Origin of the sequence: Curvibacter sp. PAE-UM, from assembly GCF_001432305.1 — a bacterium.
Taxonomy (GTDB): domain Bacteria; phylum Pseudomonadota; class Gammaproteobacteria; order Burkholderiales; family Burkholderiaceae_C; genus Hylemonella.
Genome location: NZ_KQ483358.1, coordinates 2,902,435 through 2,958,450 on the forward strand (window position 1 = coordinate 2,902,435; position 56,016 = coordinate 2,958,450).

General features: G+C 66.5%; 53 protein-coding genes and 1 tRNA gene (2 of these 54 cut by a window edge). 33 read left to right on the forward strand and 21 right to left on the reverse strand.

Features of this window, described 5'->3' with window-relative positions:
• From trmB to AO057_RS13965, 4 genes are all read left to right on the forward strand, one after another.
• A protein-coding gene (gene trmB / locus AO057_RS13950) for a tRNA (guanosine(46)-N7)-methyltransferase TrmB (protein WP_057676518.1) crosses the window boundary here: on the forward strand, positions 1–741 show its 3' portion. 24 nt of this gene lie to the left of the window's left edge; the window shows 741 of its 765 coding nt (coding positions 25–765); the start codon falls outside the window, past its left edge; it ends in the stop codon at positions 739–741.
• A gap of 6 nt (positions 742–747) precedes the next feature.
• Positions 748–1,665 (forward strand): RluA family pseudouridine synthase, encoded by a 918-nt coding sequence (locus AO057_RS13955; RefSeq protein WP_057676519.1) that lies wholly within the window; start codon positions 748–750, stop codon positions 1,663–1,665.
• Positions 1,666–1,733: 68 nt separating this feature from the next.
• Entirely contained in the window at positions 1,734–2,453 is a 720-nt protein-coding gene (locus tag AO057_RS13960) for a hypothetical protein (RefSeq protein WP_057676520.1), read from the forward strand.
• A 136-nt stretch (positions 2,454–2,589) separates the two neighbouring features.
• On the forward strand, positions 2,590–3,564 hold the full coding sequence (locus tag AO057_RS13965) for a Bug family tripartite tricarboxylate transporter substrate binding protein (RefSeq protein WP_057676521.1): 975 nt from the start codon (positions 2,590–2,592) through the stop codon (positions 3,562–3,564).
• Positions 3,565–3,694: 130 nt separating this feature from the next.
• Here the strand turns inward: AO057_RS13965 and AO057_RS13970 are convergent, their stop codons facing one another.
• The gene (locus AO057_RS13970) at positions 3,695–5,416 is read right to left on the reverse strand and encodes a methyl-accepting chemotaxis protein (RefSeq protein WP_057676522.1); all 1,722 of its coding nucleotides are present in this window, start codon (positions 5,414–5,416) and stop codon (positions 3,695–3,697) included.
• Between the two features lie 381 nt (positions 5,417–5,797).
• Here AO057_RS13970 and AO057_RS13975 point away from each other — a divergent pair, with 381 nt between their 5' ends.
• Together AO057_RS13975 and AO057_RS13980 are read left to right on the forward strand one after the other, a co-directional pair.
• Entirely contained in the window at positions 5,798–7,378 is a 1,581-nt protein-coding gene (locus AO057_RS13975; protein ID WP_057676523.1) for a sensor domain-containing diguanylate cyclase, read from the forward strand.
• A 55-nt stretch (positions 7,379–7,433) separates the two neighbouring features.
• A complete protein-coding gene (locus tag AO057_RS13980; protein WP_057676524.1) occupies positions 7,434–8,618 on the forward strand; it encodes a lipid-transfer protein in 1,185 nt (394 codons plus the stop codon).
• Between the two features lie 16 nt (positions 8,619–8,634).
• On the opposite strand, the gene AO057_RS13985 is transcribed toward AO057_RS13980, so the two are convergent.
• From AO057_RS13985 to AO057_RS14010, 6 genes are read right to left on the reverse strand one after another with little or no spacing between them, the layout of a single operon-like run.
• A complete protein-coding gene (locus AO057_RS13985; RefSeq protein WP_205630031.1) occupies positions 8,635–9,093 on the reverse strand; it encodes a rhodanese-like domain-containing protein in 459 nt (152 codons plus the stop codon).
• Between the two features lie 28 nt (positions 9,094–9,121).
• Entirely contained in the window at positions 9,122–10,435 is a 1,314-nt protein-coding gene (locus tag AO057_RS13990) for an MFS transporter (RefSeq protein ID WP_057676526.1), read from the reverse strand.
• A 10-nt stretch (positions 10,436–10,445) separates the two neighbouring features.
• Positions 10,446–11,480, reverse strand: coding sequence for a YeeE/YedE family protein (locus AO057_RS13995; protein WP_057676527.1), 1,035 nt, complete (start codon positions 11,478–11,480; stop codon positions 10,446–10,448).
• A gap of 34 nt (positions 11,481–11,514) precedes the next feature.
• A complete protein-coding gene (locus AO057_RS14000) occupies positions 11,515–12,246 on the reverse strand; it encodes an MBL fold metallo-hydrolase (protein WP_057676528.1) in 732 nt (243 codons plus the stop codon).
• A 10-nt stretch (positions 12,247–12,256) separates the two neighbouring features.
• The gene (locus AO057_RS14005; RefSeq protein ID WP_057676529.1) at positions 12,257–12,607 is read right to left on the reverse strand and encodes a DsrE/DsrF/TusD sulfur relay family protein; all 351 of its coding nucleotides are present in this window, start codon (positions 12,605–12,607) and stop codon (positions 12,257–12,259) included.
• 25 nt (positions 12,608–12,632) lie between these two features.
• Complete coding sequence (locus tag AO057_RS14010; RefSeq protein ID WP_057676530.1) at positions 12,633–13,304, reverse strand: ArsR/SmtB family transcription factor; 672 nt, start codon at positions 13,302–13,304, stop codon at positions 12,633–12,635.
• 100 nt (positions 13,305–13,404) lie between these two features.
• Between AO057_RS14010 and AO057_RS14015 the strand changes: the two genes are divergently transcribed.
• Both AO057_RS14015 and AO057_RS14020 read left to right on the forward strand, forming a co-directional pair.
• Complete coding sequence (locus tag AO057_RS14015; protein WP_057676531.1) at positions 13,405–14,553, forward strand: acyl-CoA dehydrogenase family protein; 1,149 nt, start codon at positions 13,405–13,407, stop codon at positions 14,551–14,553.
• A gap of 77 nt (positions 14,554–14,630) precedes the next feature.
• Complete coding sequence (locus tag AO057_RS14020; protein ID WP_057676532.1) at positions 14,631–14,876, forward strand: hypothetical protein; 246 nt, start codon at positions 14,631–14,633, stop codon at positions 14,874–14,876.
• 96 nt (positions 14,877–14,972) lie between these two features.
• Here AO057_RS14020 and AO057_RS14025 read toward each other — a convergent pair whose 3' ends face one another.
• Complete coding sequence (locus AO057_RS14025) at positions 14,973–16,244, reverse strand: nitronate monooxygenase (RefSeq protein WP_057676533.1); 1,272 nt, start codon at positions 16,242–16,244, stop codon at positions 14,973–14,975.
• A 229-nt stretch (positions 16,245–16,473) separates the two neighbouring features.
• Here AO057_RS14025 and AO057_RS14030 point away from each other — a divergent pair, with 229 nt between their 5' ends.
• Positions 16,474–17,367 (forward strand): acyltransferase, encoded by an 894-nt coding sequence (locus AO057_RS14030; RefSeq protein ID WP_057676534.1) that lies wholly within the window; start codon positions 16,474–16,476, stop codon positions 17,365–17,367.
• Positions 17,368–17,383: 16 nt separating this feature from the next.
• On the opposite strand, the gene AO057_RS14035 is transcribed toward AO057_RS14030, so the two are convergent.
• Positions 17,384–18,310: a LysR family transcriptional regulator gene (locus tag AO057_RS14035; protein WP_057676535.1), complete on the reverse strand. Its 927-nt coding sequence runs from the start codon at positions 18,308–18,310 to the stop codon at positions 17,384–17,386.
• A 71-nt stretch (positions 18,311–18,381) separates the two neighbouring features.
• Between AO057_RS14035 and AO057_RS14040 the strand changes: the two genes are divergently transcribed.
• The 3 genes from AO057_RS14040 to AO057_RS14050 are packed head-to-tail and all read left to right on the forward strand — an operon-like array spanning position 18,382 to position 21,732.
• Positions 18,382–19,704: a sulfatase family protein gene (locus AO057_RS14040; RefSeq protein ID WP_057676536.1), complete on the forward strand. Its 1,323-nt coding sequence runs from the start codon at positions 18,382–18,384 to the stop codon at positions 19,702–19,704.
• A 36-nt stretch (positions 19,705–19,740) separates the two neighbouring features.
• A complete protein-coding gene (locus AO057_RS14045; protein WP_057676537.1) occupies positions 19,741–20,709 on the forward strand; it encodes a Bug family tripartite tricarboxylate transporter substrate binding protein in 969 nt (322 codons plus the stop codon).
• Between the two features lie 33 nt (positions 20,710–20,742).
• Positions 20,743–21,732, forward strand: a complete 990-nt coding sequence (locus tag AO057_RS14050) for a Bug family tripartite tricarboxylate transporter substrate binding protein (RefSeq protein ID WP_057676538.1) — start codon at positions 20,743–20,745, stop codon at positions 21,730–21,732.
• Between the two features lie 94 nt (positions 21,733–21,826).
• Here AO057_RS14050 and AO057_RS14055 read toward each other — a convergent pair whose 3' ends face one another.
• From AO057_RS14055 to AO057_RS14070, 4 genes are all read right to left on the reverse strand, one after another.
• Positions 21,827–22,264, reverse strand: a complete 438-nt coding sequence (locus tag AO057_RS14055; protein WP_057676539.1) for a universal stress protein — start codon at positions 22,262–22,264, stop codon at positions 21,827–21,829.
• 79 nt (positions 22,265–22,343) lie between these two features.
• Positions 22,344–23,198 carry an energy transducer TonB family protein gene (locus AO057_RS14060; RefSeq protein ID WP_057676540.1) on the reverse strand — a complete coding sequence of 285 codons (855 nt, stop codon included), beginning with the start codon at positions 23,196–23,198 and terminating at the stop codon, positions 22,344–22,346.
• 193 nt (positions 23,199–23,391) lie between these two features.
• Positions 23,392–26,490 carry an FAD-binding and (Fe-S)-binding domain-containing protein gene (locus AO057_RS14065; RefSeq protein WP_082605568.1) on the reverse strand — a complete coding sequence of 1,033 codons (3,099 nt, stop codon included), beginning with the start codon at positions 26,488–26,490 and terminating at the stop codon, positions 23,392–23,394.
• Positions 26,491–26,498: 8 nt separating this feature from the next.
• Positions 26,499–27,179 (reverse strand): GntR family transcriptional regulator, encoded by a 681-nt coding sequence (locus tag AO057_RS14070; protein ID WP_057676541.1) that lies wholly within the window; start codon positions 27,177–27,179, stop codon positions 26,499–26,501.
• A 113-nt stretch (positions 27,180–27,292) separates the two neighbouring features.
• Here AO057_RS14070 and AO057_RS14075 point away from each other — a divergent pair, with 113 nt between their 5' ends.
• The 6 genes from AO057_RS14075 (at position 27,293) to AO057_RS14100 (ending at position 34,048) form a co-directional block, all read left to right on the forward strand.
• Positions 27,293–28,528, forward strand: a complete 1,236-nt coding sequence (locus AO057_RS14075) for a pyridoxal-phosphate-dependent aminotransferase family protein (protein ID WP_057676542.1) — start codon at positions 27,293–27,295, stop codon at positions 28,526–28,528.
• 41 nt (positions 28,529–28,569) lie between these two features.
• Complete coding sequence (locus AO057_RS14080) at positions 28,570–29,547, forward strand: Bug family tripartite tricarboxylate transporter substrate binding protein (protein ID WP_057676543.1); 978 nt, start codon at positions 28,570–28,572, stop codon at positions 29,545–29,547.
• 74 nt (positions 29,548–29,621) lie between these two features.
• On the forward strand, positions 29,622–30,413 hold the full coding sequence (locus AO057_RS14085; RefSeq protein WP_057676544.1) for an enoyl-CoA hydratase/isomerase family protein: 792 nt from the start codon (positions 29,622–29,624) through the stop codon (positions 30,411–30,413).
• Positions 30,413–31,627: a CaiB/BaiF CoA transferase family protein gene (locus AO057_RS14090; protein WP_057676545.1), complete on the forward strand. Its 1,215-nt coding sequence runs from the start codon at positions 30,413–30,415 to the stop codon at positions 31,625–31,627. Before AO057_RS14085 ends, AO057_RS14090 begins: the two co-directional genes overlap by 1 nt.
• Before the next feature lie 118 nt (positions 31,628–31,745).
• On the forward strand, positions 31,746–32,798 hold the full coding sequence (locus AO057_RS14095) for an ABC transporter substrate-binding protein (protein WP_057676546.1): 1,053 nt from the start codon (positions 31,746–31,748) through the stop codon (positions 32,796–32,798).
• 119 nt (positions 32,799–32,917) lie between these two features.
• The gene (locus AO057_RS14100) at positions 32,918–34,048 is read left to right on the forward strand and encodes an ABC transporter substrate-binding protein (RefSeq protein WP_057676547.1); all 1,131 of its coding nucleotides are present in this window, start codon (positions 32,918–32,920) and stop codon (positions 34,046–34,048) included.
• A gap of 78 nt (positions 34,049–34,126) precedes the next feature.
• On the opposite strand, the gene AO057_RS14105 is transcribed toward AO057_RS14100, so the two are convergent.
• Positions 34,127–35,239 carry a transglutaminase-like domain-containing protein gene (locus tag AO057_RS14105; protein ID WP_057676548.1) on the reverse strand — a complete coding sequence of 371 codons (1,113 nt, stop codon included), beginning with the start codon at positions 35,237–35,239 and terminating at the stop codon, positions 34,127–34,129.
• 174 nt (positions 35,240–35,413) lie between these two features.
• Between AO057_RS14105 and AO057_RS14110 the strand changes: the two genes are divergently transcribed.
• Together AO057_RS14110 and AO057_RS14115 are read left to right on the forward strand one after the other, a co-directional pair.
• Positions 35,414–36,589 (forward strand): hypothetical protein, encoded by a 1,176-nt coding sequence (locus tag AO057_RS14110; RefSeq protein WP_057676549.1) that lies wholly within the window; start codon positions 35,414–35,416, stop codon positions 36,587–36,589.
• A gap of 5 nt (positions 36,590–36,594) precedes the next feature.
• Positions 36,595–37,641: an acyltransferase family protein gene (locus AO057_RS14115; RefSeq protein ID WP_082605571.1), complete on the forward strand. Its 1,047-nt coding sequence runs from the start codon at positions 36,595–36,597 to the stop codon at positions 37,639–37,641.
• Here the strand turns inward: AO057_RS14115 and AO057_RS14120 are convergent.
• Together AO057_RS14120 and alaS are read right to left on the reverse strand one after the other, a co-directional pair.
• Positions 37,619–38,155 (reverse strand): TlpA family protein disulfide reductase, encoded by a 537-nt coding sequence (locus tag AO057_RS14120; protein ID WP_057676550.1) that lies wholly within the window; start codon positions 38,153–38,155, stop codon positions 37,619–37,621. The two genes, AO057_RS14115 and AO057_RS14120, sit on opposite strands and share 23 nt — an antisense overlap.
• Positions 38,155–40,776, reverse strand: coding sequence for an alanine--tRNA ligase (alaS, locus tag AO057_RS14125; RefSeq protein ID WP_057677310.1), 2,622 nt, complete (start codon positions 40,774–40,776; stop codon positions 38,155–38,157). Before alaS ends, AO057_RS14120 begins: the two co-directional genes overlap by 1 nt.
• A gap of 189 nt (positions 40,777–40,965) precedes the next feature.
• Here alaS and AO057_RS14130 point away from each other — a divergent pair, with 189 nt between their 5' ends.
• The 10 genes from AO057_RS14130 (at position 40,966) to AO057_RS14175 (ending at position 50,284) form a co-directional block, all read left to right on the forward strand.
• Positions 40,966–42,459 carry an NAD-dependent succinate-semialdehyde dehydrogenase gene (locus tag AO057_RS14130; protein ID WP_057676551.1) on the forward strand — a complete coding sequence of 498 codons (1,494 nt, stop codon included), beginning with the start codon at positions 40,966–40,968 and terminating at the stop codon, positions 42,457–42,459.
• A 7-nt stretch (positions 42,460–42,466) separates the two neighbouring features.
• Entirely contained in the window at positions 42,467–42,952 is a 486-nt protein-coding gene (locus tag AO057_RS14135; RefSeq protein WP_057676552.1) for an LEA/WHy family protein, read from the forward strand.
• Positions 42,953–43,005: 53 nt separating this feature from the next.
• A tRNA-Gly gene (locus tag AO057_RS14140) sits at positions 43,006–43,079 on the forward strand.
• Between the two features lie 10 nt (positions 43,080–43,089).
• Complete coding sequence (locus AO057_RS14145; RefSeq protein ID WP_082605572.1) at positions 43,090–43,863, forward strand: spermine/spermidine synthase domain-containing protein; 774 nt, start codon at positions 43,090–43,092, stop codon at positions 43,861–43,863.
• A gap of 42 nt (positions 43,864–43,905) precedes the next feature.
• On the forward strand, positions 43,906–44,631 hold the full coding sequence (creB, locus tag AO057_RS14150) for a two-component system response regulator CreB (RefSeq protein WP_057676554.1): 726 nt from the start codon (positions 43,906–43,908) through the stop codon (positions 44,629–44,631).
• Positions 44,628–46,082, forward strand: a complete 1,455-nt coding sequence (creC, locus tag AO057_RS14155; protein WP_057676555.1) for a two-component system sensor histidine kinase CreC — start codon at positions 44,628–44,630, stop codon at positions 46,080–46,082. The genes creB and creC overlap by 4 nt, the downstream gene beginning before the upstream one ends.
• Before the next feature lie 150 nt (positions 46,083–46,232).
• Positions 46,233–48,314: a VIT and vWA domain-containing protein gene (locus AO057_RS14160; RefSeq protein WP_057676556.1), complete on the forward strand. Its 2,082-nt coding sequence runs from the start codon at positions 46,233–46,235 to the stop codon at positions 48,312–48,314.
• 2 nt (positions 48,315–48,316) lie between these two features.
• Entirely contained in the window at positions 48,317–49,207 is an 891-nt protein-coding gene (gene xrtQ, locus AO057_RS14165) for an exosortase Q (protein WP_057676557.1), read from the forward strand.
• Complete coding sequence (locus tag AO057_RS14170) at positions 49,194–49,754, forward strand: hypothetical protein (protein ID WP_057676558.1); 561 nt, start codon at positions 49,194–49,196, stop codon at positions 49,752–49,754. The genes xrtQ and AO057_RS14170 overlap by 14 nt, the downstream gene beginning before the upstream one ends.
• A 107-nt stretch (positions 49,755–49,861) precedes the next feature.
• The gene (locus AO057_RS14175) at positions 49,862–50,284 is read left to right on the forward strand and encodes a BLUF domain-containing protein (protein ID WP_057676559.1); all 423 of its coding nucleotides are present in this window, start codon (positions 49,862–49,864) and stop codon (positions 50,282–50,284) included.
• A 1-nt stretch (position 50,285) separates the two neighbouring features.
• Here the strand turns inward: AO057_RS14175 and AO057_RS14180 are convergent, their stop codons facing one another.
• A complete protein-coding gene (locus AO057_RS14180) occupies positions 50,286–51,278 on the reverse strand; it encodes a substrate-binding domain-containing protein (protein WP_057676560.1) in 993 nt (330 codons plus the stop codon).
• 9 nt (positions 51,279–51,287) lie between these two features.
• Positions 51,288–52,271 (reverse strand): Bug family tripartite tricarboxylate transporter substrate binding protein, encoded by a 984-nt coding sequence (locus AO057_RS14185; RefSeq protein WP_057676561.1) that lies wholly within the window; start codon positions 52,269–52,271, stop codon positions 51,288–51,290.
• 163 nt (positions 52,272–52,434) lie between these two features.
• On the opposite strand from AO057_RS14185, the gene AO057_RS14190 reads away from it, so the two are divergent.
• Positions 52,435–52,962, forward strand: a complete 528-nt coding sequence (locus AO057_RS14190) for a MarR family winged helix-turn-helix transcriptional regulator (protein ID WP_057676562.1) — start codon at positions 52,435–52,437, stop codon at positions 52,960–52,962.
• On the opposite strand, the gene AO057_RS14195 is transcribed toward AO057_RS14190, so the two are convergent.
• From AO057_RS14195 to AO057_RS14205, 3 genes are all read right to left on the reverse strand, one after another.
• Positions 52,942–53,256, reverse strand: a complete 315-nt coding sequence (locus tag AO057_RS14195; RefSeq protein ID WP_057676563.1) for a hypothetical protein — start codon at positions 53,254–53,256, stop codon at positions 52,942–52,944. The genes AO057_RS14190 and AO057_RS14195 overlap by 21 nt on opposite strands.
• Before the next feature lie 161 nt (positions 53,257–53,417).
• A complete protein-coding gene (locus AO057_RS14200; RefSeq protein ID WP_057676564.1) occupies positions 53,418–54,056 on the reverse strand; it encodes a 3-oxoacid CoA-transferase subunit B in 639 nt (212 codons plus the stop codon).
• Between the two features lie 10 nt (positions 54,057–54,066).
• Positions 54,067–54,771, reverse strand: coding sequence for a CoA transferase subunit A (locus AO057_RS14205; protein WP_057676565.1), 705 nt, complete (start codon positions 54,769–54,771; stop codon positions 54,067–54,069).
• Positions 54,772–54,860: 89 nt separating this feature from the next.
• On the opposite strand from AO057_RS14205, the gene AO057_RS14210 reads away from it, so the two are divergent.
• Positions 54,861–55,415: a PAS and helix-turn-helix domain-containing protein gene (locus AO057_RS14210; protein ID WP_057676566.1), complete on the forward strand. Its 555-nt coding sequence runs from the start codon at positions 54,861–54,863 to the stop codon at positions 55,413–55,415.
• A 273-nt stretch (positions 55,416–55,688) separates the two neighbouring features.
• Positions 55,689–56,016 carry the beginning of a sensor domain-containing diguanylate cyclase gene (locus AO057_RS14215; RefSeq protein ID WP_057676567.1) on the forward strand. 1,160 nt of this gene lie beyond the right edge of the window, so 328 of the gene's 1,488 nt are visible here — the first part of the coding sequence; it begins with the start codon at positions 55,689–55,691; its stop codon lies beyond the right edge, outside the window.

Genomic DNA, 56,016 nt, shown 5'->3' on the forward strand with positions numbered 1-56,016 from the left:
GAACAGGACGCCGCAGCGTCAGCCCCGCCCAAAGACCGGCGCCGCCTGCCGCCGCCCGGCGTCGACTTCCCCAAGACCATCAAGAGCTTCGTCAAGCGTGCCGGCCGCACCACCACGGGCCAGGCCAAGGCCTTCGAGCTGTATGGCCCGCGTTTTGTGCTGCCCTACAGCGCTGCGCCGCTGGACCGTGTAGCGGTCTTCGGCGCCGACGCTGCGACCCGTCCGCTGATCCTGGAGATCGGCTTCGGCATGGGCGACGCCACCGCGCACATTGCGGACCTGATGCGCGAGAGCAACTTCCTGGGCTGCGAGGTGCACGAGCCCGGTGTGGGTGCGCTGCTCAAACACATCGGCGAACGCGAACTCACGAACATCCGCATCCTGCAACACGATGCGGTCGAGGTGCTGGACCACATGCTGCCCGAGCAGAGCCTGGACGGCGTGCACATCTTTTTCCCCGATCCCTGGCACAAGACCAAACACCACAAGCGCCGCCTGCTGCAAGCCCCGCTGGTGGCCAAGCTGGCTGCGCGCCTGAAACCCGGTGCTTACCTGCACTGCGCCACCGACTGGGAACCTTATGCCCAGCAGATGCTGGCCGTGCTGGGTGCCGAGCCGCTGTTGAAGAACACGGCCGAGGGCTACGCCCCCAAGCCCGACTACCGGCCCCTGACCAAGTTCGAGAAACGCGGCCTGCGCCTGGGCCACGGGGTCTGGGACCTGGTGTTCACTCGCGTCTGATCTTCCATGAGCCGCCCGCCGCATCGCAGCAAACCGCCGATGCGCGAAGGCGTCGGCGCCAGTTGCGTCGCCCTGCCCCACGGCCCCTGGACACGGCTGTTCGACTTCCTCGCTGAACGGCTGCCGGCAGTGAGCGCCGAACAATGGCAAGAACGCATGGCACAGGGCCACGTGCTCGATGAGAGCGGCGCGCCACTGTCACCGGAGGCGCCCTATCGCCACGGCACGCGCGTCTACTACTACCGTGCGCTGGACGCCGAACCCGTCATTCCTTTCGAGGAAACCATCCTCTACCAGGACGCGCACCTGCTGGTGGCCGACAAACCGCATTTCCTGCCCGTCACCCCCACCGGCCGTTACGTGCAGCAGACCCTGCTGGTGCGCCTCAAGCGCCGCACCGGCATCGAAGACCTGAGCCCCATCCACCGCATCGACCGCGAAACCGCCGGCCTGGTGGTGTTCAGCGTGCGGCCGCAGGACCGCGGTGCCTACCAGGCGCTGTTTCGCGAGCAGGTGGTGGACAAGGCATACGAGGCCATTGCCCCGCTGCGGCCCGATCTGCCGCTGCCGGCCGTGCACCGCAGCCGCATCGAGCCCGACGAGCGCTTTTTCCGCCAGCGCGAAGTGCCGGGTGAGCCCAACAGCGAGACGCAGATCGAGCTGATCGAAGCGCTGGGCGAGCTGGCGCGCTACCGCCTGCGCCCGCGCAGCGGCAAGACGCACCAGTTGCGCGTGCACATGGACGCGCTGGGGCGTCCGATTACCGGCGACCTCTTCTACCCTGAAGTGGTCCATGGCCCGGGCCACGCCGACGAGGACTGGAGCCGCCCGCTCCAGCTGCTGGCGCGCGCACTGGCCTTCACCGACCCCGTCACCGGCGAGCCGCGGCACTTCGAAAGCCGGCGTCAGTTGGCGGTGGGGTGATACGTCTTGAAACAGCGCAAGCGCCACGACACGGCGATACTGCAACGCATCTCCTGCACCATGACACCATGAAAAAACTCCTTACACTGCTCGCCTTCTCTGCGGCCCTGGCCCAGCCCGCCCTGGCAGGCGACCTCTCGGCACTCGGCAACCTGAGCCAGTCGGAATTCCGCCGGGTCTCCGAAGACCTCGGCGCAGCCTTCAGCTACAAGCCCATCGCCCCGACCGAGGCGCAAGGCATCACCGGTTTCGACATCGGCCTCGAAGTCACCGGCACCGACATCTCCCGGAGCGCCGGCGCCCTGTCCCGGGCCGGCGCCAGCGACAACAGCATGAACACGCTGCTGATCCCCAAGCTGCATCTGCACAAGGGCCTGCCGCTCGGGCTGGACGTGGGCGCCTTCGTCGCCAACGTCCCGGCCATCAACGCCCGGCTCTACGGCGCCGAAGTGCGTTACGCCCTGCTCGGTGGCGGCGTGGCCATGCCGGCCATCGGCGTGCGCGGTGCCTACACCCGGCTCGACGGCGCCAGCCAACTGGCCCTCAGCACGCGCAGCGTGGACATCTCCATCTCCAAGGGCTTCACCGTGCTCACGCCCTACGCCGGTGTCGGCCAGGTCTGGGTCGACAGCTCGCCCAATGCCGGCAACCTCGCGGGCGAAAGCTTCAGCCAGGGCAAGCTCTTCATCGGGCTCAACCTGAACCTGGGCCTGCTCAACCTGGCCTTCGAAACCGACAAGACCGGTGACACCACGTCCTGGGGCATGAAGGTCGGCCTGCGCTGGTGATCGCCCGACGCCATGGGGCTATCACTTTTTCCGATAGCCGCTAAGTAAAAACCAGCGGCCGCCGGTCGGTCGTGCTCCCTATACTGCGAGATTGCATCGGCCCGCCCGGCGGGCTGCATCCACCTGAGGAGATTCCATGACATTCAAGATCAAGACGCTCGCCCTCGCGCTGGGCACCTTGCTGGCCGCCGGCCCCGCGCTGGCCCAGGCCAACTGGCCGACCAAGCCCCTGACCATGGTGGTGGGCTTTGCCGCTGGCGGCGCCACCGACGCGGTGGCCCGCATCATCGCCAAGCACCTGGGTGATGAGCTCAAGCAGAACGTGGTGGTGGACAACAAGGCCGGCGCCGGCGGCAACATCGCCACCGACTTCGTGGCCCGTGCCGAACCGGACGGCCACACGCTGCTACTGGGCAGCGTGGGCTCGCTCACGGTCGCCCCGCACATGAACGCCAAGCTGCCGTACAAGCCCCTGCAGGATTTCGCCCCGGTCACCATGGCCGTGGTGTTCTCCAACGTGCTGGTGGTCAAGGCCGACCTGCCCGTGAAGACCCTGGCCGACTACGTGAAGCTGGCCAAGGCGCAGCCCGGCAAGCTGACTTACGCCTCGCCCGGCATCGGCGGCGCCGGCCACCTGGCCGGTGAACTGCTCAAGATCAAGGCCGACATCGACCTCACCCACGTCGCCTACAAGGGCGGCGGCCCGGCCATGCTGGGCCTGCTCGGCGGCGAGGTCGATTCCTTCATGTCCACCCCGCCCACGGCCGGCCCGCACATCAAGAGCGGCAAGATCCGCGCCCTGGCGACCACTGGTGCCAAGCGCGACCCGCTGATGCCTGACGTGCCCACCGTGGCCGAGCAGGGCTACCCCGGTTTCGACACGCTGAACTGGTACGCCTACGTGGTGCCTGCCAAGACACCCAAGGCCGTGGTGGACCGCCTGAACCAGGTGCTGGTCAGGATCCTCAAGGACCCGGACGTGGTCAAGGAACTCGAGATGAAGGGCCTGTCACCCAGCCCCGGCACCCCGGCCGAACTTGCGGCCTACATGAAGCGCGAGTACGACACCTGGGGTCAGGTGGTCAAGAAAGCCGGCATCAAGCCAGAGTAAACGTCTCACGCCAAGGGGCAGGCCTGTAAACCTGCTGCGCTGACGAGCTCATCGACGGGCTCCGGCCGGCCCTGCAGGTAACCATGGGTGCCGGCCATGCGCCGGTCCTCGCGCCCCTCACGCAGATAAATCAGAAGCTTTCCCAGTCCCCGGCATCGCCGTCTTTGGCCCTGACCGCTGCACCCGAGGAAGCGGTCGGCGCCGACAATGCCGGCTTGCGGGCCGCGGGCCTGCCCGGTGCCTTGCTGGCCGCCGCCGGACGTGCCGTCATCACCGGCGCACGGGCCACCGGCACCGCAGCCGGCTCCCCATGGGCGAGTTTGAAAACGGATACCGCCTGCACCAGGTCCTGGGCCTGGCCGCGCAGGCTGCTGGCCGCCGCCGCCATCTCTTCCACCAATGCAGCATTCTGTTGCGTGGCCTGGTCCATCTGCGTCACGGCCTCGCCGATCTGGGCCACACCCTGGCTCTGCTCTGTACTGGCTGCACTGATCTCGCCCATGATGTCGGTCACCCGGCGGATGCTGGCCACCACCTCGTTCATCGTCGCGCCGGCCTGGTCCACCAGCGCGCTGCCCTGCCCGACCCGCTCCACGCTGTCAGTGATCAGGGTCTTGATCTCCTTGGCGGCATCGGCACTGCGCCCCGCCAGCGAGCGCACTTCAGATGCCACCACGGCAAAACCGCGGCCCTGCTCGCCAGCCCGTGCGGCTTCCACGGCGGCGTTCAGCGCCAGGATGTTGGTCTGGAAGGCGATGCCGTCGATCACGCTGATGATGTCGGCAATCTTCCGGGAACTGTCGTTGATGCCCTTCATGGTGTCCACCACCTGGGCCACCACTTCACCGCCCTGCACCGCCACGGTACTGGCGCTCTGCGCCAGCTGGTTGGCCTGGCGCGCGTTGTCGGCGTTCTGTTTCACCGTCGAAGACAGCTCTTCCATCGAAGCGGCCGTCTCTTCCAGCGCGCTGGCCTGACTCTCGGTACGCGCGCTCAGGTCGTTGTTGCCCTGGGCGATCTCGGCGCTGGCCGTGGACACCGATTCCGATCCCTGGCGTACCGTGCCCACCACCTTGACCAGGCCGTCCTGCATGCCCGACAGCGCCTTGAGCAGCTGCGCCACCTCGTCCTGGCCCGAGGTATCGATGCGGCGCGACAGGTCACCCTGGGCCACGGCGTGGGTCGTGGCAATCGCTTCGGCCAGGGATCTCGAGATGTTGCGCACCAGCATCCAGCCAAAAACAATCGCAAAGCCTACGCCCAGGATGAAGAAACCGATGGCCATCAGGCGCGCGGTGTTGTAGCGCGAGACAGCCGAGTCGTACTCCTCCTTGGCCACTTCCAGTTGCAGGTCCGTCAGCAGCCCCAGCTGCTTGCGCACCTCCGGATAGATCACGCTGTCCTTTTCGGCCAGCAAGCGGCGCGCCGCATCGAGATCGCTGGCGCGCAGGGCCGTCTGGACAGGCCTCAGGAATTCGCTGACGAAGCGGCCCCGCACCTGCGCAAAGGCCTTGGCGATTTCGGTCTCCTTGGGCGTCAGGTAGGTCGACATATAGGCTTCCCACACCTTGTTGATCGCCACGATGTTCTCGTCGATCTGGTCAACATTGGCCTTGATGTTCTCGGGCATGGGGAGGGCAATCGCATTGTTCGCCGCCACCCGGTTGCGCAGGATGTTGCGCTGCACATCCAGCAACTGCCCCATGGGCACGGTACGGTCTTCGTAGACCGTCTTCAGGCCGTCGTTGGTGTTGCTCATGCCCCGGATGCCGATGAAACCGACGATCAGCAGCAGCAGCACCAGCACGCTGACCAGCAGGGTGAGGCGCGTGGAGATTTTGAGATTGTTCATGGGGATTCCCGTGTCGTGAGGGATGTGTTGGGGTTTGAGTCGGTGGACCGGAATGAGGATAGCCTTGGATGCGCTTCAGATCAATGAGGGTTGGCGCTGTTTTCCCACCGCCCCAAAACCGTGCGGGTCACGGAAGGAGAGCATGTTCTGGCGCGTGGATGAAAACCAGGATTCCTACACCCGGGTCCATCGCCGATCCGGGTGAGCGAGCAGGCATACGTGTCCGACCTGGCGCCGCTGGATACCACGGCCGAGGTCGGTGGAACATGATATGTTCAGCGCTGAATGCACGCAAGCCACCCGGATCCCTCCAGCAGCGCGCAGCCCCTGGCTGCCCTCTCGGCAGTTCCGGCCTGAGCGGGTCGACGCCCCAAAGAAGACATGAATAAAAAGCACAAAACCCTGAGGCGCTACCGGACGGAATGGTGGGGGCTGATCCTGGGCCTGCTGCTGATCGGCTCGTTGCTGGGCCTGGATCTTTACAACGCTTATCAGGAAACCTTACAGACAGCGCAAGCGCGTCTGCTGCACAACCTGAATATTGTCGAGATCAATCTCAGCCGGCGCATGCAAAGCACCAGCAGTGCGCTGGATGTGGTCCGTGAAGAAATACAGGCCGGGAAAACGAACCCTTCCGCGATGAACCCGCGCCTGTCCGCCATGGTGGCAGCACAGGCTGGCGTGCGCACCATGGCATGGATCGATGCCAAAGGCACGGTGGTGGCCAGCAATCGCAGGGAACTCGTCGGCCAGAATTTCCGGAATTCAGAGCGTTACACCATCATTCGCCAGACGGCAGACCCCGGTGTGCTCCATCTGTCGGCACCATATGTCACCTCACTGGGCAACTACTCGATGAGCATCGGCAAGATGGTGCAGGGGCCGCAGGGCCGCTTTGACGGTTATGTGCTGGCCATCCTCGATGCAGAGTATTTCAGTGTGCTAATGGAATCCATCCTGTACGCACCCGATGTGCATGCCGGCCTGATCCACAGCGATGGCCAGCTGATCTTCCGTGCCCCTGACCTGGAAAAGGTCGTGGGCGTGAATCTGGCAGCCCGGCCGGATTCCCTGTTCAACCGCTTCGTCAAAAGTGGCAAGGACAAAGACGTCATCTCGGGCATGGCCGCTGCCACCCAGGTGGAGCGCATGGTGGCCTTCACCTTCATCCGGCCGCTGAACGTCAAGTCCGACAAGGCGCTGGTTGCGTCCATCGACCGGAATCTTTCTGTGGTGCTTGCCCCCTGGGTCCGGGACCTGGAGCTCAGGGCCAGCCTGTTTGCCCTTATCGCAGGTGTCACGATATTCGGCCTGTATCTGTACCAGCGCCGCCATCTGGCTTTCGAACTGCTGGAACAGCAGCAGGAGGATGAACGCCTGGCCATGGAGAAACGCATCCTCCAGATCAACGCCGATCTGGAAAACATGGTGCAGCAACGCACCGCCGAACTGGAGAAGGCCAATGCAAGCTTGCGCCACCTGTCGCGACACGACGTTCTGACCGGTCTTTCCAACCGCATGGCCGCCAACGAAAGGATCCACAGCGAATTCATGCGGATGAAGCGCACGGGGTCTCGTTATGCCGTGCTGATGCTGGACGTGGATTTCTTCAAGCGCATCAATGACACCTACGGTCATGAAGCGGGCGACCATGTTCTCAAACGGATTTCCGATGTCCTGAAAAGCTGCCTGAGAGCAAGCGACTTCGTCGCACGCTACGGCGGAGAAGAATTTCTCGTGCTGTTGCCGGACACCCCCCTGGAAGCGGCGACGCAGGTCGCCGAGAAGATCCGTCAGGCCCTGGCCAGATCGACTGACCCGATCGCTGGCGTCACCACCATGAGCATCGGCCTGGTGGTCGCCAGCCCGGAGCACCATGACGAAAACGTCGCGGTCAATGAGGCCGATGCCCGGCTCTACCAGGCCAAAAAAACCGGTCGCAACTGCGTGGTCGCGGCCTGAGGGCCGCAGCCCACCAGTGATAAGCTGGCCGGGTTAGCAAACCACGGAGTTCCCCATGTCCAGCCCTGTCCTGGTCGCCGGTGTCGGCATGATCGCTTTTGCCAAACCGGGCGCCAACCGCCCCTACCCCGAGATGGCCGCCGAGGCCACGCGCGCCGCCCTGGCCGACGCCGGCGTGGACTACGCGCAGATCCAGCAGGCCTACGTGGGCTACGTCTACGGTGACTCCACCGCCGGCCAGCGCGCGCTCTACGACGTGGGCATGAGCGGCATCCCCATCGTCAACGTCAACAACAACTGTTCCACCGGCTCCACCGCCCTCTACCTGGCGCGCCAGGCCGTGGCCAGCGGCGCCGCTGACTGCGTGCTGGCCCTGGGCTTCGAGCACATGAGCCCCGGCGCCCTGGGCGCCGTCTTCAACGACCGCCCCACACCCTTCGACCGTTTCGACGAAGCGACCCAGGAACTGGTCGGCCACGGCGAGATCCCGCTGGCCCTGCGCTATTTCGGCGGCGCCGGCCTGGCCCACATGCAGCAGTACGGCACCAGGCTGGAGACCTTTGCCGCCATCCGCGCCAAGGCCAGCCGCCACGCTGTCAACAACCCGCTGGCCCTGTTCCGCAAGGAAGTGACCACCGAGGACGTGATGGCCGCGCCCATGCTGTGGGACGGCGTGATGACCCGCCTGATGGCCTGCCCGCCCACCTGCGGCGCCGCAGCGGCCGTGATCTGCTCAGAGGCCTTTGCGCAGAAACACGGCCTGGACCGCTCGGTGCGCATCCGCGCCCAGGCCATGACGACCGACACAAACAAAACGTTCGAGGCACGCGACATGCGCGAGGTCGTGGGTTTTTCCATGGCGAAGGAGGCCGCGCGCCAGGTCTATGAAAGCGCAGGCATCGGCCCGCAGGACGTGGACGTGGTGGAACTGCACGACTGCTTCGCGCAGAACGAACTCATCACGTACGAAGCCCTGGGCCTGTGCCCCGAGGGCGGCGCAGAGAAGTTTGTGATGGACGGCGACAACACGTATGGCGGCCAGTTCGTCACCAACCCCTCGGGCGGCCTGCTCAGCAAGGGCCACCCGCTGGGCGCCACGGGCCTGGCGCAATGCACGGAGCTGGTTCAGCAGCTGCGCGGCCAGGCCGGTGCACGCCAGGTACCCGATGCGCGCCTGGCCCTGCAGCACAACCTGGGCCTGGGCGGCGCCTGCGTGGTAACACTGTACGAACGGGCCTGACGCGCCTCGTGCCTGGTCAGTGTTTCGGTGCGCCGCTCGCCTTAGCCGCGGCGTCGAAGCCGCCCTTGGCCTTCCACTCGCTCATGCCACCCTGCAGGATGCGCACGTTCTCGTAACCCGCCAGACGCAGCGCCAGGCCGGCCTGGGCCGACAGCGTGCCCTGGTTGCAGTAGATCAGCACCGGCTTGTCCTTGGGGATCTCGTTGCGCTTGGCCAGCACCTGGCGCCACTCGATGTGGTGCGCACCGGGAATGTGGCCCTTGTCGAACTGGCCCTTGTCGCGCGCGTCGATGACGAAGAACTTCTTCCAGTCGTCCTTCGGGATCTGCTCGGGGAAGATGGTGGCGCCGCCGTAATCGACGAACTCGAAGTAACCCTCCATGGCGTCGACAAGGGCCTTGTCGTTGGCATGCGCCGGCAGGCTGGCAACACCGACGGTCAGCGCGAGCAGGGAGAGAGTCAGCAGTTTTTTCATGGTTTTCATTCCTTCAATGTGAATTGGTTCAGGCGGGGTTGAGCCGCGGATGGGTTTCTTCGCCCCACCACCAGAGCAGCGCACCGGATGCGAGCATGGACAAGGCGACGAACCAGAAGGCACCCTCCATGTGACCGGTGAAATGGGCCACCCCGCCCAGGCCCAGCGCGCCGATGCCGTAGCCCAGGTCGCGCCAGAAGCGGTAGATGCCGATGGCCGAGCCGCGCCAGTTGGGGTGCGAGATGTCGGCCACGGCCGCGGAGAGGTTCGGGTACAGCAGGGCCATGCCGAAACCCGACACCGCCGCCGACAGCGACCACCAGGCCACGCCCGAGCCCAGCAACATCATGGCCACGCCGGCGCCGCAGACCCACATGCCGGCCACGTTGGGGAGATGGCGGCCGATGCGGTCCGACAGCTTGCCGGTGAAGAGCTGCGAGCCGCCCCACACGAAACCATAGACGCCAATGACCCAGCCCACCTGCGGCAGGCTCAGGCCCTGCTGGTAGAGGAACACCGGGTAGAAGACCCAGATCAGCGCATCGACGAACTTCTCCACCAGCCCGGCCTGGCACAACGCGGCCAGGCGGCGGTCACGCCAGGTCATCAGGGCAAAGATCTCCCAGGTGCTCGGCCGCGCCGGCACGTTGGCGGGATAACGCGGCACCGGCCCGCTGACCTGGCCGGCGGCATGGCGCGCGCCCTCGGCCTTGGCCCAGGGCAGCGTCTCCTGCACGAAAAAAAGCGTCAGCAGCAGCGCCGAGACGATCACCACCCCGCCGAAGATCAGCAGGCCCAGTCGCGGGCCGAAAGCCGTGGCCATGTAGCCGGTGACAATGCCGGCGATGGCCACGCCCACGTAACCGGCAAACTCGTTGAGGCCGATGGTCAGGCCGCGCTGGTCGGCTCGCGTGATGTCGAGCTTGGAGGTCTGCGTCATGGACCAGGCGAAGCCCTGGTTCATGCCCAGCAGCACGGTGGCCGCGACGATCCAGCCCCAGCTCGGGGCCCACAGGATCATGAAGGGGATGGGCAGCGCGCTGAGCCAGCCGATCAGCAGCACACGCTTGCGCCCGATCTTTTCCGACAGGCGGCCGGCCACGAAGTTGAGCGTGCCCTTGACGAAGCCGAAGGCCACGACAAAGGAGATCAGCAGCATGAAGGAGCCCTTGGGCACGCCGAACTCGGCGCTGGCCAGGGCCGGCACCACGGTGCGCATCATGCCGATGGTCAGGCCGACCAGCAGCACCTGCAGCAGCTGGTGGACGAATTGCGCCAGGTTGTGGCGGATGCCGTGCAGGACATCCTGCACCTCGTGGCGGGCGATGCTGAGTTCACTCATCGATAGCTCCTCAGGCCTGCGTCGTGCGCAGCAGCACACGCTGGGCCAGCCAGGCCCCCAGCACCATGGCGACCACGACGAGCAGGCTGGAGACGGAAAGCGTGGCCACACCGGCCATGCCCTGGCCGATGGTGCAACCCATGGCCAGGATGCCGCCCAGGGCCATCAGCAGACCGCCGGCCAGGTTGCGCAGCATCTGCGCCCCGCCGGGCATGGCCCAGGTGAACTGGCGCGCCATGAGCGCGCTGGCGAAGGCGCCGATGAACACGCCCAGCACCGAGGCCGAACCGAACTTCAGCGGGAAGCCCAGACGCTCCATGGCGACGAAACGCAGCAGGTCCTGCGCCGGCGCCACGAAGGCCAGCGAGCTCAGCACCGGCGTCTCGAATTCGTCGGCACCGGCAATGCTCACGTACCAGCTGGCCGCCACCAGCAGTCCGACCAGCGCGCCCGCCAGGGGCAGGCGCCAGCCCCACCACGCCGACTGGCGCGGCGCCCGCAACAGGAAGAACACGATCAGACCGGCCAGCACCACCGTGACCAGCCAGGCCGGCAAACCACCCAGCAGCGCCGGCAGCGAGGCGGCCGGCAACTGCACGGCCGGGCCGCTCAGGATTTCACGCACCGGCGCCAGCACGCCTTCCAGGCTGGCCATGATGGCCAGCACGAAGACCAGCCAGGTCAGCAGGGCCGCGCCCTGCCCCTGCGCGGCGCGCACGATCAGGCGGCTCGGGCAGCCGCCGGCCAGCATCATGCCGGCGCCGAACAGGACGCCGCCGACCAGCAATCCCAGCAGCGGCACGCCGGCGCGCAGATAAGGCGTGCCGGACAGATCGACCAGGCCGAAGCCGGCCAGCAGCTGCGTGCCCAGCAGGGTCACGAGCACAGCCAGCAGAAAGGCGCGCAGGCGCGCCTTGTCCTTGCCCTCGAAAGCATCGGCCAGCGCGGCGCGCGCACAAAAACTGCTGCGCTGGAGCACGATGCCCAGCAGCACACCCAGTACCAGCCCACCCCACAGGGGCAGCTTCGCAGAAGCTGTTTCCAAATGACTCTCCGTTGATTTTCTTGATCACGCCTGCTCAGGCGGCGATATTGGCCGCGACCATGCGGTCCATGTCGGCCGGGCGCGGCGGGATCTCGCGCGTCAGTTCGGCCACGAAGTCCTCGCGCTTCATGGACAGCGCCGGGTTCCAGCGCTTCTCGAAGCCGATGGTCGACGAGGGCTTGCCCGACAGACCGACACCGCAGGCGCTGCCGGCCTGGTGGCCGGGGTAGATTTCCAGGTCGGCCGGCAGGCCCAGCAGCTTGGCCTGCAGCGAGTCGTAGAGCTGGCCCGCCATCTCGCGCTCGCGGCCCGCCAGGTCCGGGCGGCCGACGGCGCCGACGAAGAGCGTGTCGCCCGTCACCACGAACCAGGGCGCGCCACCGCGGCGCAGGTCGGTCACCAGCAGGCAGACGCTGTCGGCCGTGTGGCCCGGCGTGTGCAGCACTTCCACCTGCACATTACCCAGGTCCAGCTTCTGGCCGTCGCGCAGGGGCTCGAAGTCGAACTTCACCACGCTGCGGTCCGCCTCGTGCAGGCAGTAGGGCACGCCCAGCATCTGTGCCAGCTTGCGCCCGCCGGAGTAGTGGTCGGCGTGGACGTGGGTGTCGATCACATGCGTGATCGACACCCCGGCCTTCTTCGCTTCATCGATGAACCATGGTTCATCCCCCGCCACGACGTCCACGGCCACCGCCTTGGCGACCGTTGCACACCCGAAAAAATAGGACAGCGACGCTTCCTTCGTCGCCAGTTGCTTGAAAAACATCTTGTGTCTCCTAGAAAACCAGTACCTTGTCGGCCTCGACCGTCCAGTCGGCCAGCTCCTTGAGGGTGGAGCGTTTGGTGCCGGCGGCCAGATCCGCGTCCTTCATGCCGCGCGCATCCATGCAGGTGCCGCACAGGCCCACTTCGCCGCTGCGCGCGACCTTGCCCAGCATGAGCTCCACGTTGTAATAACCCTCGGGCAGCTTCTGCCCGGCACGCCCGCAGCCCACGGCATCCGCCAGCAGGAAGACGCGCACCTGCTGGCCTTCGCGGCCCGCCAGCGTGCCGGCCAGGCGCAGCGCGTTGTAGGCGCGCTCGCTGCCGTAGGGGGCTTCATTGAGGATGAACAGTGTCGATGCCATGGCACACCTCCCGGGTTGATTCCGTTCACGCCTGCGGCGCGCGCTCCAGCGGCATACCGGCAGCCTGCCACTCGGCGACACCGTCGAGCATCTTGCGCACGCGGTAGCCCTTGCGGGACAGGAGCTTCTGCGCCTCGTCGGACAGCAGGCAGAAGGGGCCGCGGCAATAGGCCACGATCTCGCGCCCCTTGGGCAGTTCGGCCAAGCGCCGCTCGATCTCCGCCACCGGCATGGAACGCGCATAGGGCAGATGCGCCACCTCGAATTCCTCCTCGGGCCGCACGTCGATCACGATCACCTCGCCGCGTTTGGCCTGGGCCAGCAGTTCCTTGCGGCTGGCCTGCGTGAGCTGCTCGGGCGCGGCCACCATCTTCTGCAGGGCCAGCTGCAACTCGACCAGATGCTCCTCCGCCACCAGGCGCAGCGTGACCCAGAGCTGGGCCACGTCCTCGCCGCTGAGGCGGTAGACCATGTACTTGCCCTCACGCCGGTGCTCCACCAGACGCGCGGCCTTGAGCGCCTTCAGGTGCGCGCTGGCCAGCTTGACGTCGATGGACAGTTCCGCGGCCAGCACCTCCACCGTCTTCTCGCCCTGGGCCAGCAACTCCAGCAGCTCCAGCCGCTTGGGGCTGGAGACGGCCTTGCCGATGCGCGCCACCTGTTCGTAGAGCAGATCCTTGAGTTCGCGTTTTTTCATACAAACATTCTAACGTTTATTTGAATGAATTCAAGCCCACCCCGACCCACCCCCTGACGCACAATGGAACGCACCTCTGACGCCCCTTCAAAAAAAGCCCATGCTGCCCCAACTGCACCGCCACCCCTGGATGGACACGGACATCGAATCCTTCCGTGACCAGCTGCGCCGCTACGTCAACGCCGAACTGCTGCCCCACCTCGACGGCTGGCGCAAGCAGGGCTACATCCCGCGCGAAGTCTGGCGCCCCTTCGGCGCGCTGGGCTTCCTGCTGCCTGAAATGCCCGAGGCCTATGGCGGCGCCGGCGCCAGCCTGGCCTACCAGCTGGTGGTGGCCGACGAGCTGGCCCGCGCGGAGATTCCCGGCACGGTGGCCGTGCACACCATCGCCGCCCACTACATCCTGGACTACGGCACCGAGGAGCAGAAGCAGCGCTGGCTGCCCGGGCTGGCCAGCGGCGAGCTGATCGCCGGCATCGCCATGACCGAACCCGGCGCCGGCTCCGACCTCAAGGCCATCCGCACCCGCGCCCGCCGCGAAGGCGACGACTACGTGGTCGACGGCAGCAAGGTCTTCATCACCAATGGCTATACCGCCAACCTGCTGGTGGTGGTGGTTCGCACCGGAGGCGAAGGCAGCAAGGGCGTTTCGCTGCTCGTGGTGGAAACGGAGAAGCTGCCGGGCTTTCGCGCCCGCATCCTGGAGAAGGTGGGCCTGCACGCCTCGGACACCTGCGAACTTTTCTTCGACGGCGCGCGCGCGCCAGTGGCGAATCTGCTGGGTGGCACGGAAGGCCAGGGTTTTGCCCAGCTCATGAGCCAGCTGCCCTTCGAACGCATGCTGCTCGCGGTGGCGGCGGCCTCGGTGATCGAACGCGCCGTGGAACTCACCGTGGACTACACCCAGCAACGCCAGGCCTTCGGCCAGCGCGTGATCGATTTCCAGAACACGCGCTTCAAGCTGGCCGAATGCGCCACGCTGGCGCACGTGGTGCGCAGCTTCGTGAACGACTGCACCCAGCGCCTGCTCGACGGCACGCTGGACGTGGAGGCCGCCTACATGGCCAAGTGGTGGACCACCGAACAGCAGTGCAAGGTCACGGACGAATGCCTGCAACTTTTCGGCGGCTATGGCTACATGGCCGAATACCCGATTGCCCGCCTCTGGGCCGACGCGCGCGTGCAGAAGATCTACGGCGGCACCAACGAGATCATGAAGGACCTGATCGCGCGCAAGGTCTGCGGCTGAGCGAATGACGCCTTGGGGCTGGCCGCAGCCTGGCGTGGATAATCCCGGACACCCTTCACGCACACGAGACCCGCAGCATGCCCGCAACCGAGATCAAAGTCACATCGGCAGGCATCGTTGCAGGCAAGGAACTGCTCATCCCGACGGGTGAGCAAGGCAGCACCCTGCCGCATGTGCAGGACTGGGTCACCAGCAGGCTCAAGACCAAGTCAGCCCTCAAGGATGTCAGCGCCTCGGTCCTGGTCAAAGGCATCAAGCAATGGGCGGCGTACGAGGAAAAAGTCGGTTCTCAAAAAACAAGAACCGTCTTCAAGATCACCTGATTTTTGAATGCCCATCCGCCGGGCAACGGCGACAGGCCGCTCCGGGCACGAAGCAGATGTCCGCCCCTGGCGGTCCCACCTCCCCGAACGACCGGATCAGTCGGCTGACGCTGGCGCCGCCTCGGCCGCCGGCAGACGCACCTGGTTGTCGGTGCTGAACTGGTAGTCCTCGAAGACGTGCTGCGCGCTGAGCAGCTGGTAGCTGCCGTCGGCGTGGCGCAGGCTGGTGTCTTTCAGGCGCCAGGCCAGCTGGCCGCAGGTCCAGATGTCGAAGTTGCGCATGTGGGTGCACAGGCAGGTCTTGTCCCACACCTTGACCTTGCGCTCGCCGGGGTGGGCCGCCACTTCGCGGTTGTAGGCGTCGATGTAGGCGCACTTGCCGTTGGCGTCGAGCAGGTAGCCGTAGGCCTCGCAGTTCGGGCGGATGCCGTCGCCGATGCCGGGGCTGCCCTTGATCATGCGCATGGGATAGCCGGTGGGCGAGATCTCGTTGACCTCGATGTCTTCCTCGTTGGCCTTGAAGTATTCCTGCTTGATGTCGTCGGGCAGGCCGCATTCCTTGCTGACGGTGAAGCGCGTGGCCACCTGCACACCGGCCGCGCCCATCTCCATGAAACGCACCGCATCGCTGCCCGTGAAGATGCCGCCCGCCGGAATGACCGGGATGCTCAACTGCTCCTGCTTCAGGTAGGCCAGAATCTCGGCCACGATGGTGGCCAGGTCGTATTTCGCCCAGTCCATGCCGAAGCCCAGGTGGCCGCCGGCCAGCGGGCCTTCCACCACCACGTAGTCGGGCAGGCGGTTCAGGCGGCTGTTCTTTTTCAGGAAGAGCTGCAGGGCGCGCAGCGAGGAGACGATGATGCCCAGCTTGGCGTCGCGAAAGCGCGGGTTCTGCTCGATCAGCGGAAAGGAGCCCAGGTGCAGGCCGGCCGCCAGCGTGATGCCGTCGATGCCCGCGTCCAGCGCGGCGTTCATGCGCACGCTGAGCGTCTCCTTGGGCGCGTTCATCGTCAGCTTTTCCATGCAGTTGATGAAGACCTGGCCGCTGCCGGTCTTGCGTTCCATGGTCTTGCCCACGTGCAGGCGCGTGGCTTCGGCCAGGTCGCCCAGGTCGAACTTCACGGCCGATTTGTCGGCTGATTCGACGTTGTACTGGTACTGGGCCTGCTTGGCCTTGACGAACTTGGTCTTGTAGCGACGGTCGCTCACCGTCTTGACCATGGCATCGGAAATATGGCCCACCCCGCCCAGGCGGGCCGCCTCCAGCGCCAGGTCGGCCGAGGAGATGTCCACCCCCATGCCGCCGATCATGATGGGCACCAGTTCCTGGCGGCCCAGGCGCATACGAAAATCATCCAGGCGTTTCATCTGCATTTCTTGTAAATAGTCGGCCCAACCCGGCCGGAGCCCAGGCCCCGGCCTCCTGCCCGCGATTATGTGCCGGCTCGCTGCCGCCCGCCTTACATCAGGGGAAATCCGTCAAATGATGATCTGGCGCAGTGCCTGAGGCCCGCACAAGCGCACAATAAGCCTATCGATTCAGCTCTAGCGGCCGATGAGCCAGAACTTGGCTGATCTCCCGCACCCCCTACCTGCCATGCTCAGTTTCCTGCCTTCCCTCGTCAAAGGCATCCTCGCCTCCCTGTTGCTGGCGATCAACACGCTCTTCTGGTGCTCGCTCCTGTTCATGCTGGCGCTGGTCAAGCTGGTGTTGCCCTTCCAGGCCGTGCGGCAAGCCATCGACCCGGCCCTCAATGCCGTCGCCACTGCCTGGATCGCCTGCAACAGCGGCTGGATGTGGCTCACGCAAAAAACGCGCTGGGATGTGCAGGGCGTGGCCGATCTGCCCTACCAGGGCTGGTACCTGGTGAACTGCAACCACCAGTCCTGGGTAGACATCTTCGTGCTGCAGCATGTGATGAACCGGCGCATTCCCCTGCTGAAGTTCTTCCTGAAGCAGCAGCTCATCTACGTGCCGGTGATCGGCCTGGCCTGGTGGGCGCTGGATTTCCCCTTCATGCGTCGCCACGGCAAGGCCGCCCTGCGCAAGAACCCGGACCTGCGCCGGCAGGACCGCGAGACCACCCGCCGCGCCTGCCAGAAGTTCGCCCGCGTGCCCACCAGCGTGATGAACTTTGCCGAAGGCACGCGCTTCACGCCGGCCAAGCACCAGTCCTCCGGCTCGCCCTACCGCCACCTGCTCAAACCCAAGGCCGGCGCCCTGGCGCTGGCGCTCAACGCCATGGGTGACCAGTTCCACGCCATGATCGACGTCACCATCGTCTACCCCGCAGGCGCCCCCACCTTCTGGCAGTTCCTGTGTGGCCGCACGCCCAAGGTGATCGTGCGCGCGCGGCAGTTGCCCATCCCGGCCGAGTTCTGCACGGGCGATTACGAAGACGACTCGGAATTCCGCGGCCGCTTCCACCGCTGGCTGGCGGCCATCTGGGAAGAGAAGGACGCGCAGATCGACGCGCTGCTGCGGGGCTGAGCGCGCGGCGCGCTCGTCACCCGCCGTCGTCGTCCCCACTCACCGTGGACGCCGCGTGGCTGAGGATGAAGTCCTTGAGCCGCACCAGCGACGCATCTTCCAGCGACTCCGTGCGGCACCACAGGTAGATGTTGCGCGGCATGGGGCGCACGGCGACCTCCAGCTCGCGCACACCGGAGCCGGGCCCCAGCAGGCGCATCGGGTACTTGGGCAGCACCGACAGGTGCCGCCCCTGCGCCAGGATGCGCAGCAGCATGGAGGCGTCGCCAACCAGGGTGATACCGGGACGCGCCTTGTCCACGCCGGCCTGCTGCAGCATCTCGCGCACGTTCTGGTCGAAGGGCGAGGCCGTGCCCAGGCTCACCCACTCCAGCTCCAGCCCCCGGGCCTGCGCCAGCCCGCCCGCCTGTCGCAGCGGATGAGCCTCGCCACAAAAGATGCCGATCTCGTCCTCGACGAGCAGGAAACGCTCAACGCCGGGTGGCGGCTTGTCCAGCCAGGACGGTGCGATCACGAAGTCCTGCCGGCCGTCGACCAGCTGGTCCACCAGCAGGTGGGGCCGGTCGCTCTGGATCGTCAGGGCGTAGCGGGGTTGCGCAGCGGCCAGCGCGGCCACCAGGCCGGGCACGAAGGCCAGGCCCACCAGCGGCCCGGTGCCCAGCCGGATGGTGTGCCGAAAGCCGCTGCGATGCCGCGCGCAGGCCTCGTCTGCGTCGCGCAGGCGCCGGGCGATGGCCCGGCCCTCACGCGCCAGCACCTCCCCCAGGGCCGTGCTGCGCACCCCGAAACGGCTGCGCTCGAACAGCTGCCCGCCGGCCTGCACCTCCAGCGCCTGCATGCTGTGCGTCAGCGTGGGCTGGGTCAGGTGCAGGATCTGGCTGGCCTTGCTGAGCGAGCCGCATTCCAGGATGGTGGCGAGCTGGATGAGGTGACGCGGATCCATAGAAATATTTAAATCAAAACAATCGAACTTCGATTTTACGAATAGATTGATCTTTGTTAAGTTTCACCCTCATGGCACCCAACATCATCTATATCGTGGCCGACGACCTCGGCTTTGCGGACCTCGGCTGCTACGGCGGGCGCAACGCCCAGTTCGGCCCGGTCTCGCCCCACATCGACGCCCTGGCCGCTGGCGGCCTGCGCCTGACCGAGGGTTATTCGAACTCGCCCGTGTGCTCGCCCACCCGCTTCGCGCTGATCACCATGCGTTACCAGTACCGCCTGCGCGGCGGCATGGAAGAACCCATCAACAGCCGCAGCAAGGGCAACCCCAAGCTGGGCCTGCCGCCCGAGCTGCCCACGCTGCCCTCGCTGCTGCGCGATGCGGGCTACGCCACCGCGCTCGTGGGCAAGTGGCACCTGGGCTACCCGCCCAGCTTCGGGCCGCTGCGCTCGGGCTACGACGAGTTCTACGGCATCATGGCCGGCGGCGTGGACTACTTCTCCCACTGCTCGGGCAAGGGCGACCACGACCTGTACGTCGGCGAGGAGGAACACCACGAAGTGGGTTACCTCACCGACCTGCTCTCGCAGCGCGCGGTGGACTACGTGCAGCGCCGCGCCGAAGCCGCGCGCGGCGGCCAGCCCTTCTTCCTGAGCCTGCACTACACAGCGCCCCACTGGCCCTGGGAAACGCGGGACGACGCGCACCTGGCCGAGGAGGTGAAAGACAACCTGTTCCACCTGCACGGCGGCAGCGTGGAGACCTACCGCCGCATGATCCACCACATGGACGAAGGCATCGGCAAGCTGGTGGCCGCGCTGCGCGCACAGGGCCTGCTGGACAACACGCTGATCGTCTTCACCAGCGACAACGGCGGCGAGCGCTACTCCGACAACTGGCCCCTGGTGGGCGGCAAGATGGACCTCACCGAAGGCGGCATCCGCGTGCCGTGGATCGCCCACTGGCCGCGGGTCATCCCCGCCGGCAGCAGCAGCGACCAGCATTGCATGACCATGGACTGGTCGGCCACCCTGCTCGATGTGGGTGGCGGCAAGCCATCGCCCGACTTCCCCATCGACGGCGTGTCGCTGGCGCGCGTGCTGCGCAAGCCGTCCGACACCTTCGAGCGCCCGCTGTACTGGCGCATGAACCACCGCCAGCAGCGCGGGCTACGCCAGGGGCCGTGGAAGTACCTCAAGGTGGACGAGCACGAGTACCTGTTCAACATCGCGCAAGACGCCCGCGAGCGCGCCAACCTAGCCGCACGCGAGCCCGAACGCCTGGCCCGCATGCGCCAGGACTGGCTGCGGTGGGAAACCACCGTGCCCGCCATCCCCGAGGACGCCACCGTCAGCCTGGGCTACTCGGCCAAGGACATGCCGCAGCGCTGACCGAGCGCCCCCCACACACAACGACGAGGAGACACCATGAACCGAACCACCACCCTGCCCGCCCTGGCCGCCGCCCTGCTGCTCGGTCTGGCCTCGCTCAACGCCCCGGCCCAGTCATGGCCCGAGCGGCCCATGCGTGTCATCGTGCCCCTGCCGCCCGCGGGGCCGAGCGACATCGTGCTGCGCGGCGCCGCGCCCAAGGTGCAGGAGATCCTCAAGCAGCCCCTGGTCATCGACAACAAGCCGGGCGCCAACGGCAACATCGGCACGGCCGAGGCCGTGCGCGCCGCACCGGACGGCTACACCTGGCTGTGGACCACCGACACCACGCTCACGGTCAACCCGCACGTCTACGAGAAGATGCCCTTCAAGGCCGCGGACTTGCAGCCCGTGATCCGCGCCAGCGCCTTCAGCCAGACCCTGGTGTGCTACCCCGGCGTCGGCCTCAGGACGGTGGCCGATCTGGTGAAAAAGGCGCGCAGCACGACGATGACCTACGCCTCGGGCGGCGCCGGATCACCCGGCCACCTCACCACCGAACTCTTCAGCACCGCGGCCGGCATCCAGATGACGCACGTGCCCTACCGAGGCCCCGCTCCCGCCGTGCAGGACATGCTGGGCGGCCAGGTGGAGTGCGGCTTCCTCGCCGGCCCCACCGTGCTGCCGCATGTGAAGTCGGGCAAGCTGGTGGCGCTGGCCGTCTCGGGCGCCAAGCGTTCGCCCCTGCTGCCCGACGTGCCCACCGTGGCCGAAGCCGGCTACCCCGGCTTCGACGCCACCTTCTCGCTGGTGCTGTTCGCGCCCAGAAACGTGCCCGCCGCCATGGTGCAGAAGATGCACGACGCCATGGCCGTGGCACTCAAGAGCCCGGAGCTGGTGGAGCGGCTCGCACAGTCGGACCAGAGCGTGGTGGCCGGCGATGCCGCTGAAACCGCCGCGCGCCTGGCACAGGACACGCAGCGCTGGGGCGAAGTGGCCCGCCGCATCAAGCTCAAGCTGGACTGAGCGCACAAAAAAAGAACGATCGAGGAGACCCGCATGAACAAGATCCACCGCGCCCGCCGCCTGGCGCTGGCCCTGACCGGCGCCTGCCTGCTCACCCCCTGGGCCGCCAGCGCGCAAGCCCCCGCCTGGCCCAGCAAGCCGGTCACACTCATCGTCGGCACGCCGCCGGGCGGCGCCATCGACGCCTATGCGCGCGCCCTGGCCCAGCAACTGGGCAAGGTCACGGGCGGCACCTTCCTCGTGGACTACAAGCCCGGCGCCAACGGCAACATCAGCGCCGAGTTCGTGCAGAAGGCGCAGCCCGACGGCCACACGCTGTGGATCGGCACCCAGGCCATGATGACCATCAACCCCTCGGTCTATCCCAACCAGCGCTGGCAGCCAGCAGGCTTCAAGCCCATCGCCAAGGGCGTGGAGGCGCCGCTGGTGCTCGTTGCCCATCCCTCGGTGCCGGCCCACACGCTGGCCGAGCTCGTCAAGTGGGCGGCCGCGAACCCCGGCAAGGCCGCCTATGCCTCCTTCAGCCCGGGCACACCCTCGCAATTCCTGGGCTATCAGCTCAGCCAGCGTTTCAAGCTGGACATGCCCCACATCCCCTACAAGGGCTCCGCACCGCAGACCACCGACCTGCTGGGCGGCCAGGTGCCGCTGGGGTTTGCGCAATTGCAGTCGGTGATCCCGCATGTGCAGTCGGGCAAGCTCAACGCCATCGCCGTGACCAGCCCGCAGCGTTCGCGCCACCTGCCGCAGGTGCCCACGCTGGCCGAGCTGGGCTACAGGGAACTCAACACCACCGTCTGGTTCGGCCTGCTGGCGCCGGCCGCCGCGCCCAAGGCGGTGCTCGACGCCATCGCCACGGCCACGCAGAAGGCGCAGGCCGACGGTGACTACCGCGCCCGGCTGGAAGCCCAGGGTTTCGACGTGCCACAGGAATACGGCGACGCTTTCGCCGCCACCATCGCCGCCGAGACGGCGCGCTGGGCCGAGGTGGTGCGCGCCACCGGTTTCAAGGCCAACGACTGAAGGCCGCGCCGCTGCGCGGCTGAGCGGTCCCGCTCAGAACTTGTGAAGGAATCGTAGCGAGCGGCCCGAGCGCAGTAGGTTTATTCGCAAGTTCTCAGCGCGTGATCACCACCAGCACGCTACAGGGCGCGTGCTCGATCAGCGATTTGGACACCGAGCCGCGCCACCAGCGCGCCGCCCAGCTGTCCTGGTGCTGGTGCCCCAGCACGATCAGATCGGCCCGCAGACGGCCGGCCGCCTTGGCCAGCTCGTGCACCGGGTCACCGCTGAGCACCTCTCCGCGCGCCTGCAAACCCGCCTGCGCCAGGCGTTCCACCCCGGCCTCAAGGATGAGACGGTAACGCTCCCGCTCGATCTCCTCCACCTTGGGGTCGTAGAGCCCGCCCTCGGGTCCGAGAGACGCGATGGGCAGCGGCATCACGGCCACCAGCACCAGCTCGGCCTGGCTCCACTGCGCAATCTCGCAACTGCCCAGCAGGGCCTGCTGCCCGGACTCGGAGCCGTCGTAGCCCAACAGGATGCGCTTGTACATGGCGGGTCTCCTCTGATTGGATGCACTGTGATACTTGCATCTTAGGGCGATCTATGGGAGCTGCCAACCTGGTGGTGTGTCAGCGGCCCAGTTTGCTTGAACCCCACTGTTCAAGCTGCCTCTGGTCATGCGCGCCTTCTGCTTCGATGGAGTCTTCAGGCAGTTGCCTGAGGCATTCCTCCAGGGCCTGGGGATCCAGTTTCTCACTTGGCGCAGGAGCGGTACGCACTTGTGGCGATTTGCCGTCCCACATGAACGGGTTGCGGAACGCCGGTGGGTCGGGCAGGCAGTCGTTTTTGTAGAGGGGCGGGCCGTCTGAATCGAAGGGTTGAAACGAAATCGTCTTCTCGAAGATCAGGGGTTTTCCGGTCGGGGTCGGCGGGAGCGGGGGCATGTTTTCGATGGCCTTGCGCGCGAGGTTTTCGGCGACCAGCGAGGTCGTCCACAAGGTTTCCACTCGTGTCAATGTTCCATCGGGGGCGATTTCAATCCGGAACCGTACGATGCCCTGATCCGGACCTTCGACAGCCGTGCCCATCATGCTTCGGACTTGCTGCCCCCAGGTGTAGCGGTAGCGCTTGCTGTTTTTCAAGGAGTAGTTCGCTGCGAGGGCCCACTCTTGCGCGGTCGGTGCGGGTGGTGCATGCATGAACGCCGGTTGGCGGTCCGCAGCAGGCGGGGCCACCGCAGTTTCCCGGGGTGCCTGGCTCGCGGAGACGGGGCTGGGGTCAGGTGCCGGGCGGGGGGGCGCTGAAGGCGTTCGCCGCGGTGAGTCTGGCGTCACCTCCAGAAAGACGACGTCCTCCTCAGCCTTCGGGGCTTCGGGCTTGCTGATGAACGCGCCGTGGAAATGACCGGCCCCAACAATCAGCAGCGCATGCAGGACGACGGACAGGAAAACAGCGACGAAACGGTTGAATGTGTGAATTTGCATGAGGCGCCCTGGCCATCGTACAAGGTTGTGGGCGCGTCGGACCGCCGCTGCAGCGGGGGTGGTGAACCACCAGCGTCCGTCGCCTGACCGGCTCCGGCTCAAGAGATCACGAAGGAATGCACACGAGGCCAGCCCCGGGCTGAAGATCCGTCATCGGACCTGCCGTGGACCGAACCTCGCCGGATCAACCAACCTAAGCCAGCTGCCCCGCCAGCAACTTCGCCACATGCACCGCCTCGCGCTGCGCCCCGTCGGCGATCTGGTGCCGGCAACTGGTGCCGTCGGCCACCACGATGGCATCCGCCCTGGCGCGCACGGCCGGCAGCAGATTGGCTTCGGCCATCTGCATCGACACCTCGTAGTGCTCAGCCTCGTAGCCGAAGCTGCCGGCCATGCCGCAGCAGCTGGACTCGATGAGTTCGGGTTTGGCACCGGGGATCAGGCTTAGCACCTCCATCACGGGCGTGACGGCGGCGAAGGCCTTCTGGTGGCAGTGCCCGTGCAGCAGCACGGGCTGGGCCACGGGTTTGAGCTTGGCCTTGAAGGCTTCCAGCTGGCCGGCCTTGGCCTCGCGGGCCAGGAACTCTTCGAACAGGAGCGCCTGTTTTGCGATCTGTTGTGCGCCCTCGCCCAGGCCCATGACCAGCAGTTCGTCACGCAGCGTGAGCAGGCAGCTCGGCTCCAGGCCGACGATGGCGATGCCCTTCTCCGCAAACGGCAAGAGGCTATCCACCACCTCACGCGCTTTCAGCTTGGCCTGGTCCACCATGCCGGCGGAAAGGAAGGTGCGGCCGCAGCAGAGGTGTTTGCCATCGTCTTGTTTCTTGGTGGCGACGTGTACGGTGTAGCCGGCGGCCTGCAGCACCAACAGGGCAGCGTGAGCGTTCTCGGATTCGAAAAAGCCGTTGAAGGTGTCGACGAAAAGCACCACGGGTTTGGTCGCGGCCAGCACCTCTTCACGCGTGGCGCTCTGCACGGGTGTATTGAAGAAGTGCCGGCTCTTCCACTGCGGCAGGCTGCGCTTGGCCGAGAAGCCGAAGAGCTTTTCGCTGAGCTGGGCCATGAGCGGAACCTTGTCGCGCAGGTTGAGCAGCGGGGCGATCTTCGCGGCGTGGCGCGCGTAGTCGGGCAGCTGGCCGACGAGCTTGTCTTTCAGCGTGTGGCCGTGTCTGGCCTTGTAGTGCTGCAGGAACTCGACCTTGAGCTTGGCCATGTCCACGCCCGTGGGGCAGTCGCGTTTGCAACCTTTGCAGCTGACGCACAGATCCATCGCTTCGCGCACGACTTCGCTGGTCAAGGCATCCTTGCCGTCCAGCCCCTCGATCTGGCCGCTGAGCGCCAGGCGCAGGGTGTTGGCGCGACCGCGGGTGAGGTGTTGTTCATCGCGTGTGACGCGGTAGCTCGGGCACATGGTGCCGGCGTCGAATTTGCGGCAGTGGCCGTTGTTGTTGCACATCTCCACGGCCTTGGCCAGGCCCTGGGCCGGGTCGCCGCCGGTGCCGGGGGCGGTGGTCACTTCGGTGACCGGGTCGGCCTGCACGTTCCAGGCGCTCCAGTCCAGCGCGGGCTGGATGGGCACGACCTTGTAGCTGGGCGGGAAGCGCATCAGCGTGGTGTCGTCCATCTTGGGCGGATCGATCATGCGCTTGGGGCTGAGCCGGTTGGTCGGGTCCAGGTGCTGCTTGATCTGGGTGAAGGCCTGGGTGAGGCGCGGGCCGAACTGCCATTCGATCCACTCACCGCGGCACAGGCCGTCGCCGTGCTCGCCGCTGTAGGCGCCTTTGTACTTGCGCACCAGTTCGCTGGCCTCTTCGGCGATGGCGCGCATCTTCTTCGCGCCTTCGCGCCGCATGTCCAGGATGGGCCGCACGTGCAGCGTGCCGACCGAGGCGTGGGCGTACCAGGTGCCGCGGCTGCCGTATTTGCTGAAGACCTCGGTGAGCGCGTTGGTGTATTCAGCCAGGTGCACCAGGGGTACAGCGCAGTCTTCGATGAAACTCACGGGCTTGCCGTCGCCGCGCAGGCTCATCATGATGTTGAGGCCGGCCTTGCGCACTTCCCACAGGTTCTTCTGCGGCGCGTCGTCGATCATCTCGACCACGCTGCCGGGCAGGCCCAGCTCGCCCATCAGGTCCACCAGTTCCTTGATCTTGGGCGCTATGTCGGCCTTGCTGGCGCCTGAGAACTCCACCAGCAGCACGGCTTCAGGTTTGCCGCCGTTGATGGCGGGCGAAAGCGCGGTTCGGATGGTGGGGGCGAAGGCCGGGTTCTGCAGCGAGAGCTCGATCATGGTGCGGTCGACCAGCTCCACGGCCGTGAGCGCCCCGCCCCGCATGTTGTGGCCCAGCTTGACGATGTGCTGGGCACTGTCCATGGCCTGGTAGAAGGTGGGGAAGTTCACCACGCCCAGCACCTTGGCCCGCGGCAGTTCGCTGAGCTGCAGGCAGAGCGAGCGCGTGAGCGCCAGCGTGCCTTCGCTGCCGATGAGCAGGTGCGCCAGGTTCACCGAGCCATCCGTCGTGTACGGTTTCTCGTTCTGGTTGTGGAAGATGTCCAGGTTGTAGCCGGCCACGCGGCGCAGCACCTTGGGCCAGCGCGCCTCGATCTCGTCGCGGTGCAGACCGGCCAGGCCACGCACGTAGTCGCCGATCTGGCGCGCGCGGCCGCTGGCCTGGTCGTAACGGCCGAAGTTCAGCAGCTCGCCGTCGGCCAGCCAGGCCTGGGCGCCGATGACGTTGTGCACCATATTGCCGTAGGCGATGGAGCGGCTGCCGCAGGAGTTGTTGCCGGCCATGCCGCCCAGCGTGGCCTGCGCGCTGGTGGAAACGTCCACCGGGTACCAGAGGCCGTGTTTTTTGAGGTCGGCGTTCAGGTGGTCCAGCACCAGGCCGGGCTCCACACGGGCCGTGCGCTGCTCGACGTTGACGTCGAGGATCTTGCGCATGTGTTTGCTGTGGTCGATGACCAGCCCCGCGCCCACGGTCTGGCCGCACTGGCTGGTGCCGCCACCGCGCGGCACGATGGGCACCTTGAGGTCACGGCAGATGTCCAGCGCCAGGCGCACGTCGGCCGCCTCGCGCGGCAGGAACACGCCCAGGGGCATGGCCTGGTAGATGGAGGCGTCGGTGGCGTAACGGCCGCGGTCGGCCGGGCTGAACAGCACCTCGCCCTTGGTCTCGGCGCGCAGGCGCGCGGCCAGACGCCCGGCCACTTCATTGCTGAGGCGGGAGACGGCCTCGTAGGTCTGGCTGGCGGAGGCTTGCGTGACGTTGGCGGGCAAAGGGGCATTCATATCGGTACTCAGTTTTTCGCGTTCACGGCCTGGGCCGTGCGCATCTGTTCAACCACCACATCACGCTTGTGGCCCAGGTGGGCCACAAGCTCTGTGCGCAGGGCGGCGCCGTCGCGTTTTTGCAAGGCTTCGATCATGCGGTCGTGTTCCTGCATGGCGCGCGCCCATTTCTCGCCGTCCTGGTTGGAGCGGAAGCGCAGCGCCTGCAGCCGGGCGTTGACCTGCTGGTAGGTGGCGGTGAGCACCGGGTTGCGGGCGGCGGCGTTGAAGGCGCGGTGGATGGCGGCGTTGAGCCGGTAATAGGCCGAGAGGTCGCGCCGGGTGTAGGCGGCCTTCATCTCGTAGTGCAGGGCCTCGATCTCGGCCAGTTCCTCAGGCGTGATGCGTTGCGCCGCCAGTTCGCCCGACAGGCCTTCCAGCCCGGCCATGACCTCGAAGGTGTTGAGGATGTCGTCTTCGCCCAATTCCACGGCGATGGCGCCGCGATTGGGCAGCAACTCCACCAGGCCTTCGGCGGCCAGGGTCTTGATGGCTTCGCGCAGCGGCGTGCGCGAGACTTTCATCTGCTCGCACAGTTGGCGCTCGTTGAGCTTGGCACCGGGGGCAATCTGGCCCTCCACCAGCAGCAGGCGCAGGCGCTGGGTGACCTGCCCGTGCAGGGCGGTCGGCATGGTCAGGATTTCAGCCATGGATATGCTTTGTATTCAAAAAGATCGTGATTTCAGGCGATTTTAGGGTCTTTCTGGTTGACAAACAAATTTTGTATGCAAAAAATGCGTCTATTCCTTATCCACTATTTGCCATGCTGACCACCGATTTCCACCCCACCGGCCGCCACTTCCTGCAGATTCCGGGCCCTTCCCCCGTGCCCGACCGCGTGCTGCGCGCCATGAGCCTGCCCACCATCGACCACCGCGGCCCCGAGTTCGGCGCCATGGGCCTGAAGATCCTGGCCGACATCCAGAAGATCTTCCAGACCAAGCACCCGGTCATCATCTACCCGGCCTCGGGCACCGGTGCCTGGGAAGCCGCGCTGACCAACACCCTCTCCCCGGGCGACCACGTGCTCATGTATGAGACCGGCCACTTCGCCTTCCTCTGGAACCGCCTGGCCACGCGCCTGGGCCTCAAGGCCGAGGTCATCGCCCTGCCCGGCACCGACAACGGCGTGCCGGCCAGCTGGCGCCGCGGCGTGTCGGCCGAGCTGATCGAGCAGCGCCTGAAGGCCGACACGGGCCACAGCATCAAGGCTGTCTGCGTGGTACACAACGAAACCTCCACCGGCGCGACCAGCAACATCGCCGCGGTGCGCAAGGCGATCGACGCCGCCAAACACCCGGCCCTGCTGCTGGTGGACACCATCTCGGGCCTGGCCTCGGCCGACTACCGCCATGACGAATGGGGTGTGGACGTCTCCATCAGCGGCTCGCAAAAAGGCCTGATGCTGCCGCCGGGCATGAGCTTCAACGCGCTCTCGCCCAAGGCCATCGAGGCCAGCAAGAGTGCCAAGCTGCCGCGCAGCTTCTGGGCCTGGGACGAGATCATCGAGATGAACAAGACGGGCTACTGGCCCTACACGCCCAACACCAACCTCATGTACGGCCTGAGCGAAGCGGCCGACATGATCCTGGGCCAGGGCCTGGACACCGTGCTGGCGCGCCACCAGCGCTGGGCTGCCGGCGTGCGCGCCGCCGTGAACGCCTGGGGCCTGCCCATCCAGTGCGCCGACGCCAGCGTGCACTCGCCCATCCTGACCGGCGTGATGACACCCGAGGGCGTGGACGCCGACGCCATCCGCAAGATCATCTACGAGCGCTTCGACTGCTCGCTGGGCACTGGCCTGGGCAAGATCAAGGGCCGCATGTTCCGCATCGGCCACCTGGGTGACAGCAACGACCTCACGCTGATCGGCACCGTGGCCGCCTGCGAGATGGGCCTGAAGCTCGGCGGCGTCAAGCTGGCCGGCTCGGGCGTGCAGGCCATCATGGACTACTACGCCGGCCACCCGGCGGCCGTGCCCCAGCGCAAGGCTGCCTGATCGACAAGCAGAATTTCTACAACGACCCGAGGAGACAAACCATGAAACGCAGAACTTTCGTCACGGCCACGGCCGCCACCGCAGCCACCCTGGCCGCCCCCATGCTCCAGGCGCAGAACCTGCCCAACGGCCCGGTGCGCATCATCGTGGGCTTCGCCCCCGGCGGCGGCACCGACGTGCTGGCCCGCATCGTCGGCCAGAAACTGCAGGCCATGTGGAACACCACGGTCGTGATCGAGAACAAGGCCGGTGCCTCCGGCGTGATCGCGGCCGACTTCGTGGCCAAGGCGCCGGCCGACGGCAACACCCTGCTGATGGCCCACATCAACAGCCACGCCCTGGCCCCCGGGCTCATGCCCAAGCTGGGTTATGTGGTGGAGCGCGACTTCACGCCGCTGACGCTGGTGGGCGTCACGCCCAACCTGCTGATCGCCAATACCAACCTGCCCGCCAAGACCGTGGCCGACGTGGTGGCCCATTGCAAGGCCAACCCGGGCAAGGTCAGCTTCGGCTCGGCCGGCCAGGGTTCGGCCCAGCACCTGGCCATGGAGTCCTTCAAGCTCGCTGCCGGCGTGGATGCGCTGCACGTTCCCTACAAGGGCTCGGGCCCCATGCTGGTCGATCTGATCGGCGGCCAGATCCAGTACTCCTTCGACACCATGACCGCCGCCACCCCGCACGTGAAGAGCGGCAAGGTGCGCGCCATCGCCCAGACGCGCGCCAAGCGCGCCTCGGGTCATCCGACGGTGCCGACCATGGCCGAAGCTGGTTTCCCCGGCTTCGAAGCCACCACCTGGTATGGTCTGGTGGGCCCGGGCAAGATGCCGGCCGCCATGGCCCAGCGCATGAACGAAGACATCAACAAGGTGCTGGCCATGCCTGACGTGAAGGAAAAGCTGGACCTGTACGGCGCCGAAGACGGCGGCGGCACGGCCCAGCAGTTTGCCGACTTCATCCGCGCGGAGCAGCAGAAGTGGGCCAAGGTGATCAAGGATGCCAAGGTCACGGTAGAGAGCTGATCCCCTCCCCCCATCCGTTCGCCCTGCGCCCGACCGAGGGCCGGGGCGAACGTATTTTGTGAACATGTTTTCCCATGATTGATGCAGGCCAAGTCCACCTGAGCATCGAAGCCGGTGTGGCTTCGGTGCTTTTTGACCGCCCCCAGGCGCGCAATGCGATGACCTGGGCCATGTACGAGCAGCTGATGGCGATCTGCCGCCAGCTCAAGGACGACGCCAGCGTGCGTGTCGTCACCTTCCGCGGCGCCGGCGGCGAGGCCTTCGTGGCCGGCACCGACATCTCTCAGTTCCAGAATTTCGGCAGCGGCACGAAGGGTGGCGAGGACGGCGTGGGCTACGAGCGCCAGATCGACGCCTGCATGGAACTGCTGGGCAGCCTGCCCATGCCCACGTTGGCCGTGGTCGAAGGCTGGTGCGTCGGCGGTGGTGTGGCCATCGCGACGGGCTGCGATTTCCGCATCGCCACGCCCTCGGCCAAGTTCGGCGTGCCGATTGCGAAAACCCTGGGCAACTGCCTCTCGGTGGCCAACCTGGCGCGCCTGTCGGCCGCCTTCGGCATGCAGCGCGTGCGGCGCATGCTGCTGCTGGCCGAGATGATCAACGCCGACGAGGCCCTGGCCTGCGGTTACCTGCAGGAAGTGAGCGCGCCCGCCGAGCTTGACGCTGCCGTGTTGCGCCTCACGGGCAAGCTCGCGGCCCTGGCTCCGGTGACACAACGTGTCAGCAAGGAAGGCCTGCGCCGCCTGACCGTGCACAGCCTGCCCGACGGTGAGGACCTGGTGCGCGCCGCCTATGGCAGCGCCGACTTCCGCGAGGGCGTGAGCGCTTTCGTTGAGAAGCGCCCCCCAAGCTGGAAAGGAAAGTGATGACGAACAAGACCACACGCCCCGGCCCCCTGGCCGGCCTGCGCGTGCTCGAACTCACGCAGATCATGTCGGGCCCGACCTGCGGCCAACTGCTGGCCGACATGGGGGCCGACGTGATCAAGGTCGAGAAGCTGCCCGGTGGCGACGATGCACGCGCCTACCGCGACCCGCTCGTGAACGGCGTCTCGGCGCCCTTCATGATGATGAACCGCAACAAGCGCGGCATCGCCATCGACCTCAAGCACGCCGACGGCAAGGCCGTGCTGCTGCGCATGGTCGAGAAGTCCGACGTGCTGGTGGAAAACTTCCGCGGCGGCACCATGGACAAGCTGGGCCTGGGCTATGAGGAACTTGCGAAGGTCAATCCGGGCCTGATCTACTGCGCCATCACGGGTTACGGCCGCAACGGGCCGTATGCCGGCAAGGGCGGGTTTGACCTGATCGCGCAGGGTTTTGCCGGCCTGATGTCCATCACCGGCGAACCCGGCGGCGCGCCCGCCAAAAACGGCAACGCGGTGTCGGACATGAACGCCGGCATCCTGGGCGCCCTGGGCATCGTCGCGGCCTATGTGCACAAGCTCAAAACCGGCGAAGGCCAGATCGTCGACACCTCGCTGTCGGACGCCGCCTTGCAGCAGCTCTACTGGCACGCGGCCATCTTCTTTGCCACCGGCAAATCGAGCGAGCCCACGGGCTCGGCCCACATCCTGACCGCGCCCTACCAGGCCTTCGAGGCCAGCGACGGCTGGATCAATATCGGCGGCGCCAACCAGGCCAACTGGGAGCGCATCGCCGAAGTGCTGGGCCACCCCGAATGGCGCAGCGATGCGCGCTTTGCCACCAACAGCGACCGCATGGCACACCGCGAGGAACTGGTGGCCTTGATGAACACCGTGCTGCGCACACGTACACGCGCCGAGTGGCAGGCCGCCTTCGACAACGCAGGCGTGCCGGCCGGCCCGGTGCATACCGTGGGCGAGGCGCTGAGCCACCCGCAGACCCTGGCACGCGGCATGGTGGTGGAGCTGGACCATCCGCAGGCCGGGCTGACACGCGCGCTGGGCTGCCCCATCCATTTCTCGGCCACGCCAGCCCAGGTCACCCGCCCCGCGCCCCTGCTGGGCCAGCACACACGCGAACTGCTCAAAGAGTTCGGCTATAGCGATGCACAGGTTGATACATTCATAAGTACTAACGCTATCGCCGAATCCTGATACACATGTCACCATAAGGCGTCGCAAGCCTTGGCGATGCCTTTATGGGTGACTGCTTATGCGTACAAAAATAGCGGCGCTGCTCGTCGCGTTGGGAACCCTTGTTCATGGCAGCCTGATGGCCCAGACCGCCTGGGTCGTCGGCCAGTCTGCGCCCCTGAGCGGCAGCAACGCCGTGTTCGGCAAGGACATCCGTGACGGTGCCCTGGCCTGGTTCAAGATGGTCAACGCCCAGGGTGGCGTGGGCGGCGCGCCCATCGAGCTCGTCACGCTGGATGACCAGAACCAGCGCAAGATCGCCGGCGAGAACACCACCCGGCTGCTGCAGAACCGCAATCTCGTGGCGCTGTTCGGCTACGCCTCGGCCACACTGAGCCTGGACGCCATGCCCCAGGCCGAGAAAGCCGGCATGCTCTTCTTCGCCCCCTTCTCCGGCGCCAACCCGGTGCGCAAGCCCAGCCCCGTGGTCCACACCCTGCGCGCCTCCTACGGTGACGAGCTGGAAAAGATGCTGGCCTTCTGGACCGGGCTGGGCATGAAAGAGGTGGTGGTGGTGCACTACGACGACGAGGTCGGCATCCAGAACCTGGGGGTGGTCAAGGATTACCTGGCGCGCCAGGGCAAGCAGCCGCAGGCCTTCGCCCTGGAGCGCAATGCCAAGCTGGACGACGCCCGCTTCACGCAGCTGGCCGCGCTCAAGCCCGAAGTCATCATCAACACCGTACTCTCCGGCCCGGCCGCCGAGATCAGCAAGCAGCTGGTGGCGCGCGGCATGTACATCCCCATGTCCAGCCTCTCCTTCGTCGGCGCGCAGCAGTACATCGACGCGGCCGGCGATGCTGGCGCCGGCGTGTCCATCTCGCAGGTGGTGCCCAGCACTGGTGCCTCGCTGCCCGTCGTGCGCGAATGCGGCAAGGCCCTGCAGGAGTCCGGCGTCACCAAGGCCATGAACAGCACGCACCTGGAAGCCTGCATCGCCGCCAAGGTGCTGACCGAGGCCATGCGCCGCAGCAAGAAACCCGGCGATCACAAGGCCCTGCTGAGCGCCTTGAGGAACCTGGGCAGCTTTGATGCGGGCGGTTTCACCGTCACCTACGGACCGGAGCAGAACCACGGCAGCAAGTACGTGGAACTGGGCATGGTCACGCGCGGCGGCAAGCTGCGCAACTGATTCTTGAAACAATTGCTTACGCGGCTGCACACCTGCACACAGGTGTTTCCGTTTCGGCCCTAGTCCTGAAACAAGTTCAGGCCCACCATGGAGACATCAAGTTATCCATGGGACCGATCATGTTCACTCGACACTTCAAGCGCCTGGGCCTGGCCACTCTGCTCTGGACGCTGGGCGGCTTGCTGCACACCACCGCCCAGGCCCAGAACGCCTGGGTCGTCGGCCAGTCCGCACCGCTCTCCGGCAGCAACGCCGTCTTCGGCCAGGACATCCGCGACGGCGCCCTGGCCTATTTCAAGATGCTCAATGCCCAGGGCGGCGTGGCTGGTGCCCCGGTCGAGCTGCTCACCCTGGACGACCAGAACCAGCGCAAGCTTGCAGGTGAGAACACCAGCAAGCTGCTGCAGACCAAGGGCCTGGTGGCCCTGTTCGGCTACGGCTCGGCCACGCTGAGCCTGGACGCCATGCCCCAGGCCGAGAAGGCCGGCATGCTCTTTTATGCGCCCTTCTCCGGCGCCAACCCGGTTCGCAAGCCCAGCCCCGTGGTCTACACCCTGCGCGCCTCCTACGGCGACGAGCTGGAGAAGATGCTGACCTTCTGGATGAGCCTGGGCATGAAACAGGTGGTGGTGGTGCACTACGACGACGAGGTCGGTGTGCAGAACCTGGGGGTGGTCACCGACTACCTGGTGCGCCAGGGCAAGACGCCGAAGGCCTTCGCCCTGCAGCGCAATGCCGGCATCGATGCGGCCAGGATGAATGCCCTGATGGCCCTCAAGCCCGAGGTCATCATCAACACCGTGCTCTCCGGCCCGGCCGCCGACATCAGCAAGCAGCTGACCGCACGCGGGCTCTACGTGCCCATGTCCAGCCTGTCCTTTGTCGGGGCGCAGCAGTACATCGACGCCGCCGGTGCGGCCGGCGCCGGCGCATCCATTTCACAGGTGGTCCCCAACGCCTCCGCCTCGCTGCCCATCATCCGCGAGTGCGGCAAGGCCCTGCAGGACGCCGGCATCAGCAAACCCATGAACAGCACGCACCTGGAGGCCTGCATCGGCGCCAAGGTGCTGGCCGAGGCCATGCGCCGCAGCAAGCGCGTCGGTGATTCCAAGGCCATGCTGGCGGCGCTGCGTAACCTGGGCAGCTATGACGTCGGCGGTTACACCGTGCACTATGGGCCCGAGCAGAACCACGGCAGCAAGTACGTGGAACTGGCCATGGTCACGCGCAACGGACGGCTGCGCAATTGATTGCCGGGAGTTTCCAGAGGGAATTGCAAAGGGCGCCGATGGCGCCCTTTTTTTATGCCGTCACAGTGGGCAACGGACTCAGACCGTGAGTTCGCGCGCCGTGATCTGGTACCTGAAGGCGTCGGGCGAATAGGAGTCCAGGCGCTCGTCGGCGGTCTCGGCCACCGGGTACATCAGGAAGCCCAGCCTGGGGCCCTGGGCGCCGGGCAGCGCCACGTCGTGCGCCATGTTCCAGGCCAGCCAGTTGCCCTCCCAGCCGCCGAACAGCGCCTGGTTGACCGGCGCCACCACCGGGTCGGTGGTGTTCTTGATCCACTGCGGGGTCTCCAGCCGCATGACCTTGGCCACGTCGGCCGGGTCCATGGCCACCCAGCCATGGTCCTTGAGCCAGACCTCGGCACGGCAGTGCTGCGCACCCTTGAGGCTGGCCGGGTTGCCGCTGAGTTCCTTGTAGCCGAAGGCCGAAGGCACCAGGCGCAGGCCGTAGACGTCGCGCGCGGGCAGGCCAACGGCACGGCACAGGCCGACGAAGACGGCGTTCAGGTCGGCGCACTTGCCGCCCAGGTCGCCGGTCTCCAGCATGGCCTTGATGTCGCCCTCGCCACAGCCGCGCACCTTGGGCTCGCGCCAGGTATTGGCCACCACCCAATCGTAGATCTTCTTCGCCTTCTCGGCGTCGGTCTTGGCGCCGCGGGTGGCCTCCAGCGCGGTCTTGCGCACGATGCCGTCGGTGGGCAGCAGGGCCGTGGGCCGGGTCCAGAACTGCAGATTGGCCGCGGCCTCGGGGACCGGCTTTTTGGCCGCCCAGTTCACGGCACGGTTGTTGGTCTGGATGCGGCTGCTCAGCTCGACCCAGGGATTTTTCTCGCCGGGCGAAAAATCCACCTGCAGCAGCCGGGCACCGTAGACCGCGTCGCTGCCCATGCGGGCTTGGCCATTGCTGGCATAGCTGTTGCCCAGCGAACGCTGCCAGTCGGCATCGACCGAGGGCACCGGCAACCAGACGCGCGTGGCGCCTTCGGCCTGCAGGATGTCGACGCGGGTCGTCACCTCGAAGGTGCGCCAGGCGCCGGGCTGGGGATTGAACTGGCGCTGCGCCGGCGCGGTCTGCGCCAGGCCCAGGGCCGGCAGCGTGTAGGCGGCTGACAGGCCAACCGCGTTCTTCAGGAATGTTCGACGTTCGATGGTCATCAAGAGAGCTCCGTCATGGTGGGGAAAACGCCGCCGGGGCAGGTCAAGATGCCCCGGAACGGCGTGCATACGGCTCAAATAGCCGTGGCAACCCAGATTATCGAACCCGCCCCACCCCGGAGTAATCCCCAAGCTAAACCCCACGAAGCTTGGGGTATATTGATCGCCATACCTATGAGAAAGCTGCTGGAGACTTACACCACGATGGAGCAGACAGGGCAAGGCCCCGTCAGTCGCGGCATCCTGCTGCGCGGCCTGGGCACCCATAGCACCGAAAGCGTGCGCCGTGTCGTCCTGGAGCGGCTGGACGCCAGCGACCTGGCCGCGCAGATCCATGCCGAACCCGGCCAGGGCCCGCAGGGCTATGGGGTGCGGCTCTGGCTGGACCACCCCACCAGCCGGGCCTGGGCGCCGGGCCACAGCACCATGCAGCTGGCCAGCACCCTGGGCTTGCGCACGCTGGACAGCGACACCGACCTGCAGCGCGAGATCCTGGTGACCCTGCTGATGAGCCCGACCGGCCTGGACTTCCCCAGCCTGGACGAGTTCGAGTCGGCCATCCACATCCGCCGCAACATCGTGCAGGCCGCGCGCCGCACCACGCTGGCCTTCGACACCGAAGCCGCCGAGCGCCCCCAGGACTGCTGGATCTACGATGAAGACCGGGGCTTCACCCTGTTGCCGGACGTGCCGCTGATCGACGCGCTGATCAAGACCACGCAGCCCGAGGTTTCGGGCCGGCTCTACTCCTTCTCCTGCTACCGTGCCACCGAATACGTGACGCTGCTGGGCATCGCCCAGGAGCTGGCGCGCAGCAACACCGAGCTGTTCGAGCGTCTGCAGGACGTCTGGCGCCAGCGCGCCATCATGTCGGAAGAATTCCACACCGTCTTCCTGCGCGAGCAGGGTTCGATGGAAGCGCCGGTGCCCCCGCTGTATTACGTGCCGGGCGACCGCGTCTGGTTCCGCAACCCCGACGAGGCCTCGGCAGACGCCTGCGGTTTCGAGGGCTCCTGGGTCATGTACCTGGGCAACGGCCTGTTCACCAACTTCTGGAAACAGCACCAGCCCTACACCCTCACCCGCAAGTGCGTCGAGATCTACCACTGGCGCCACGGCCTGTACCGCGACGAAAAAGGCGAGTCGCAGATCGACGAAGTCCGCATCGAACCCCTGATCGAGGCCACACTCGCCAACCCGGACGAGTTGGCGCAGGTCATGGCGCGCATGACCCGCTGGCGCGAGCCGCGCGGCGTCTACACCGAAGCCGGCGGCTGCATGGACACCACACGCGAGTTCGCGCGCTGGGTGCGCCCCGGCACCTCGGACATGCCCATCCCCCACACCTGATCCGCATGCAGGCACGGCAGACGCACATCGATGCGCTCAAGTGCATCGGTTCGCAGCTGATCGTGCTGCATCACTTCTCGGCCTACGGCCCCGTAGCCGACGCGGCGGCCCTCGCCGCCCCCGCGCTCATGGGCTGGCTCTACGACTACGCCCGCATGGCGGTGCAGATCTTCCTGGTGCTGGGGGGCTACCTGGCCATGCAGGGCCTGCTGCCGGCCATGCGAGGTGACACCGCCCAGCTGGGACGCGCCGTGCTGCTGCGTTACCTGCGCCTGGCCCTGCCCTTCTGCGTGGCCATCGTGCTGGCCGTGGCCTCGGCCGCCGTGGCGCGCCAGGGGCTCCACGCCGATTTCATCCCGGCGGCGCCAGGCTGGGGCCAGGCCCTGGCGCACCTGCTCCTGCTGCATGACGTGGTGGACGCCGAAGCCCTGTCGGCCGGGGTCTGGTACGTGGCCATCGACCTGCAGCTCTACGCCCTGCTCGCGCTGCTGCTGTGGCTGGGCCAGCGTGGTGCGCGGCCCGCAGCGGCCCTGTGGCTGGTGGCCGGGCTCATGCTCGCCTCGCTGCTGCATTTCAACCGCGACGCCGGCTGGGACGACTGGGCGCCTTATTTCTTTGGCAGCTACGCACTCGGCGCGCTGGCCTGGTGGGCGGCACGCTCGCCCCATGCCCTGCGCTGGCTGGGTCTGCTGGCTGCACTCGGTGTGCTGGCCCTGCTGCTGGACTGGCGCACCCGCATCGCACTGGCGCTGGGTGTAGCCCTGCTGCTGATCACGCTGCATTGGCGTGGTCCTGCGGGGCACACACTGCCAGCCGCCTTCGCGCGGCCGCTGCACGCGCTGGGCCGCACGTCCTACGCGCTCTTTCTTGTGCACTTCCCGGTGCTGATGCTGGGCAATGCGCTGTACGCACGACTGGGTGGCAGCCAACCTGGCGAGGCCGTGGTTGCGTTGGTCCTCAGCGTGCTGGCCAGCGTGGCGCTGGCCTTCGTGTTCGAGCGTCGCATCGAGGCGCCGCTGGGGCGCTGGATCAGCTCACGGCGCCGGGCCTGACCCGCGCACGCAGCAGCGGCTCCACCAGGGCCTGCGCCTCGCGGCCGCTCCAGTCCACTTCGCCGCGCACGCGCTGGCGCGGCCGGCCCTCGGCATCGATCAGGATGGTGGTGGGCAGCACGTTGGCACCCCAGGCTTTGGCCGCCTCGCTTTGCGGGTCCATCAGTACCGTGAGGTTCAGGCCGCTGGACTGCAGGTACTGGGTGATGCGCCGTGGCCCCTCACCCACGTTGAGGGCCAGCACCAGCAACTGCTCCGGGCCGTAGATTTCGGCCAGCTGCTGCAGCGAGGGCATCTCGGCGCGACAGGGCGGGCACCAGGTGGCCCAGAAGTTCAGCACGACGGCGCGGCCGCGCAACTCGGCCAGGGTCCAGGTCTTGCCCTGCAGGTCGAGCGCACGCAGTGCGGGCGCCGGCCTGTTGGCCGGCCAGGGCGTCACGTCATAACCGCGCTGGGCCAGCACCGGGCCGGCCAGCGTGGCCAGGGTGAGGCCCAGGAGATCGCGACGCTGCATCAAAGCTTTTCCGCGACCCAGCCCTGCACGCTGGCCAGGGCTGCATTGAGTTTGCTGGCATCGGTACCGCCGGCCATGGCCATGTCGGCCTTGCCGCCGCCCTTGCCGCCGACCTGCTGGGCCACGAAGTTGACCAGCTCGCCGGCCTTCACTTTGCCGATGCTGTCAGCCGTCACGCCGGCCGCCAGCTGCACCTTGTCGCCGTCGACCGCCGCCAGCACGATGGCCGCGGTCTTGAGCTTGTTCTTGAGCTGGTCCAGGGTGTCGCGCAGGGTCTTGGCGTCGGCGCCTTCCAGACGGGCGGCAAGCACCTTGAGACCCTTCACGTCCACGGCCTGCGTCACCAGATCGTCGCCCTGGCTGGAAGCCAGCTTGCCCTTGAGCGCGGCAATTTCCTTTTCCAGCGCCTTGACCTGGTCCAGCACCTGGCCCAGGCGCGCGTTGAGTTCCGTGCTCGGCGCCTTGAGGGTACCGGCGGCCTGCGTCACCGTGTCTTCGAGCTGCTGCAGATAGGCCAGTGCGTTGGCACCGGTCACCGCCTCGATACGGCGCACGCCGGCGGCCACGCCGCCCTCGGCTACCACCTTGAACAGGCCGATGTCGCCGGTGCGCTGCACATGGGTGCCGCCGCAGAGTTCGCGGCTGCTGCCGATGTCGAGCACGCGCACGCTGTCGCCGTACTTCTCGCCGAAAAGCATCATGGCGCCGGTCTTCTGGGCCGACTCGATGTCCATCACACGCGCCTGGGTGGCAGCATTGGCCAGGATCTCCTCGTTGACCTTCGCCTCGATCGCGCGGATCTGCGCCTCGGTGACCGGCGCGTTGTGCGCAAAGTCGAAGCGCGTGCGCTCGGCGTTCACCAGCGAGCCCTTCTGCTGCACATGGGTGCCCAGCACCTCGCGCAGGGCCTTGTGCATCAGGTGCGTGACCGAGTGGTTGCGCATGGTGGCGGCACGCACGCTCAGGTTCACCTGGGCCGTCACGTGGTCACCCACATTGAGCGTGCCCTGCGCCAGCGTGCCGTGGTGGCCGTACACATCGGCCTTGATCTTCTGCGTGTCGCCCACGTCGAAACGGGCCGAGCCGCTGGTGAGTACACCCTCGTCGCCCACCTGGCCGCCGCTCTCGGCGTAGAAGGGGGTGGTGTCCAGCACCACCACACCCTGCTGGCCGGCCTTCAGTGCCGCCGTGGGCGTGCCGTCCACATACAGCGCGACGATCTTGGCCTGGGCTTCGAGTTTCTCGTAACCCACGAACTGGTTGCCGGCACCCGTGTAGTCGAGCGCCTTGTCCATCTTGAACTTGCCGGCGGCACGGGCCTGGCTCTTCTGCTTCTCCATCGCGGCCTTGAAGCCGGCCTCGTCCACGCTCAGGCCGCGCTCGCGGCAGACGTCGGCCGAGAGGTCCAGCGGAAAACCGTAGGTGTCGTGCAGCTTGAAGGCCACCTCGCCCGGCAGCACCTTGGCGTTGGCCAGGGCAGCGTCCAGGATTTCCATGCCATTGGCCAGGGTCTCGTAGAAACGCTCTTCCTCGGCCTTGAGCACTTCGGTGATGCGCTTTTCCTCGGCCTTGAGGCGGGGGTAGGCATCGCCCATCAGGCGCACCAGCTCGGCCACCAGCTTGTGGAAGAAAGGCTTCTTCTGGCCCAGCTTGTAGCCGTGGCGGATAGCGCGGCGCACGATACGGCGCTGCACGTAACCACGACCCTCGTTGCTGGGGATCACGCCGTCGCTGACCAGGAAGGCGGTGGCGCGGATGTGGTCGGCGATCACCTTGAGCGAGGGGTTGCTCAGGTCTTGCGTTCCTGTCTCGCGGCCGGCGGCCTTGATCAGTGCGGCGAAGATGTCGATCTCGTAGTTGCTGTGCACGTGCTGCAGGATGGCGGCCAGGCGCTCCAGGCCCATGCCGGTGTCCACGCAGGGCGCAGGCAGCGGCGTGACGGCGCCCGTCTCGTCCATGTTGAACTGCATGAACACGTTGTTCCAGATCTCGATGTAACGGTCACCGTCTTCATCGGGGCTGCCAGGGGGGCCACCGGCGATGTGGTCGCCGTGGTCGTAGAAGATCTCCGAGCAGGGGCCGCAGGGGCCGGTGTCGGCCATCATCCAGAAGTTGTCGGACTTGTAGCGGCCGCCCTTGTTGTCGCCGATGCGGATCACGCGCTCGGGCGGCAGGCCGATCTCCTTGGTCCAGATGTCGTAGGCCTCGTCGTCCTCTTCGTACACGGTGGCCAGCAGGCGGTCCTTGGGCAGCTTGTAGACCTCGGTCAGCAGCTCCCACGCCCATTTCAGACTCTCACGTTTGAAATAATCGCCGAAGCTCCAGTTGCCCAGCATCTCGAAGAAGGTGTGGTGGCGCGCGGTGTAGCCCACGTTCTCCAGGTCGTTGTGCTTGCCGCCGGCGCGCAGGCAGGCCTGCACCGAGGCCGCGCGCACATAACTGCGCTTGTCGCTGCCCAGGAACACATCCTTGAACTGCACCATGCCGGAGTTGGTGAACATCAGGGTCGGGTCGTTGCCCGGCACCAGGGGGCTGGACTGCACAACGGTGTGGCCCTTGGCGGCAAAGAAGTCCAGAAAGGTCTTGCGGATGTCGGCAACGGAGATGACGGGTTGGCTCATGGTTTTCCAGGACTGGGCGGCCATTCCCCCGGGGATCGCGGCGCGCACGTAACTGCTTGATTTATTTGAACTATCGATTATAAGTTTGAGGGCGGAGCGCACCGGCTGTCACCCCTGTGATGCCCCCACACCCGACACACTGGCAAAATCATCCGCCACGCCCCCATACCACCATCGAAGAGACACACCATGGACATGAAGACCTCCCCCCTGGCCCTGCTCAAGGACCCGACCTTGCTCAAGACCGACGCGCTGATCAACGGCCAGTGGGTCAAGGGCGCGGCCGGCACGCGCTTCGACGTGCTGGACCCCTCCAACGGCCGCAAGCTGGCCGACGTGGCCAACCTGGGCCCGGCCGATGCCGAAGCCGCCATCCAGGCGGCCAACGCCGCCTGGCCGGCCTGGCGCGCCAAGACGGGCAAGGAGCGCAGCATCATCCTGCGCAAGTGGTTCGACCTGCTGATGGCCAACCAGGAGGACCTGGGCCGCATCATGACGGCCGAGCAGGGCAAGCCCTTCCCCGAAGCCAAGGGTGAGGTGGCCTACGGCGCCAGCTTCGTCGAATGGTTCGCCGAGGAAGCCAAGCGCGTCAACGGTGAAACCCTGCCGCAGTTCGACAACAACCGCCGCCTGATGGTCATCAAGCAGCCCATCGGTGTCTGCGCCGCCATCACGCCCTGGAACTTCCCCCTGGCCATGATCACGCGCAAGGTGGCCCCGGCCCTGGCCGCGGGCTGCCCGGTCATCATCAAGCCGGCCGAACTCACGCCGCTCACGGCCCTGGCCGCGGCCGAGCTGGCCATCCGCGCCGGCATCCCGGCCGGCGTGCTCAACATGCTCACCGCCGACGGAGACAACTCCATCGCCGTGGGCAAGGTCTTCTGCGCCAGCGAGGTGGTGCGCCACATCAGCTTCACCGGCTCCACCGAGGTGGGCCGCATCCTGATGCAGCAGAGTGCCCCCACGGTCAAGAAACTCAGCCTGGAGCTGGGCGGCAACGCGCCCTTCATCGTGTTTGACGACGCCGACATCGACTCGGCGGTGGAAGGCGCCATGGCCAGCAAGTACCGCAATGCCGGCCAGACCTGCGTCTGCGCCAACCGCATCTACGTGCAAGAGGGCGTGTATGACCAGTTCGTGCAGAAGTTCGCCGCCAAAGTGGCGGCCGTGAAGATCGGCAACGGCTTCGAGGACGGCGTCTCGCAGGGCCCGCTGATCGAGCCGGCCGCGCTCGACAAGGTGGAGCGCCACGTGGCCGACGCCGTGGCCAAGGGCGGCAAGGTCCTGACCGGCGGCAAACGCGCCACCGACGTGGGCACCCAGTTCTTCCAGCCCACCGTGCTGGCCGAAGCCAAGCAGAACATGCTGTGCGCCACCGAGGAGACCTTCGGCCCCTTCGCCCCGGTGTTCCGCTTCAAGACCGAGCAGGAAGTCGTGGAGATGGCCAACGCCACCATCTTCGGCCTGGCCAGCTATTTCTACAGCCGCGATGTGGGCCGCATCTTCCGCGTGAGCGAGGCGCTGGAGTACGGCATGGTCGGCATCAACGTGGGCGTCATCGCGACCGAGCACGTGCCCTTCGGCGGCGTCAAGCAGTCCGGCCTGGGCCGCGAGGGCTCGCATCACGGCATGGACGACTACGTGGAACTGAAGTACCTCTGCCTGGGCGACATCCTCAAGTGATGGCCGCGTGAACACCGCCCTGCTCCGGATCAGCCGTCGCCTCGCGCTGGTCGCCCTGCCGTTTCTGCTGGCCGGCTGCGCCGCGCTGGCGCCCGACAACGCGCCCCAGGTCGAGGTGGCGGCCATCGAGCCGCTGCCCTGGCGGGGCCCGGAACTGCGCATGCTGGTCCGCCTGCGCATCGTCAACCCCGGCAACGTGCCCATGCAGTACGACGGCGCTTACCTGGAAATCAACGTGAACGGCCAGCGTTTCGCCAGCGGCGTCACGGACGAACAAGGCAGCGTGCCGCGCTTCTCCGAGACGATGCTTGAAGTCCCCGTCACCGTGACGACCATGGCCCTGGTGCGCCAGGCCCTGGCCATCACCTCGGTCGAGAACAGTTCAACGATGAGTTACCAGCTGCGCGGCAAGCTCTCCGGCCCCATCTTCCGAAGCCACCGCTTCGAGTCCGCCGGCGAGTTGAAGCTGCCGACGCCACCGCACCTGCGCTGAGACCGCCCGCGGCGGCTCCGGCCGCCGGCCTTCCGCTAGAATCACGCACTATCGCGGGTGTCGTTCAATGGTAGGACTCTTGCTTCCCAAGCAAATAACGTGGGTTCGATTCCCATCACCCGCTCCAGTCATATCCCATGTCTAGCACACCATCCGGCGCATCCGAACCCGAGTTCGATGCGCCGTTTGTTTTTACGGCTGACGGCCACAAGTCCCTCTATTTCACCCTCGACCAGCTGCAAAGCCGCATGAGCAGCGAGCACCCCACGCAGCTGGAGGTGGACTACACCCGCACCATGATGGGTTTCCTGCTGCTGGACAGCCAGCCGGCCAGCATCGCCATGATCGGACTGGGCGGCGGCTCGCTGCTCAAGTTCTGCCACCGGCACCTGCCCGCAGCGCAATTCACGGCGATCGAGGTCAACCCCCATGTCATCGCGCTGCGCCAGGAGTTCGAAATCCCTGAAGACGACGAGCGCCTGCGGATCATCTGCGCCGACGGGGCCGACTTTGTCCGCGCCCTGCCCGAGGAGAGCGCCGGCCGCTACGACGTGCTGCTGGTGGACGGCTACGATGGTCTGGGACAGTCCACCAGCCTGTGCTCGCAGCGCTTCTATGACGACTGCTTCCGGGCGCTCAGCCCCGGCGGCGTCCTGGTCGTCAACCTGCACCACGACCACCCCGAGCATGGGGTGTACACAGGGCGGATCAGGCTGGCTTTCGACGGCAATGTGCTGGAGGTTGCAAGCATGGAGAAAAGCAACAGCATCCTCTTTGCCCGCAAGAACCAGCGCCTCTGCATCGATGAACTGCGGCAAAGCCGGCCGCTGGAGAACTTCGCCCCGGAAGTGCGCGCCCAGCTCCAGCAGGAGTTCTCGCGCATCGGCTGGGACATCAGGCAAGCCGGCTAGCCCCTGCGCCCTCCCCGGCTTCGGCGCCGTTACCATACCGCCATGGTCCACAAGCCGCGCATCCTCATCGTTGAAGACGAATCAGGCATCGCCGATACGTTGCAGTACGTCTTGGCGACCGACGGGTTTTCCCCGGTCTGGTGCAGCACGGCAGCTGAAGCCATGCACCAGTTCGAAACCGACCTGCCGGCACTGTGCGTGCTGGATGTCGGACTGCCGGACCTCAATGGCTTCGACCTGTTCAAGCGCCTGCAAGCGCTGCCGGGCGGTGCGCAGGTTCCCATGCTGTTCCTGACCGCGCGCAGCGACGAGATCGACCGGGTGGTGGGCCTGGAGCTCGGGGCCGATGACTACATCGCCAAACCCTTCTCGCCGCGCGAACTGGTGGCGCGCGTGCGCAGCATCCTGCGGCGCAGTGTGCGCCAGGGGGCGGCCCCCGCTGCGCCCGCCGCCACCCCGCTGGCACGGCCTTTTGCGCTGGATGAAGAGCGCCACCAGATCCGCTTCTACGGGCAGCTGCTGGAGCTCTCGCGCTACGAGTACGGCCTCCTGCGTCTGCTGGTCCAGCGCCCGGGCCGCGTGTACACCCGCGACGAGTTGCTGAGCAAGGTGTGGGATGAAACGAGCGCGAGTTTTGACCGGACGGTGGACGCCCACATCAAGACCCTGCGCGCCAAGCTCAAGGTCATCGCCCCCGGCACGGACCCCATCCGCACGCTGCGCGGCACGGGCTACGCCCTGAGCGAGAACCTGCCGGACTCGGTATGAGCAAGCGCAGCCGGATCTTCATCGGCATCATCCTGATCTACACGGCCAGCATCGCCTTCATGCTTTACCGCGTGGTCGCCGACCTGGACCCGCGCTACCGCGAATCGGCCGAGGAATCGCTGGTGGAGACCTCGCAGCTGCTGGCCAGCCTGATCGAGCAGGACGTGCGGGATGGCGCCCTGGACACGGCGCGTCTCGAACCCGTGTTCCAGTCGCTGTATGCGCGTCGCTTCAACGCCCAGATCTTCGGCGTCACCAAGACCCGTGTCGAGCTGCGGGTCTACGTGACGGACCGCGGCGGGCGGGTGGTGTTCGACTCCACCGGACAACTGCTCGGTACAGATTTTTCCCAATGGCGCGACGTGCGCATGGCCCTCAAGGATGAATACGGCGCGCGCACCACGCCGGATATCGCGGGCGATGCCAACAGCTCGGTGATGTACGTCAGTGCCCCGGTGCGCTCCCTGCCCGGGGGGAATGGCGAGATCATCGGCGCGGTCACGGTGGGCAAACCGGTGCAGAGTTTCGGGCAGTTCGTGGTGGCCGCCCGCAACAAGACGCTGTACGTCGGGCTGGTGTCCGTGGTGGCCGTGCTGGTGCTGGTCGTGATGGTCTCGGTCTGGCTGGTGCGCCCCTTCGGCCTGATTTCAGACTATGTGCGCTACGTGCGGACACAACGGCGTTTCAGCCCGGCGCGCCTGCTGCGCCGCGCCATGGATGTGTTCAGTGCGGCCTACGACGAGATGCGCGACGCGCTGGCCGGGCGCAACTACGTGGCCGACTATGTGCAGACCCTCACCCACGAGGTCAAAAGCCCCCTGTCGGCCATCCGTGGCGCCGCCGAACTGCTGCAGGAACCCATGTCCGAAGCGCAGCGCCAGCGCTTCCTGGACAACATCCAGCGCGAAACCGGGCGCATCCAGGAGATGGTGGACCGCATGATGGAGCTCACCGCGCTGGAAACCCGGCGCGTGCTGGAGCGCGTCCAGCCCGTCGACATGAAGCCCCTGCTCGAAGAGCTGGCCGCCTCGGCCCAGGGCGCCGCAGCCCAGCGCGGCATCCGCATCGAACTGGACGCGGCGGAAAATGCCACGGTGGAAGGCGACCCCTTCCTGCTGCGCCGCGCCCTGAGCAACCTGCTGGACAACGCCCTGGATTTCTCGCCCGAGGGCAGCGTCGTGCAACTGTCGCTGGCGGTCAGGCGGCGCCACGTGATCATCACCGTGCGCGACCAGGGGGCCGGCATCCCCGACTACGCGCAGGACAAGGTGTTCGAGAAGTTCTACTCGCTGGCGCGCCCGCACACGCTCAAAAAGAGCACGGGCCTGGGCCTCTCCTTCGTCAAGGAAATCGCAGCGCTGCACCACGGGCGCATCGAACTGCACAACCGCCCTGACGGCGAGGGACCGGGCGCCATCGCCAGCCTGACCCTGCCCCGCGCGCCCGGCTAGGCGCTGGCCGCCCCACCGGGGCATGGCAGCACTTCACACGGACTTCACGCCGTTTTCACACAGCGCTGCCGCACTTCCAACTGTCTTCTCATTGGCCCCGGATGCTAGGGACACCGTGCACTTCCGCACGCATGTTCAGGAGCAAGCATCATGGCCACCGTCTTCCCCCACGCCCCCCACGACAGCGCCAGCGCCGCCCTGGCCCGCTGGACCTGGATGGCCACCACCAGCCTCTCGGTCGCGTGTTTCGTGGGGCTCATCGCCCAGCCCGTCCATGCGCGGGACGACGACAGCCCGCGCCTGAAAACCGAGAGCCCGTACTTCTTCGTCAAGAGCGAAGACCCCGAGCTCGACCAGCTGCCGCTCAAATCCACCCGGGTGGATGTGCGCATCTCGGGCGTGATCGCCGATGTGACGGTGACGCAGCACTACAGGAATGAAGGCCAGCGCGCCATTGAAGCCAGGTACGTGTTTCCCGGCTCCACCCGGGCCGCCGTGCACGGCATGAACGTGCGGCTGGCCGACCGCCTGATCACGGCCCAGATCCGCGAGAAGAACCAGGCCCGCATCGACTACGACAAGGCGAAAAGCGAGGGCAGAACGGCAGCCCTCCTGGAGCAGCAATTGCCCAATGTGTTCCAGATGAACGTGGCCAACATCCTGCCCGGCGACGACGTGAAGGTCGAGCTGCGCTACACGGAACTGCTGGTGCCCACCAGCGGCAACTACCAGTTCGTCTTCCCCACCGTGGTCGGCCCGCGCTACAACAGCCCGCAGTCCGGCCAGGCCCAGGCGCCCTGGGTCAGCCAGCCCTACCTGAGCGCTGGCGAAGCCTCCCCCGCCGGCTTTGACATCCGCGTGGCGCTGCACACGCCCATCGGCATCAAGGAGGTGCGCTCCCCCTCGCACGACATCCGCCGTGACAAGGAAGAAGGCAGCGCGATCGAGGTGGGCTTGAGCCCAGGCGCGCGCGCCGCCAACAACCGCGATTTCATCCTGGACTACCGCCTCGCGGGTGACCGCATCGAATCCGGCGTGCTGCTCTACAAGGGTGGTGAGGAAAACTTCTTCCTGGCGATGATCGAGCCGCCCAAGGCGGTGCCGGCCAGCGCCATCTCACCGCGCGAGTACATCTTCGTGGTGGACATCTCGGGCTCCATGCACGGCTTCCCGCTGGACACCGCCAAGACCCTGCTGCGCGAGTTGATCGGCAACCTGCGCCCCAGCGACACCTTCAATGTGCTGCTGTTCTCCGGCAGCAACCGTTTCCTGAGCCCGCACCCGGTCCCGGCGACGGGTGCCAACATCCAGCAGGCCATCCGCACCATCCAGGAGATGGGCGGTGGCGGCAGCACCGAGCTGATCCCCGCCCTCAAGCGCGTCTACGCCCAGCCCAAGGCGGCCGACGTGTCGCGCACCGTGGTGGTCGTGACCGATGGCTATGTGACCGTCGAGCGGGAAGCCTTCGAGCTGATACGCAAGAACCTCTCGCAGGCCAATGTGTTCTCCTTCGGCATCGGCTCCTCGGTCAACCGCCATCTCATGGAAGGCATGGCGCGCGCGGGCATGGGAGAGCCTTTCATCATCACCCGGCCTTCGGAAGCCGCCGCGCAGGCGGCCCGCTTCCGCAAGATGATCGAATCGCCGGTACTCACCAGCGTCAAGGCGCGCTTCGACGGCCTGGATGTCTACGACGTGGAGCCGCAGCAACTGCCCGATGTGCTGGGCGAGCGCCCGGTGATCGTCTTCGGCAAATGGCGCGGCGAAGCCCGGGGCAAGCTCATCATCGAAGGCCAGACGGCCAACGGGCCTTTTCACCAAGCCCTGCCCGTTGGCAGCAGCGGCGACACCAGCCCGTCCAGCAGCACGGCGGCCCTGCGCCACCTGTGGGCACGCCATCGCATCGCCAGCCTGTCGGACCAGGAGGCACTCGAAGGCGGTGGTGCCCTGGGCCAGCGCATCACCGAACTGGGCCTGAAGTACAAGCTGCTCACGCAGTACACCAGTTTTGTCGCGATCGACCAGCTGGTGCGCAACCCGGCCCCGCACAACGGCGCCAGCGTGAACCAGCCCTCGCCCCTGCCTGAAGGAGTGAGCAACCTGGCGATCGGTACCGAGGTGCCCGGCACGCCCGAGCCGGCGACCTGGGGCGCCGTCCTCGTGCTGCTGTCGGTGCTGGCCCTGCTGGCCCGACGCGCCCGCCGCCATCACCCCCACCGTTACACGGCCTGATCATGGCACTGCCCCGCCTGCTCCAGATGCCGGGTTTCGTGCGCTATGGCATCCGCATCGACACCACCCCCGAGTGGCGCTGGCTGGCCCTGCTGGCCGCTGCACTCTGGCCCACCTGGTGGTGGATGGGCCAGCGCATGTTCGACGGCTCGGATGACCCGCTGGGCCTGCTGGCCCTGGCCGCGCTCGGCCTGCTGGTCTGGCAGCACCGCCGACTGCTGCGTCCGGCCCCCCGGCTGGGCTGGCTGGCCATCGCCCTGGCCTGTGCGCTGGCAGCAACCGTCACGCGCACGCATCTGCCGCCCCTGGTCAGCGCCCTCGTGGCCTTGCTGGCGCTCTCGGCCGCCCTGGCGGCCTTTCTGCCGCCGCATATCGCCACCCTCCCAGTATTGGGCTTGTCCGTGCTGTCGCTGCCGCTGCTGGCATCGCTGCAGTTCTACGCCGGGTACCCCCTGCGTGTCATCACGGCCGAAGCCACGCGCTGGCTGCTGGGCCTGCAGCACGAGGTGGCCCGCAGCGGCAGCAGCCTGCTGGTCAATGGGCATCTCGTCATCGTGGACGCGCCCTGCTCCGGCGTGCAGATGGTCTGGCTGGGTTATTTCACGGCCTGCGTCGTCGCGCTGCACGGCCCCCGCGCAGGCATGGCCGGCCCCAGGCTCGGCAACCGGGCCTTCCTGGCGCGGCTGCCTGCCGTGAGTGCGCTGGTGCTCACGGGCAATGTGGTGCGCAACACGCTGCTGGTGGCGGCCGAGGCGAGCGACCGGCATCTGCCCGGCTGGGCGCACGACACCGTGGGCCTGCTGGTGCTGGCGGTCGTCTGTGGCGGCATTGGATGGGTCATGGGAAAAGCAACCGGGCAACACACTTGCGGAGGCCGGCATGCGTCTGTTTGACAACCTCTTCCTCAACCGCGTGCTGCACAAAAGCCTGTGGCTCCTGCTGCTGCCCTTGTGTGCGATCTGGGGCGCCGTGCAGACCTTCGGCAACGGCCCGCCGGATGACACCCCGGAGATCGGCGCCGGCATCTGGGCCGAATTTCCCGCCCAGTGGAACGGGGCCACCCTGCGCCCACTGGCCTTGAGCGAGGTCGAGCACCGGTTTGCGCAACGCTTTCCGGGCACGATCGCGCGCCTGACCGATGGCCGGCATGTGCTGGTGCTGCGCACGGTGAACCGGCCCACCCGCATGCTGCACCCGGCCGCCGACTGCTACAAGGGGCTCGGCTACCGCATCAGCGACGAACGGCTCGAAGCCATGACGGGTCAGGCCAGGTGGCGCTGTTTCATCGCCGAACGTGGCGGCCAGCAGCTGCGCGTGTGCGAACGCATCGAGGATGCGCAGGGCCAGACCTTCACCGACACCTCGGCCTGGTACTGGGCTGCCGTCGCCGGAAAATCCACCGGCCCGTGGCGGGCCGTGACGGTGGCAAGGCCACTGTGAAGGACTCGCATGCCCGACGGCGCCAGCGTGATCTTTTTCACATGTAGTCCGGCATCGACAAGGGCTATTCCCCTTCCAGATAATCGGTCCCAACAGGAGACGACCCCATGCTGATCCAGCTGACCTACGCCAGCCACTCTTCCCGCGCACTCGGCCCGGCCGACGTGAAAGACATACTGCAAACCTCGCAGCGCAACAACTCCGCCGTCGGCGTGACCGGCGCGCTGTGCCTGGCCAACGGCCTCTTCCTGCAGCAGCTCGAAGGCGACCGTGACGTGGTCAACCAGGTCTACCTGCGCATCCTCAAGGACAGCCGCCATACCGAGCCGTCCATCCTGGACTTCGGCGAGATCGCCTCACGCCGCTTCAGCAACTGGAACATGGGCCTGATCTCCTCGATCGCCGAGAACCGCCAGATCTTCCTGAAGTACTCGCGCAAATCCGAGTTCGATCCCTACAGCATGAGCCCGTCTTCGCTGCGCGGCTTCTTCGACGAGATCGTGCAGGGCGGGGTGCGCTGGATCGGGTGATTCAGATCCTGAACGACTCCAGCGTCTGCGGCGCAAACAGCTCCCTGGGCTCCAGCAGGCGTCTGGACAGGCCCTGCTCATAGGAATAGCGCAGGAAAGTGCGCAGGGTGGCCTCATTCTTCTCGAAGCCATAGGGCCAGAAGTCGTCTCCCATCTCGCGCTTGGCCTGCTCCACATGGGCCGTCAGCCAGGGCAGCATGGTCTTGAGGGCCGCCGTCTCGTACAGGTCTTCGTAGCTGCGCTGCTGGGACGCCACCAGCGCCTTCATCATGGACTGCGCGATCCAGGGATGGGCCTCGTACACGTCACGGCGCAGGGCCACCGTGTGCATGATGGGAAAGATGCCGGTTTCCCTGAAGTAGTTGCGCTCCACCGGCTCGTAGTCCTCGAACAGGCGCCTGACCTTGCCCCCGCCTTTCAAAAAACTCGAGGGCATGCGTGCCGTGTAAAGCGCATCGATCTCGCCATCGAGCAGCATCTGCGACAGGGTCTGCTCCGGCCCGATGGGCTTGACCTTGATGTTGGGCGGCAGATCAAGCCTGATTTTTTCGGAGCGACCGGGCTCCTCCTCGCCCCCCGTGTAGTACGTCACGCTGTCCACCGGCACGCCGTAATGGTCGGACAGGATGCCGCGTATCCACACCGGCGCCGTCATCTGGTACTCGGGGTTGCCCACGCGCTTGCCGATCAGGTCCTTCGCCTCACGGATGCCGGCATTCGCGTTCACGTAGATGCATGAATGGCGGAAGAACCGCGACGGGAAGACCGGGATGGCGACAAACGGCCGCGGCTCACGGAACATCGACACCGTGTAGGAGGAGAGCGACATCTCCGCCATCTCGAACTCCTGGTGCCGCAGCATGCGAAAAAAGGTCTCCTCCACCGGCAGGTTGAGGTAATTCAGATCGATGCCATCCGGCTGGATGCTGCCATCCATCAGGGCGCGGGTACGGTCGTAATTCCAGCAGGCGAAGGTGAGCTTGAGTTTGGACATGAAACAGATTCATTCGGTCTTGAGACCTGCGGCGCTGATGGCCTGGGCCAGGCGCGCGATTTCACCCTGGATGGCCTGGTCGAATTCCGCCGGCCCGGCCCCCACGGCCACGATGCCTGCGCTGTTCAGGCTCTGAACCAGTTCCGGCAAGCGGGCCACGTTGGCCATCTCCGCGCTGAAGCGCTCGATGACGCTGGCTGGCGTGCCCCGGGCAGCAAAGACACCGATGGTGGGGGCGAAGTCAAACCCCGGGATCGTCTCGGCAATCGCCGGCACGCCCGGTTCCTGGCTGGAGCGCTGCGCCGCGTTGTTGCCCAGCAGCCTGACCTGGCCGTTCTTGACGAAGCCCGAGAGCGAGGGCAGCGCCGAGAACGCGACATCCACCTGCCCCCCGATCAGCGCCGGCACCGACTGGCTGCTGCCCTTGTAGGGGATATGCCGCAGGTCGATGCCCAGCGCGCTCTTCATCGCTTCCATGGTCAGGTGATGGGTGCTGCCCACCCCCGAGGAACCGTAGGTCAGGGCACCCGGCCTGGCCTTGGCCAGCGCGATCAACTCCTGCAGGGTGCTGACCCCCACCTTGGGGTGCACGGCCAGGTACAGCGGCGCGCGGGCCGCCAGCGACACCGGCATGAAATCACGCTGGTAGTCGTAGTTCAGGTTCTTGTAGATGGCAGGGTTGATGGAGAACATGGAGCCATCCGTCACCAGGTAGGTGTAGCCGTCGGCGGGCGCCGTCGCCAGGGCCTGCGCGGCCACCACGCCATTCGCACCAGGCTTGTTGTCCACCACCACGGGCTGCCCCAGGCGCTCGCCCAGGCGCTGCGCGAACAGGCGGGCCACCGTGTCGGGCAAGCCCCCCGCCGGGGTGGGCACGACCAGCCGGATGGTCTTGTTCGGATACGGGGCCTGCGCCTGGGCCAGGCCCAGCGGGGCCAGCACGGCGGCCGCAGACAGTGCGCACCCCCACAGCATGGAACGACGTGTACTCATGGTTTGTCTCCTGGTTGCTCCGGCTGGGGCCGATGGCCGGTTGCCGATTTTTACTTAGGGAACTAAGATAATAGGCCATGCTTTCAGACCCGTCAAACCTGTGCCGGTACCTCACACCACCTGATCGTGAGACCGCACACGCACCAGGACATCCCCCTGAGCCATGAGCCATGACACCCAGAACATCCTGCGACGCTGGCGCGAAGCCGTTCCCAACGACCGCCTGGCGCACCTGATCCGCGACACGGAACGCGCCTTCCGCAAGTCCCTGCAGGTTCGCCTGGCCGCGCACGCCGTGCCCTTCGGCCACTGGGCCTTTCTGCGCATCCTCTGGGAAAAGGATGGCCTGACCCAGAAGGAACTGAGCGAACGCGCCGGCGTGATGGAGCCCACCACCTTTGCGGCCATGAAGGCGATGGAGGCGCAGGGTTACATCCTGCGCAAGCAGTTACCGACGAACAAGAAGAATGTGTACGTCTACCTGAGCGCCCAGGGCCGCGCGCTGCGCAAGAAACTGGTACCGCTGGCCGAGGACACCAACAGCATCAGCACCCGAGACATCTCGCCGGACGAGCTGCTCACGACCCGCCGGGTCCTGCTGAAGATGATCGAGAACCTGGCCGAAGACGAGTTGGCCTGGGAAACTGCGCCGCAGCGCAAATCCCCCCGCCTAAAGCGCACCGAAGCGTGAGGACGCAGCCCCGGGATGATGGTCCTTGAACAGGGCGGTCAGCCCCGTCATGCACACACGCGCCCTGGCTTCCCCGCGCCGCGCCGCCATGGCGTTCATGATTTCCGGGCGCAGGTACCACAGGCTCTCGATGTCATGCGCAAAGTGCACCTGCTGCTTGAGCTCCTGCCCTTCCGGGCCGAGGTGCTCGACCAGCGCGCTCAGCATGGCGCCGCGCACGCGCTCCACCACCGCCTCGGGGGCTTCGGTTGCGGGCTGGCCCAGCAGGGCCCAAAAACTGTTTCTCAAACGCATGGGATTCGTATCCGGACGGACTTCACTGTCGATCTTCATGATGACGGACCCCGGGCCAGGCAATGGGGGCAGGAACGGTCTAATCACGGGCCAATTCCGCATTTCGGAAACCCGCCATGAAAAAAGGCCCCGACGGGGCCTTTTCCTGAAGCAGTCGCCGCTCAGACCAGCGGCACGCCCGTCTTGGACTGGATGAACTCGCGCGTCACGCCCGGGGCCAGTTCCACCAGTTTGAGGCCCTGCGGGGTGATGTCCATCACGCCCAGGTCGGTGATGATGCGGTCGATCACAGCCTTGCCGGTCAGCGGCAGCGTGCATTCGGGCAGGATCTTGAAGTCTTCCGTGCCGTCCTTCTTCTTGGCCACGTGCTCCATCAGCACGATGCAGCGCGGCACGCCGGCCACCAGGTCCATGGCACCGCCCATGCCCTTGACCATCTTGCCGGGGATCATCCAGTTGGCCAGGTCGCCCTTGCCGCTGACCTGCATGGCGCCCAGGATGGACAGGTTGATCTTGCCGCCGCGGATCATGGCGAAGCTGTCGTGGCTGCCGAAGATGGCCGAGCCCTTGATGGTGGTGACGGTCTGCTTGCCGGCGTTGATCAGGTCGGCATCCACCTCGTCCTCGTAGGGGAAGGGGCCGATGCCCAGCATGCCGTTCTCGCTCTGCAGCCACACCTCGATGTGGTCGGGCACGAAGTTGGCCACCAGCGTCGGGATGCCGATGCCGAGATTCACATAGAAGCCGTCCTGCAGCTCCTGCGCCGCACGCGCGGCCATTTGTTCCTGGGTCCAGGGCATGTTCTTCTCCTCAAACTTTACGGTCGCGGGTGGTGCGCTTCTCGATGCGCTTCTCGGGCGTGGGGTTGTGCACGATGCGGTGCACGTAGATGCCCGGCAGGTGGATGTCGTCGGGCGCCAGCTCGCCGGTGGCGACGATGCGCTCCACTTCCACGATGCAGATCTTGCCGGCCATGGCAGCGGCCGGGTTGAAGTTGCGCGCCGTCAGATTGAAGCGCAGGTTGCCCGAGCGGTCGGCGATGTCGGCCTTGATCAGCGCCACATCGGGCAACAGGGCACGCTCCATCACATAGGTCTCGCCGTCGAACTCGCGCAGCTCCTTGCCCTCGGCCACGATGGTGCCTACACCGGTTTTGGTGAAGAAGGCCGGGATGCCCGCGCCGCCGGCGCGCAGCTTCTCGGCCAGCGTGCCCTGGGGCGTGAACTCCAGCTCCAGCTCGCCGGCCAGGTACTGGCGCTCGAACTCCTTGTTCTCGCCCACGTAGCTGGAGATCATCTTCTTGACCTGGCGGGTCTGCAGCAGCTTGCCCAGGCCGAAATCGTCCACGCCGGCGTTGTTGGAAATGGCGGTGAGGTTCTTGGCGCCGCTGTCGCGCACGGCATCGATCAGGGCCTCGGGGATGCCGCACAGGCCGAAGCCGCCCACGGCCAGCAGCTGGCCGTCGCGGATCACGCCTTCGATGGCCTTGGCCGCACTCGGGTACACCTTGTTCACGCTGTTCTCCTTTAAAAAATCTTTGAAGCAGCAACCCCGTGACGATACTACTTATCAGAATACGTAGTTATGCCTAGAATCCGTCCCCTATGGACATCGATTACCGCCTCGCCTTCGAATACGCGCCCATCGGCATGGTGCTCTCACGCGACCGCGTCATCATCGACTGCAATCGCCAGTTATGCGACATGTTCGGAACGCAGCGTGAAGAACTGGTGGGGCAGTCCTTCCAGGTGCTCTACCCCAGCGCCGAGGAGTTCGAACGCATCGGCGCGCGCATTGCCCCCATCATGAACCGCCAGGGCAGTTATGCCGACGACCGCATCATGAAGCGGGTCGACGGCCGTTTCAAGGGGGAGGTGTTCTGGTGCCACGTCACCGGCCGTGCCCTGGACCCGGCCGAGCCGCTCGGCGCCGGCATCTGGACCCTCGAAGACCTCAGCTCGCGCCGCGCGGTCAAGGCCGAGCTCACAGCGCGCGAGCGCGAGGTGGCCGCCCACCTGCTGGAGGGCCTGACCTCCAAGGAGATCGGCAAGGCCCTGGCCATCAGCTACCGCACGGTGGAGATCTACCGCGCCCGCCTGATGCGCAAGTACAAGGCCAGCACCACGGCCGACCTGGTGCACAAGCTCACCGCCGGCTGACCCCGCGCCGTTACCGGGCCGTGCCGGCCGCGCGCATCGCCCAGGCCCTGCTCGCCGGCGCGCTGCGCGAGCAGCCGGGTGTAGGCATCGTCGAATCCGGACGGCTGCAAGCCTGAAGCCAGTGTGACTTCTTCATCACTTCGGCGCCTGGCGAAACCGGGCCAACTCGACGTCGCCGGGGATATGCATTAAAGTGTATACACGTTCCAGGGACTTCCTGCAGAGCGCCACAGGCGCCTGGAAAAACAAGAGCGAGTCGTTAGGAGTTCCGGTTTGCAGCGTCTGAAAGACTGGCTGATCGCGCGGTCGAGCGGGGTCAACCACCGCATCGTCTACGGGCTGGTGGGGGGCTTGCTCCTGTGCCTCTGGGGTTTCGTCGGCTTCTGGTCCTGGTGGGAGCGCAGCAGCACCCTGGCGGCCAATGCGCAGGTGCTGGAGCAGCTCACCACCGCCGTCCACGAGCAGACCCGCAACCTCTTCAAGCAGGCGGAAACCTCCCTCACCGTGGCCAGCCTCTGGATGGCCGAGCACCCCGATCAGGACCCCGGCAAGGCGCCCGGCTTCATCCGGCTGGTCGAGAACCTGCGCCAGGCCTCCGACA

Bases quoted from the DNA above. Each gene is read 5' to 3' on its own strand.
- AO057_RS13955 (WP_057676519.1), top strand. From the start codon at position 748: ATGAGCCGCCCGCCGCATCGCAGCAAACCGCCGATGCGCGAAGGCGTC.
- AO057_RS13960 (WP_057676520.1), top strand. From the start codon at position 1,734: ATGAAAAAACTCCTTACACTGCTCGCCTTCTCTGCGGCCCTGGCCCAG.
- AO057_RS13965 (WP_057676521.1), top strand. From the start codon at position 2,590: ATGACATTCAAGATCAAGACGCTCGCCCTCGCGCTGGGCACCTTGCTG.
- AO057_RS13970 (WP_057676522.1), bottom strand. From the start codon at position 5,416: ATGAACAATCTCAAAATCTCCACGCGCCTCACCCTGCTGGTCAGCGTG.
- AO057_RS13975 (WP_057676523.1), top strand. From the start codon at position 5,798: ATGAATAAAAAGCACAAAACCCTGAGGCGCTACCGGACGGAATGGTGG.
- AO057_RS13980 (WP_057676524.1), top strand. From the start codon at position 7,434: ATGTCCAGCCCTGTCCTGGTCGCCGGTGTCGGCATGATCGCTTTTGCC.
- AO057_RS13985 (WP_205630031.1), bottom strand. From the start codon at position 9,093: ATGAAAAAACTGCTGACTCTCTCCCTGCTCGCGCTGACCGTCGGTGTT.
- AO057_RS13990 (WP_057676526.1), bottom strand. From the start codon at position 10,435: ATGAGTGAACTCAGCATCGCCCGCCACGAGGTGCAGGATGTCCTGCAC.
- AO057_RS14000 (WP_057676528.1), bottom strand. From the start codon at position 12,246: ATGTTTTTCAAGCAACTGGCGACGAAGGAAGCGTCGCTGTCCTATTTT.
- AO057_RS14005 (WP_057676529.1), bottom strand. From the start codon at position 12,607: ATGGCATCGACACTGTTCATCCTCAATGAAGCCCCCTACGGCAGCGAG.
- AO057_RS14010 (WP_057676530.1), bottom strand. From the start codon at position 13,304: ATGAAAAAACGCGAACTCAAGGATCTGCTCTACGAACAGGTGGCGCGC.
- AO057_RS14015 (WP_057676531.1), top strand. From the start codon at position 13,405: ATGCTGCCCCAACTGCACCGCCACCCCTGGATGGACACGGACATCGAA.
- AO057_RS14020 (WP_057676532.1), top strand. From the start codon at position 14,631: ATGCCCGCAACCGAGATCAAAGTCACATCGGCAGGCATCGTTGCAGGC.
- AO057_RS14025 (WP_057676533.1), bottom strand. From the start codon at position 16,244: ATGAAACGCCTGGATGATTTTCGTATGCGCCTGGGCCGCCAGGAACTG.
- AO057_RS14030 (WP_057676534.1), top strand. From the start codon at position 16,474: ATGCTCAGTTTCCTGCCTTCCCTCGTCAAAGGCATCCTCGCCTCCCTG.
- AO057_RS14035 (WP_057676535.1), bottom strand. From the start codon at position 18,310: ATGGATCCGCGTCACCTCATCCAGCTCGCCACCATCCTGGAATGCGGC.
- AO057_RS14040 (WP_057676536.1), top strand. From the start codon at position 18,382: ATGGCACCCAACATCATCTATATCGTGGCCGACGACCTCGGCTTTGCG.
- AO057_RS14045 (WP_057676537.1), top strand. From the start codon at position 19,741: ATGAACCGAACCACCACCCTGCCCGCCCTGGCCGCCGCCCTGCTGCTC.
- AO057_RS14050 (WP_057676538.1), top strand. From the start codon at position 20,743: ATGAACAAGATCCACCGCGCCCGCCGCCTGGCGCTGGCCCTGACCGGC.
- AO057_RS14055 (WP_057676539.1), bottom strand. From the start codon at position 22,264: ATGTACAAGCGCATCCTGTTGGGCTACGACGGCTCCGAGTCCGGGCAG.
- AO057_RS14060 (WP_057676540.1), bottom strand. From the start codon at position 23,198: ATGCAAATTCACACATTCAACCGTTTCGTCGCTGTTTTCCTGTCCGTC.
- AO057_RS14065 (WP_082605568.1), bottom strand. From the start codon at position 26,490: ATGAATGCCCCTTTGCCCGCCAACGTCACGCAAGCCTCCGCCAGCCAG.
- AO057_RS14070 (WP_057676541.1), bottom strand. From the start codon at position 27,179: ATGGCTGAAATCCTGACCATGCCGACCGCCCTGCACGGGCAGGTCACC.
- AO057_RS14075 (WP_057676542.1), top strand. From the start codon at position 27,293: ATGCTGACCACCGATTTCCACCCCACCGGCCGCCACTTCCTGCAGATT.
- AO057_RS14080 (WP_057676543.1), top strand. From the start codon at position 28,570: ATGAAACGCAGAACTTTCGTCACGGCCACGGCCGCCACCGCAGCCACC.
- AO057_RS14085 (WP_057676544.1), top strand. From the start codon at position 29,622: ATGATTGATGCAGGCCAAGTCCACCTGAGCATCGAAGCCGGTGTGGCT.
- AO057_RS14090 (WP_057676545.1), top strand. From the start codon at position 30,413: ATGACGAACAAGACCACACGCCCCGGCCCCCTGGCCGGCCTGCGCGTG.
- AO057_RS14095 (WP_057676546.1), top strand. From the start codon at position 31,746: ATGGCCCAGACCGCCTGGGTCGTCGGCCAGTCTGCGCCCCTGAGCGGC.
- AO057_RS14100 (WP_057676547.1), top strand. From the start codon at position 32,918: ATGTTCACTCGACACTTCAAGCGCCTGGGCCTGGCCACTCTGCTCTGG.
- AO057_RS14105 (WP_057676548.1), bottom strand. From the start codon at position 35,239: ATGACCATCGAACGTCGAACATTCCTGAAGAACGCGGTTGGCCTGTCA.
- AO057_RS14110 (WP_057676549.1), top strand. From the start codon at position 35,414: ATGAGAAAGCTGCTGGAGACTTACACCACGATGGAGCAGACAGGGCAA.
- AO057_RS14115 (WP_082605571.1), top strand. From the start codon at position 36,595: ATGCAGGCACGGCAGACGCACATCGATGCGCTCAAGTGCATCGGTTCG.
- AO057_RS14120 (WP_057676550.1), bottom strand. From the start codon at position 38,155: ATGCAGCGTCGCGATCTCCTGGGCCTCACCCTGGCCACGCTGGCCGGC.
- alaS (WP_057677310.1), bottom strand. From the start codon at position 40,776: ATGAGCCAACCCGTCATCTCCGTTGCCGACATCCGCAAGACCTTTCTG.
- AO057_RS14130 (WP_057676551.1), top strand. From the start codon at position 40,966: ATGGACATGAAGACCTCCCCCCTGGCCCTGCTCAAGGACCCGACCTTG.
- AO057_RS14145 (WP_082605572.1), top strand. From the start codon at position 43,090: ATGTCTAGCACACCATCCGGCGCATCCGAACCCGAGTTCGATGCGCCG.
- creB (WP_057676554.1), top strand. From the start codon at position 43,906: ATGGTCCACAAGCCGCGCATCCTCATCGTTGAAGACGAATCAGGCATC.
- creC (WP_057676555.1), top strand. From the start codon at position 44,628: ATGAGCAAGCGCAGCCGGATCTTCATCGGCATCATCCTGATCTACACG.
- AO057_RS14160 (WP_057676556.1), top strand. From the start codon at position 46,233: ATGGCCACCGTCTTCCCCCACGCCCCCCACGACAGCGCCAGCGCCGCC.
- xrtQ (WP_057676557.1), top strand. From the start codon at position 48,317: ATGGCACTGCCCCGCCTGCTCCAGATGCCGGGTTTCGTGCGCTATGGC.
- AO057_RS14170 (WP_057676558.1), top strand. From the start codon at position 49,194: ATGCGTCTGTTTGACAACCTCTTCCTCAACCGCGTGCTGCACAAAAGC.
- AO057_RS14175 (WP_057676559.1), top strand. From the start codon at position 49,862: ATGCTGATCCAGCTGACCTACGCCAGCCACTCTTCCCGCGCACTCGGC.
- AO057_RS14180 (WP_057676560.1), bottom strand. From the start codon at position 51,278: ATGTCCAAACTCAAGCTCACCTTCGCCTGCTGGAATTACGACCGTACC.
- AO057_RS14185 (WP_057676561.1), bottom strand. From the start codon at position 52,271: ATGAGTACACGTCGTTCCATGCTGTGGGGGTGCGCACTGTCTGCGGCC.
- AO057_RS14190 (WP_057676562.1), top strand. From the start codon at position 52,435: ATGAGCCATGACACCCAGAACATCCTGCGACGCTGGCGCGAAGCCGTT.
- AO057_RS14195 (WP_057676563.1), bottom strand. From the start codon at position 53,256: ATGCGTTTGAGAAACAGTTTTTGGGCCCTGCTGGGCCAGCCCGCAACC.
- AO057_RS14200 (WP_057676564.1), bottom strand. From the start codon at position 54,056: ATGCCCTGGACCCAGGAACAAATGGCCGCGCGTGCGGCGCAGGAGCTG.
- AO057_RS14210 (WP_057676566.1), top strand. From the start codon at position 54,861: ATGGACATCGATTACCGCCTCGCCTTCGAATACGCGCCCATCGGCATG.